Genomic DNA, 57,671 nt, shown 5'->3' with positions numbered 1-57,671 from the left:
TTGATAGAACTCAGTAAATCGTCGAGTCCATCTACTGACTCTAAACCCAAAATCATCAACGCCGATGGCGGATTAGCTTCGGTTAGCAGTTGTAAATGAATACTTGTGTAAAGACTTCTGGCATTATGCGGCAGAATTACCTTTTGAATGTGGTGTACTCCTGAAGAGAGTTCTTCGAGTCGTTGCAGCATAAGTTCTTGCAAAACTCGATAATTGCAGCACACCAAAACCAGGGAAAATTGACCGCTAGAAAGGGTAATTGCTCTCCCCAAACTCCGTAAAGCCCGCTCGTTAGCTGCTCTGATATCTACTTGTGCGTGTCGTTCAACCATGATTTAAACTTTTCCGTCTCTGCTAAAACTGGGTTGACGGCAAACCAAGCTCCCTGATGATCGCGGTATTCAAAGACAAATAGACTTCGCAAGAGGGTGTGGTATTCTATATCACCTCTAACTCGTTGCTGTTGCACCACCTGAAAGATTAGTTCCCACTCATGGGGGTCGATAGCGTTGGCTCGGTAATCCCGCTGTCTTTGAATTACCAGTTCGACACATTCCCGATTAAAGGGTGGATCTTGTTCTCGCAGACAGTCAAACAGTAAACCTAGTAAGTCGCGGACATGACCACCACTCATCAGGCACAATCGATCTAAGGTTTCTAAACTATCAAACACCTCTGTAATTAAGCCTAACCGATCGCTAGGTAAAATGTCTGGAAAACCTCTAGCTAGCACCATTTGCCGCATCATTGCTAGCCCTTGGGGAAAAATCTCACCAGAGCGCAAACGCACAGGTATCATCGGTAACATTTTTGGGGCAACTCCACCCCCCAAACGATGCTGAAGTTCGGCGCTATCGTTGGAGAAAGTCAGGGCTAAAGGAATAGTATAGACTACATGACAATTCAGTTTGCGTAACTGTTCGCCACGCTGAATAAATAAATATTCTGGCAGCGATCGCCCCGATGGTAAAGGTCGAATTGCGACTCGATCCAAGTTATCAACAATTACCACCAATCCTTTTTTACCCCTGGCTTTCAGTTCCTTGGTGGCAGGTTCTAGTAATTCTTGATTAATTGACTGTAAAATATTTGCGGTTCGTGGTTCTAGATAATCTCTTAACCGCCGCCGCAATTGGGGACTTTCTTTTGTTTTAGCTGTAATTTTGGCAATCCCTACAGACAACTCTGCTTCTACGCCAACGTCAATTGGCGTCTGCAAGAAATCCACAACTTCACCAAACAACTTGGTAAAATAGCGAGGTTTGAGCCTAATTTTCATCGCTTCTAGGCTTTCACTTACCTGTCCTGCGATCGCCAACAAAATATCAGTCACATCCACATCGGCCATTTCTAAGACATGGGTAGACTCAAAATAAACTACATGAAACTGCTGCGCTTCTAACTCAGCTTTCAGGCGCAACAACTCCGTTGATTTTCCACAGCCGAGATGTCCGGTAAATAGTTGACAGGTTGGGATATCCGGCGATATTTTAGCGATCGTGCGCTGCAAAGCTTCGATAATTTTGCCACCCCGCACCGCAGCAAAATCGATATAGTACCTGCGATCGCTAGGGTTTCCTATAATTAGAGGTCTGCTCGGATTGCAAGCCTGATAAAATCTTTCTAAATCTAGGAGCATAACTAATCAAGTTCACTCAGGAATGGGGATGCAAAAATTTACTAGATAAATATATTGATTTTAGGTATATTTATGCCTTATTTTAATCAAACTACTAACTAAACTAGCAGTATTCAGGATAATTAATTATATCTATAGTTCGATATAGCACATATTAATGGTGATGTTTTGGTTAAAGTAAGCAGAAATACTACTATAAGTACAAATAGCAAAACTATCTAAGATTAAATAAGGTACTCTTATGAATATTAAAAATATTCAATACAAAAAAAGGTACTGTTAAGTACAATTTTGTCGCTCTCTTGAACTCATCATCAGCTTGATTTATTAACAAGCTTTCGTTAATTTTACAAAAAAATAATCTACAATCCTTATAGCATAGGGCGTTTTAACAAAAACCTTGGTTAAGTCAACTTGAGTTCAGAGTCACTTTTTGACTAAATTTTGCTTCTCGTTTTGAATTCAGTATGATTTTGTTAGACTTCTTGCATGAATCAAAAGCCCTCACCCTAAATCTCTCTCCCAAACTTGGGAGAGGGACTTTAAATTTGGCTCTCCTTCTCCCAATTTTGGGAAAAGGGGTTGGGGGATGAGGGCGAATTTTGCATTTGTGCAAGAGGTCTATTAATGAAAACCATAATTTTATTGATGAAAACTATAATTTTGTTGATAAAAATATGATTTTATTGATGAAAACCATAATTTTGTTGATGAAAATCATGATTTTGTTATGAAAACCATGATTTTGTTAATGAAAGCCTTTGCATTCAGAGTGACGACCTCTGAAGTATCGACAATCAGAAATCTACAGCCCCATTGAGTATAAAATTATCCTGTCATGTAGCTTGTCAGGCAAAATATGCTTGATCAGCGCTCCAATTTTGGCATCTTGTCCAACAAGATAGCGCGTCTTGGGTTTTTTTGCAGTCAGCGCATGGACAACAACTTGAGCGACAATATCCGCAGAAATTCCCTTAGATGCGAGAATCTGCATTTTCTTGCGGACAATATTCATCGCTTGACCGTAGAGATTTTGTGCCGATTGTGGTAGGTCGTATTGTGCTATTTCAGATTGGCTAAGAGACTTTTCCCAGATTGGGGTAGCAATAGAACCAGGTTCAATAATTGAAACCGAGATTCCCCAAGGTCGTAACTCCATCCGCATTACATCAGTGAGTGCTTCCAAAGCAAATTTAGAAGCATTATAAGCGCCCAAAAACGGCGTTGGACTCCTACCAGAAATGGAACCCATATTGATAATTCGACCCCGACTTTGGCGTAAAAGACCAAGAAATGCTTGTGTCACAGCTAATTGTCCAGTGACATTAACCTGCATCTGGTGTTGAAAATCAGCGATCGCTAATAATTCTAACGGGCCAGGAACAGCAATTCCGGCATTATTCACTAAACCCAAAATTCCCACACCACCAACTGCATTTGTTACCGTATCAACCGCAGCTGCGATCGATTCAGCATCAGTAACATCTAAAAAAATCGGAATCAGCCTTTGCGATCCTTTCTGTTTAAGTGTCTGAGCATCAACATCTTGACGCACTCCAGCAAAAACAGAGAAGCCCAACTGGTCTAAAAGCAAAGCAGTGGCTTGACCAATTCCTGTTGAGGCTCCTGTAACCACTACTGTGCGTTGATATTCTACAACCATTAATTTTCTTTGATGATGGGGCTGCCGTAATTACGAATTACGAATTACGAATTAGTATCAATCTTTGCAAGTGCCAAAACGAAGGCAATCTTCAGTTTGGTCATCTCTAGCCGATATTTGCCACGGCAAAATGCGTAATTGAGCATTTGTATTGTCAGCAATTAGCGCAGCTATTGTGGGAAACTGGTTTTTAACAATTGTCACGTCACTACTATAAGTATTGCCTAGCTCAACATTGTATAAATAAACAGGCAATGCCATGAGGACAATGCAAATTATCCGGTTCATACCCAACCTCAGCTAATAATTTCCGATTACGATATGTATATATGCCACCTTGACGAACCGGATTTTTAAAACTGAGTATCAAATGTTAATGTTGTGCTAATTTACTCAGCGCAGTAGTCTGTCAAGTTTAAATTGATGGGTAAGCCAGTTCGTAGTAAGGACTTTAGTCCTTCATTGTCTAAACACTGAAGTGCTTACTTACAAACTCATCAAAATTAATAGGACAGACTACTGGTGGTTCATCGCATTAATTTTGCGGGGCTGCTAGATCCCCGACTTCTTCAAAAAGTCGGGGATCTGAACAGCACTGACCTCTTAAAACTTTGGCGATAGACCACTAGCCGCAGAGACATGATTTCTAATTTATCGGTTCCACCCTATTTTTATTTTAGGTTAGGCATTGCCTACAAGATGGCTTCCTACTAACTTATACAGATAGCAACCCCAAAAAACAGGACAAAAAACCCACAGTACTCAAAAACATATCTTAGTAGCTGCATTCCCCGGATAAAATAGTTAACAAATGTTGCCTACTAGTTGACTCATGACGCCTTCACAAGACGTAGATACTGTAAACGTTCCTAACCTCGACCCAGAAGGATATGGCAACTCAGACACCGATCCTCTTGATGAGTTGCCTGGTGAAGTCGAAATGTCCCTTTTCGACCATCTAGAAGAATTGCGGCAACGGATTTTCTATTCGTTGATTGCCGTAACAGTGGGCATTATTGGCTGTTTCTTTGCCGTTAAGCCAATTGTCCAATTACTTGAGGTTCCTGCACAAGGAGTAAAATTTCTCCAACTTGCACCTGGAGAATATTTCTTTGTCTCCCTGAAAGTTGCAGCCTACACTGGCATTGTACTTACTAGTCCTTTCATTCTTTACCAGATTATCCAGTTTGTGCTTCCAGGACTGACTCGCCGCGAACGCCGTTTACTGGGGCCTGTGGTTTTGGGTTCGAGTGTGCTATTTGGAGCGGGTTTAGTATTTGCCTATTTACTCCTTATCCCCGCAGCGTTGAAATTTTTCATTAGCTACGGAGCAGATGTAGTCGAACAACTTTGGTCAATTGATAAATATTTTGAATTTGTGCTGCTACTGTTATTTAGCACTGGTTTAGCATTTCAAATTCCCATCATCCAACTGTTGCTCGGTAATTTGAACATTGTCTCGTCAGAACGGATGGTTTCTGGTTGGCGTTACGTGATTATGGGAGCAGTGGTTTTAGGAGCCGTCCTGACACCTTCTACTGACCCCTTGACTCAAAGTCTTTTAGCGGGAGCAGTTTTAGCGCTTTATTTCGGCGGTGTTGGACTGGTGAAGCTTACAGGTAAATAACATTTGGAATAGGTTACAGGTGACAGTGAATAAGTTATAAGGAGGGCTACGAAGACGGACATCTGATGAAAAGGATATTTATAGGTTATTTATTAGGGTTGACATTATTAACCGCTTGTAGCAAAGAACCCACAGATAGGCTTACACAAGAACTACAAACTGTAAAATCATGGACAGCTACAAGCAAAATGGTTGCTAATGCTTGGGTACGAGGTGCTGTGCCAAAAGTCTATGCGAAACAAACACTGAAGAAAGCACAGCAAGAGTTCCAAACAGAAACCGACAACATAGCCCAGATAGAATCATCTACAGCTATTCCCCAGCCTTACAAGTTAGCACTTTTAGGTCATATCAAACGGTTAGCAAAAATCACAGAGCAAATGTCAACCGCAGTTGAACAAGAAAATTATTCTGTAGTGGCACAAAGAATTGGGGATTTATCGCTAGAAGGACGAACACTAGACTCGCAACTACCACAGCAGAACAAACCATGAAGAAAGTTTTTGAAATCGCGCTGGGGATTGTGACTAGTATAGGTGGCTTTTTGGATGTGGGTGCGATCGCTACAGCAGCAGAGGCTGGATCTATTTTCGGCTTTCAACTAATCTGGGCGATTATTCTGGGTACGATTTGTGTGATTTTTTTGGTAGAAATGTCTGGGCGGTTAGCAGCAGTTAGCAAGCATACTTTAGCTGCTGCGGTGCGCGAGCGTTTTGGATTTAATTTTTATATTATTCCACTGATTGCAGAAGTCGTAGTTGATTTTCTAGTGCTAGCAGCAGAAATTGGTGGTGTTTGCATCGCCTTACAACTGCTAACGGGTATTAGCTTTCAGTGGTATGCTTTACCCGTTGCCTTTGCAATTTGGTTGCTAATTTGGTACGGCAACTTTGGCATTATTGAAAATGGTATTTCCGTATTAGGGTTGGTGACACTAGTTTTTGTTGTCGCTACTTTCAAGTTGCATCCATCTCTAACACAACTTGGCAGTGGTTTGTTGCCAACTCTGCCACAACAAGATACCGCTCATTATTTATATCTTGGAGTTGGGATTTTGGGGGCTTTGATTAGCCCCTATTTATTTTACTTTTACTCATCTGGGGCAGTAGAAGATAAGTGGGATGAAGAGTATATCGGTGTAAATCGCGCAGTTGCCGGTTTAGGGATGAGCTTTGGTAGTGTTGTATCGCTAGGGGTGCTGATTGTGTCAGCACTAGTACTCAAACCCAAAGGCGTTGAGGTAGATAGCTACGAACAAGCGGCGTTGATGTTGACAGAAACTTTTGGTTACTGGGGCTTTGTACTATTTGCAGCATCCTTGGGTATTGCTTGCTTTGGCGCAGCACTGGAGGTGACTCTCGATACAGCCTATATTGTTGCTCAGTCCTTTGGTTGGAATTGGGGCGAAAATCTCAAACCAAAAGATGCCGCACGCTTTAGTTTGGTCTACACTGTGTTTGTCTTTCTCGCTTCTTTATTAATGGTATTTGGAATCGACCCATTGCAATTGACTTTGTTTTCAATGGCGATTACAGCAGTAATTTTGCCGCCTGTGATTGTGCCATTTTTGGTATTGATGAACGATGAATTATATGTTGGCAAGTATCGCAACGGTTGGATAAGTAATAGTGTTGTAATCTTTACAATTGTGCTGACATTCGTGTTGGCGATCGTTGCTATTCCCCTAGAAATTCTTGGAGGGTGATCGCTGCTGCGCGTTTACGTTAATAATCAACTGAAAGTGATAGAAAATGAACATTATTAGAGATGTACTTGATAACCAATTAGTTGACAGCGATCGCCGCCATCTGGGCAAAGTCGATGGTATTGTCATAGAGTTACGCGACGGAGAACCGCCACGACTCACTTATATCGAAACTGGTATGACAATTCTTGCACGACGTATTCACCCACGTTTAGAAAGGTGGGTAGCAGCAATTGAAAGTAGCTGGGGTGCTAAACAAAGTGAACCCTTTAGAATTCCGTGGTCAAAAGTGCGAAATGTTGGTATTGATGTCGAAGTCGAGATTGAAGCTGACAAAACTCCAGCATTAGCTTATGAAAAATGGCTTCAGGAACAGATTATTAGCCGAATTCCAGGGGCAGAACATGGCAACTCGTGAAATTCATCTGGAATTGCTACTGGGTAAACAAGTATTGGATTCAACTGGTAAACCCGTCGGACGCATTGAAGAAGTTCATGCCCAACAGCAAGGTGAAGAATGGGTTATTCAGGAATATCTGATTGGAACCACTGCTGTGTTAGAAAGACTATCAGCTTGGGCAATTGGGTTGAGGATCTTACATTTACTTGGGGCACATAAGATCCACAATGGCTATACAATATCTTGGGAGCAGCTAGATTTAACTAACCCTGAAAAGCCTTGTTTGCTCTGTACCTTAGATGATTTAAAAGCATTAAAGACTTCCAAAAAATAAAACTTAAAATCTAGCTTACTAAGCCCAAATCTAGCGCATCTGCATCAAATGCTAGTAATAATGAAATAAATAGAGTTAACCATCTTTACTTAACTCAAATAGACTTTTTCCATTAGCAAGAGGTAACACATAAGCAATCTCACCTAACTCGGCTTTCTCTGTGCCAAAAAATGTACCTCGATGCTCAGGAGTGATTAGCAATTGAGTTGTTTTTGGAGTTGATACGGAACTAATAGATATCTCGACATAACCCCGCAACTCAAAATTTGCCTCTTCTCGAAGTTTTTTATTAGTAGCATCCGGTTGCAGGATAAATAAGCCTGTATCATTAGCATTGATAGGAAATGTAAAGCGTGATTTCTGTATACCTCCTGCGCCTTCAAAAACACTGCTTACAGGCCCATCTACACCAGTGGTATCCAAAACGGTGAGGATTTTTTTAGGATCTAGTCCGGGTGTTCTGGTTGTAACTACAAGAGAGAGAAATACGAGTTCATTAGTGACATTGGCAATCGTCAGAAAATAGCCTTGGAGAACTTTTCTTGCTAGTGGGCTAAGTTCAGGTTCTTTATCTGTAAGCTTTTTTGGAAGTTGAGGCTTAAGAAGAATTTCAAATGTGGAGATAAAAGCCATTTATTTTTCCTTGAAAACGTGTATTTTTTCTTACCTTACCAACAGGTAAAAGGATTATACAGGACGTTATGGTATTTTTGAATAAAAAATACTGTAATTACTTAGAAAGTTATTAACGTTAATGCAATAATCGGTCACAATATCCATTCCGAAGAACGTTCACCCAAATCGAGAGGAATGCTAACAGCTTTGCCAAGCCGGGGGCGATCGCGGGTTTGGGCAATAAAAGTTTGTACCTGTGTTGACCCACCCAAGGCATGAAGATAATTGGCAATGCTATCGAGATGTTCTTGGTACTCCGCCTCACTCAAGGGAAAAGAAGCTTGCTCTAGATATTTCCACATTACTTGCAAAAATATCTTTCCCTGTGCCCGTCGAAACTGGACATCATAAGAATATCCCCACTTATCAAGCAATATCTGACGTAATTCCTGTCCTGTCATAGCTTTTCTCAATCAGATTTTACATTTAGTTATGATGTTAAGTTCCGTGACTCCAGTATGATAAGGATATAAAGAAATGTAATGCTAACAGAAAAGATGCTAAATATATCTTGGAACAAAGAATTATGGCATCGTTGTGAGCGCTAGCATTTCGACTTAGACAAGAGTTGCTCAAGTATTAGTACTTTTGTCAAAATGCTTAACAAAATACACAAAGAGCGCGTAGATTATGGCTCAATTTTCTGAATCAGCAGACGTGCCCGATATGGGGCGTCGTCAGTTCATGAATCTGCTCACTTTTGGGACTGTCACTGGAGTAGCTCTGGGTGCATTGTATCCCGTTGTCAAGTACTTTATTCCACCAGCAGCAGGTGGTGCCGGTGGCGGTGTAACGGCAAAAGATGAGCTAGGTAACGATGTTAGCGTCACTAAATTTCTCGAAAACCGGAATGCAGGCGATCGCAACCTAGTCCAAGGACTAAAGGGAGATCCTACCTATATTGTGGTAGACAGCAAAGAGGCGATCAAAGATTATGGCATTAACGCCATCTGCACCCACTTAGGTTGTGTCGTCCCTTGGAACGTTGCTGAGAACAAATTCAAGTGTCCTTGTCATGGTTCCCAGTATGACGAAACTGGTAAAGTTGTTCGGGGCCCAGCACCTCTGTCTCTGGCTTTAGCCCATACCAGCGTCAACGACGACAAAATCGTTTTAACCCCTTGGACTGAAACCGACTTCCGCACAGGTGATGCACCTTGGTGGGGTTAATAATTTTGTCCTTAGTCATTTGTCCTTTGTTCAGGGCTTAATGACTAATGACTAATGACCAATGACTAATGACTAATTCAATTGTCGCCCTTATAGAGATGAGAAATGTTTTCCTAACAGCGAGGTTAACTCGCAGTGCTAGAGCGATTGTAAAAACATTGCTCATAGCGATCGCTACTGTGACATTTTACTTCACCAGCGATCTAGCCCTTCCCCAATCAGCTGCCGCCTATCCTTTTTGGGCACAGCAAACCTATCCCGAAACCCCCCGCGAACCAACTGGGCGAATTGTTTGTGCCAACTGTCACCTAGCCGCCAAGGTTACAGAAGTGGAAGTTCCCCAATCGGTGCTACCTGACACTGTATTCAAAGCTGTGGTGAAAATCCCCTACGATCTGTCCGCCCAGCAAGTTGGTGCCGATGGTTCTAAGGTTGGCTTGAATGTCGGTGCTGTACTGATGCTACCCGAAGGCTTTAAGATCGCTCCTGAAGACCGTCTTTCCGAAGAACTTAAAGAAGAAGTTGGCGACACTTTCTACCAACCCTACAGCGAAGGCAAAGATAACGTCGTCATCGTCGGCCCTTTACCTGGCGAACAGTATCAGGAAATCGTCTTCCCAGTTCTTTCTCCCAACCCCGCAACCGACAAAAACATCCACTTCGGTAAATATTCAGTTCACGTAGGTGGTAATCGGGGACGCGGACAAGTTTATCCTACTGGCGAAAAGAGCAATAACGCTGTTTACAACGCTTCTGCTACTGGCACAATTACCAAGATTGCCAAAGAGGAAGATGGAGACGGTAACGTTAAATATCTAGTAAACATCCAACCTGAATCGGGTGATGTTGTCGTTGATACGGTTCCTTTAGGGCCAGAACTGCTTGTTTCTGAAGGTCAAGCAGTTAAGACTGGTGATGCTTTGACCAGTAACCCGAACGTCGGTGGATTCGGTCAAATAGATGCAGAAATCGTACTGCAAGACGCATCAAGAGTTAAATGGATGATTGCGTTCATCGCTCTTGTAATGTTGGCTCAAGTTATGCTTGTGCTGAAGAAGAAGCAGGTTGAAAAAGTTCAAGCTGCTGAGATGAATTTCTAAATTCTTTGCTAAATCATTACTTGTAGGACAGGCTTCTTGCCTGTCTTTTTTTATGTTAGTTACACGAAGCCTGGAAATTTGGGACTTATACCAATTGCTGTACCTCTACCAACGTATTTGTATCATTATTAAAATGAAACAGTATTAACTGCTTGTAAACTTTATGAACTCAATTATGGTTATTCACCCCTATAAGTTCGGCGAGATGTGGGTGTTTGACGATGACAATGTAAGTCTAGTTCGAGAGCCTTTCGTAGCAGGGGCGGATGAAATTATTGAAAGAATGGTGGCACACATTCCAGATGCTGAGTCAGGGTTCAGTTTAGTATTTTCTGCATCTCCCTTTCCTGGCTATCAACTCAAGTTCGACTGGCGGCGTGAAGAATATGGAGGTAAATGGTATTACAGTGCAGATTTAGATCGAGAAGGATGGCTTTGTCCTGCTCTATTTAAGTATTTCGATCTGGCTCCTAAAGAATTTTACGCTCAGTTCAAAGCGAAAATAAACCGATAATCTTGATGAAGATGAGGGCATTACGATCAGACTTTTTCTTGAATTTTTGATAATCATGCTATGCATAAGGGAACTCCAAAAAATAAATTATTCCAATTTCTGGACTAAACACGACTAGTTTCTCCCCCCTACTCCTTGCCCCCTGCCCTAAATACGTACCCCTTTGGGGAAGCAAGCTACGCGTAGCGTCCCGCAGGGATGGGATATTTTTTTAGTTAGAAGTCCTTAACCCTTCTAAGAGGATGTTTTAAAAGTAATTTGCTGTGATTTTAGGCACTTATTGATCCCCCCTAGCCCCCCTTAAAAAGGGAACCGGAATCAAAGTCCCCCTTTTTAAGGGGGATTTAGGGGGATCTAAAACCTTTTGTTACCGAGAAGAGGACTTTTCAAACATCCTCTAAGCTAATTCCTTATACTCAAGAAATGAGCGATAAAATGGATGATATGCTAACTGATGTAATTATAGATTAATAACTTTTTTTTACATTAATTAGATTAGTTAATTTACCAAATGCTAAAGGTTTTCCTGAAGATATGAATGATTTCTACAAGAAGTTTTTTTCAGAAAACCAAATTGGTTATTGCTTTGGACATTCTTGGTTATTGCTTCAAGAGATTATAGATTATGATTGGGACAATCAGTATGTAACCCGATGGGCATACGTAAAACATCAGTATGCACACTTATTTCAGGATAATGCTTCGTTTCCGGCTGAGTTTCCAGAAGGAGAACCGCTATATTTTGTACTGCCGAACTGGAAACAAGAACCTGAAACAACTGAAGTATCTTGGGTGACAAGTTATAAAGAATATGTAGGTTGTTCTGAACAGTTTATTGAAGAACTTCTCGAATTAGGTTCTCCTGATGAGATTAGAATAATTTTCTGGTTTGATGCATAAGTTAAACTTTGATAATTAAAACGAAGATTAACCACCAATTAGATACAGCTAAAATTAGCGAAACTTGAAGCGCACAGCAAATGATTAACAAAGAAATTGCCGAGTATTATCTGTGGGGTAATAATTTTCATGGCGATCGCATTTTGAGCGATATTATTAAACCTAGCCCTAGTTGAGTTGAGGTATTAGCCCGTGACAGTCTCAATAGAGTATATCCCCGTTACCCCAATTGAGTACCCAGATGAGGACGGTAAGCCGATGGCTGAAGGTGATATCCAGTGCAGTTATTTGACTTATGCAAGAAATGCGTTGAGGATTTATTTTCAAAATCACCCAAATGTATACGTCGCTGGTAATCTATTTATTTACTACGAAAAAGGTTATCCAGAATCGGTTGTCGCTCCAGATGTATTTGTGGTCTTTGGAGTGGAAAACCGTGACAGACGCTCTTACAAAACCTGGGAAGAAAATAATCAAACGCCAGATTTTGTTCTAGAAATTACCTCAAAAACCACCCGCAGCAAAGACCAAGGTGCAAAGAAAGGAATTTACGCCTTTCTGGGAGTGCGTGAATATTTTCAATATGACCCCACAGGCGATTATCTCAATCCCCAACTCCAGGGTTTAAACTTGGTTGATGGAAACTATTTCCCTGTGGCAGCCAATACCCTACCAGATGGTACAGTGTCCCTACCTAGTGAAGTTTTGGGGCTAGAGTTACGCTTGGAGGCGGGAAAACTGCGTTTTTATAATCCAGCTACAGGTCAAATACTCTTAACTCATGAAGAGGAAGCAACTGCACGCCAAGCCGCAGAAGAGAAAGCGCAAAGATTAGCTGCTAAACTTCGAGAATTAAATATTGATCCAGATAGCCTTTAAGCTAATAATATAGGGTGAGCAATGCCCACCCTACTGCTGTTAATTATTTTTTGTGAGACTGACTATAGCGGACGGTAGACGCGATAGTTGATTTCGGGGAAGATATTATCCATTAACTCGACTTTTTCCAGCCAACCACTATCAATTTTGCCAACTTTAACATCTTCATAGAGCTTATTGAAGCGCATCAGGTGCGATCGCGTCCGTCTAACTGCATAAGGTACCATCGTTCCCGTCCGCATAATAAATGCCCAGTCGGAAGATTGTGCTAATAACAATTCCCGCGCGGCTTGGTTCAATGCTTTTTCCCCCAACTCATCCTCTGGTTCTAGGTGGGAAATTTCAATCATCCGTTCAGCAGCTTTATGCAAATGTGGATAAATCCACGCATTTGTTTCATTCAACCAATATTCGTGGAAACCCTTGAAACCCCAACTAGACTGCGAAGGACGACACACTTGCTGAGTTGGCTGATCTCGCAAATAGTCTGCTAAATGGGTCATTTGATATGTTTTTTGGTCATACCACGATTTGCGGAATAGGTAATCGATGAACCAAGGGCCTTCATACCACCAATGTCCAAATAACTCTGCGTCATAAGGCGAAACGATAATTGGCGGGCGTTGCATTATACCATAGAGATGCTCAGATTGCCTCTCTCGGTTATACATAAAGTTATCAGCGTGTTCTGCTGCCTTTTCTCTAGCCCAATAAGGATCGTAGAGCGCCTTATCTGATAGACCTAAGCCACGCCCTGTAATTTTGTGATACTTAATGCCCGTATTTTTCCGCTGACCATTGGGCATAATATAGGGCTTAATATACTCATATTCTGCTTCCCAGCCCAAATCTTTGTAAAATTCTCGATATTCCGCCGCCCCAGGATAGCCCACTTCAGAAGACCATACCTGTTGGGAAGATTCATGATCTCGACCAAAGACAGCAACACCAGTTTCTGTATAAATTGGCGCATAAGTACCAAAACGCGGCCGCGGACGAGCGTAAAGAATGCCATGCCCATCAGTGAGAAAGTAGCGTAACCCAGCATCAGCTAGCATCCGCTCTAAACCTTCATAGTAGGCACATTCCGGCAACCAAATGCCTCTGGGTGCTTGTCCAAAGGTTTGTTCGTAATGTTCGCAAGCTACCTGAATTTGCGCCCACACTGCTTGCGGATACATTTTCATCAACGGTAAATAGCCGTGAGTAGCGCCGCAAGTGATGATTTCCAAGTTGTTACTGTCTTGGAACTGCTTAAAAGCTGTCACCAAGTCACCTTGATTGCGTTCCCATAGCTGACGCGCTTCTTTAAACTCAGTAATGTAATGCTCGGCTAAATAACGAAGATGCCCGTTGTTGACATTATGTTCTGCTTCTAGTGCTATAAGTTCTTCTAGTTGGGTCAAGTGTGCGTCATAGCGTTCTTGAAGCAGAGGATCGCGAAGCATTGACACTAAAGGGGGTGTCATACTCATCGTGATTTTAAAGTCGATACCGTCTCGCTTTAAGCCTTCAAATACTTTCAATAAGGGGATGTAGGTTTCTGTGATGGCTTCATAGAGCCATTCTTCCTCCAGCACGTAGTCACTTTCCGGGTGACGAACGAAGGGTAGATGTGCGTGGAGTACAAGCGCGACGTAGCCGATAGCCATAGTGATTTTGGGGTGATACTTGTAAGTTGAAGGTCGAGAGGTTTGCCTGAAATTAACAATATTTTAAGACTTTATGGGGATCGTAAGAATAGTTTTCAATTTAGTTAATTACAGTGCTTGTGAGGGCACAACAATTGTTGTACCTCCATCGCCTTTTGTTGTTAACTAGTTGTAAAATTTGCCTATTTGTTTATTGTATAATCCTACACTGAAAATATTTACTCCGGTTCAAGACCTTTAGCTCGTAAGCGTTCTGTGAATTTTTCAGCTAACTCACCTCAACAATTCAAGGTGCGTTAGCCTACGGCGTAACACACCCTACTTCAAGTTTATATTTCTTCATATACATTGAATTTTGATCGCCGACTTACTCAATTGCGGGTTTGCTTCTTCTTCTGGCAATATTCTGGGTTAAAGTGCGTTTCTGTAGGAGACTCACGTTGGTTAAAAAATGTCATTTATAACTGAGTCTTCCGAGAAATCTGGCAGTATTTTTTACTTTCTAACTTGGATTCGTTCGTACTGGCTCTGCCCTTTGCCTAGCTTGTTGGTGCAGGTGCAGCTGAGTTTGATGAGCGATGCCTAGTAGGTCTGAGCCAAGTCGTACTCCTCCGGGGAAGCAAGCTCAAGCTACGCACAGCGTCTCGTAGAGAGTGCGGGCTACGCCTACGCCAGAATTATATAAAAAAACGCTGAACTCGAACGCCGAAACCTGGTAAAAGTGGTGATGTGATTTCGTCATCAGCCAACAAGGTTGCGATCAGTTTTAATTGGGCAGCTTCTCTGCGATAAAGTTCTAGCTGCTGTAATTGCCAATTTGCAATCCAATATTCTTGGACTCCTGTGGATGAGTATAGTTTTAGCTTGGCTTCTCGATCTCTACGTTCGTTAGTTGTCCCAGGAGAAAGCACTTCCACAATGAGTTCTGGCGCTCCTCTCAAATGCCCTTCATCATCTAGCAATTGTGCTAAACGCTCATAACTAATCCAAACTACATCGGGTATCACATTATCGGCATCTGTAAAAATTATACCGGGAGTTTGACGGGTTTCCCCTAGCCCACTAGAGCGAGACCAAATTTGTAATTCTAAGCATATATTGCCCGCAGTGCCTTGATGTTTCCAGTGAGGCGCTCTAGTCACAAATAGTTCTCCGTCAATAATCTCATAACGCTTCCATTCGTCAGTTGCAAGTAATTCTAAGTCTGAGGTTGTCCAACGGACTCGATCGGATATTGTTTGGTTCATAGCATTATTTTCCTATACCTCGTTTAGAGATAAGATTCTATTTTTAGAATATTTGCTCAGGATCAATACCTGCGGCTCGTAAGCGTTCTGCCAAGATTGCAGCCCGTTGACGTTCTTGTTCTAGTTGTTGATTTACTTGCTCTAACTGTTGGTTTACCTCCTGTAACTGTTGGTTTGATTCTTCCTCTGGCAACATCACCAACTGCTTATCTGGTGTAAAAAAGCGTAATTTGCCCAAATATACTGCCAAATACAGCCCTAACTGCTGACTCCACAACCAACCAGAATCAGTGGGTACAAGTTCTTGATATTGCCCATCAACTAAGTGAAATCCCTGTAATTCTAGGTTATTTGGGTCAAACCAAAAGTAATCTGGAGTGCGAAATGTATTCTGATAAATTTGCTTTTTTAAACCTTTATCAACCGAGGCAGTGGAATTAGATAATAGCTCAATAATCACATTGGGGTATTTGCCATCTTCTTGCCATACAACCCAGCTTTTGCGGTCTTTTTTTTCTGCATCTAAAACCACAAAAAAATCCGGCCCTCGAAATTCTTGTGACTTTTTCTGGTTGGGACTGAAATAGATCGTCAGGTTGCCGGCAGCATAAAAATCCTCGCGATCGCGCCACCACCATTTAATCAAGCGAATGAGTAAATCAATTTGTTCGCGGTGTAAGTCAGATTCCAAGGGGGGTTCGTCACTATAGATATCACCCGGTGGGAAAATTATACTCTCAGTGACAGCTTGTAAACTAGGGGTGTTGGCAAGGGGCTGAGACATACAAGATAGTTTTTATGTTTGTATCTATGCTATCGCGACCAACCTTTGCATTATGAATGCGTAGGCACAGCCGGTCATAGACATCGCACTCCTTATTCCTCATCCCGATATAACTCTTGCAAGTCTTGTAACTGAGTCTTCCGGGAAATCCGGCGATATTTTTTACTTTCTAACTTGGGTTCGTATTGACTCTGCCCTTTGCCTTTGCTTTTGCTTTTTAACTTCATGGTAGATTCTGGATCGGCTTGTTGGTGTAAGTGTGTTTGATGAGCGATCGCAGCGTCCAAAAATTCTAAATAATGTTCGTATCGTTCCCAGTCTCCCCGCACCACACACTCAGGCTCATCTCGGTGCAGACAATCACTAAACCGACAGCTAGCAACTGCTAACCGCTTTCTGGCTTCTGGGAAGTAATGGATTAATTCTTCTGGGACACAATCCATATCAGGCTGATTAAAACCGGGAGTATCTGCCAGTAAACCACCACTAGGTAACTCAAATAATTCTATATGGCGAGTGGTATGACGACCACGAGCCAGTTTGCCAGAAACTTCTCCGACTCGCAGCTTGGCAGAGTCAATCAGCGTATTAATCAGGCTGGATTTACCAACCCCGGAAGGCCCAGCTATTACAGTAATTTTATTGCTCAGGTATTTGGCTGCTTGCTCAGTATTAATACCATCTTTAACACTGATAAAGATTGGTTCATAGCCCCAACCGAGCAGGCGATCGCTAACTTGTTGTTGTTCCTGGGGTGAAATTAAATCACTTTTATTCAAGCATAAAAGCACATCCAAACCAGTAGACTCAGCCTTAATCAGAAATCGGCTCAACTGATAAGGTTCCAAAGGTGGATCGGCAACGGCAAATACCAAGAGAATTTGGTTTACATTGGCGATCGCCGGACGATCTAACTCACTTTGGCGGGGTAAAACATCAGCGATCGCTCCCCGTCCCCCAGCCCAATCTGGCTCTTCTACCACAACGCGATCGCCTACCATCACCTGTTGTCCGATTTTTTTCAGCCGTGTTCTTCGGGTACAAAGCAACAGAGGAGGCGAGGGCAAAGAGGCATTTAAATCCAGTTTCTCCTCTGCTCCTCGGTCACTGAGCGTAGTCGTTGGCGAAGCCTCTCGTAGAGAAGTGCTGCTCCTCTGCTCCCCTGCCTCTTGATCCATCTGTACTCGGTAAAAATTAGCCTGTACAGCCACCACCGTACCCAATAACTGTCCAGTTACGGCAAAATTTTCCCCTGTCATTGGTTAGCAACTGGACGGCGCACTAATAGAGAAAAATAATTAGTGCAGTCTGTAATTTGTTCCACCTGATAACCTGCCATTGTCAAACTATCAGGAACTTGCTCAATCGGTTCACCAGGGTCTAGCCAGACTTCTAGCAAACCTCCTAATGGCATTTTCTCTAGACGTAGTTTTGTCCGCACGAAATTAATGGGGCAAGGGGTGCCGCGTAAATCAAGTTGAGCGTCGGGAGTTAAAACAGAAGAGGGCATCATCACTTAAATAAATTTCCCAAAAATCCTTCTAGACCGCCTTTACCAGTGCGATCGCCCTTAATTTTAGCTAGCTTCTCCAGCAGTTCCCTCTCCTCTGGGGTGACTTTGTTGGGAATATCAATTAATACATTCAGCATGTGATCCCCACGACTTACGGGATTACCCAAGCGGGGTACACCGCGATTTTCCAACTTCATCACTGTATTCGGCTGAGTTCCAGCCGGAATGATTAGTTCTACCGGCCCATCGACTGTATCTACCTCTAACCGACAACCTAAAATCGCTTGCAGGTAGCTAATTTTGATTTCCGAGAGAATATTAATTCCATCCCGTTGGAATTCCTCGTCCTCATTTACGAACAAGTAAACGTATAAATCCCCAGGAGGGCCACTACGTTGACCGGCATCTCCTTCACTAGAAATTCGTAAACGTGTGCCATTATCCACCCCTGCTGGAATGGTAATTTTGAGTTTCTTTGTGACTTGATTTGCGCCCTTACCATCACACGCGTCACACTTATCTTCAATTACCATCCCTGTTCCATTACAGGTGGGACAAGTTGATACTTGGGTGAAACTGCCAAAGGGTGTTCTAGTCACACGCCGTACTTGAGCCGATCCGCCACAAGTCGAACAAGTCCGAGGGCGGGTTCCAGGTTTAGCACCAGAACCGCTACAAACTTCACAATTTTCTAGATGGGAAATGCGAATTTCTTTTTCGCCGCCAAATATCGCTTCCCGAAAGTCTAACTTCAGGTCTAGCCGCAGGTCATCACCCCTCGCAGGCCCACTGCGGCGTCTTTGTTGGGTGGGATTACCCATACCGCCAGCAAAGCCACTAAAAATGCTTTCAAAGATATCGGCAAAACCACCCATATCGCCGACATCTTGAAAGCCCGCGCCAGCAGCACCCGATACACCCTCTGGGCCAAAGCGATCGTAACGAGCGCGGGTTTCGGGTTCTGATAGTACCTCATAAGCGCGGTTAATTTCTTTAAAGCGATCCTCCGCCCCCGGTTCTTTGTTCACATCTGGGTGATACTTCCGGGCTAGACGGCGATAGGCTTGTTTGATTTCTTCTTTGTCAGTGTCACGAGAGACACCCAGGATTTCATAGTAGTCGCGGGCCATATAGCAAAGGTAAAAGTTAGAAGGAAGAAAGCAGAAGTCAGTAGAACGTCATTCACGGTCACTTGCTACCCGATGGATAAGTGTTTTGCTTACAGATAGATATGCAAGAGCAACACATTATCCTGTTAGAGGGTGGCTTGCCGGAAGGCAGGCAAAAGATAAAATTAATTTTTGTTAATAACTGATTTTACCCTTTACCTTTTACAAAAATCACCGACAAATCTTGAGCAACAGATGCTTTCCTCGTGGGAGACGACAAAAGCTATAGAAGTTAGGAACAGGGGAAGCCTCTGCTCAGACTTCTCACTGCCGAGTCGGCTGTCTCTTTTACAATTGTGCTACGTAGGAGAGGAAAACCTCGCCCATCAACCAGAGGGGCTAGCCGCACCATTAGGTGTGGAAAACCACCCTTAGCTTTGGATTGGCTCTGAACTTGCACATTGCCTAGCCCAAAGTAATTTGCTTCTACAATCTAGCAAAGGACTGGGGTCTTGTGAAACTTCGCTAAATATTTAGATATATTAAAATGTCTTAATAAAATTTAACAACTTAGGGAGTGAAAGCAGGGGAGCAGAGGAGAAGTTGCAGTAAGTTTTTCCCGTCTGCCCCTCCGCCCCCTTGCCCCTCTGCCTCTTGTGCCCATACACAATGCCCAACCCCTAATCTATCGCCTCATAATCAGCCTGAGCTGTACTTTCTTCGTCAAAATCAAAGTTGAATTGTGGTATTAGCGTGCCATTCATTGGTGAGTCTACTTCTGGGGTAAAGTGACCAGATGAACCCCCCTCAATCTCATCAGTTTGGCTGTTAGCTCGATTGTAAACATCAGCACCAATTGCAAACAAGGTTTGTTGGAAGTCGTCTAAGCGCTGTTTAAATTCCACTGTGGAAATGCTGGAGTCAATCATTGCCGCTTGGAGTTGTTCAACTTTTTCACTAGCCAAAGTTTTCATTTGGTCGCCGATAAAGTTGCTGTTATCCTTGATGGTGGATTCATAACTGAACAACAAATTATCTGCTTGGTTTTTGAGTTCAACCAGTTCTTTACGTCTTTTATCTTCTTCGGAAAACAGTTCGGCCTCTTGGCGCATCCGTTCGACTTCGTTGCTACTCAAACCACCTGTATTGGTAATCCTGATACTCTGTTCTCTACCTGTACCTTTATCTTGGGCAGAAACCTTGAGGATGCCGTTGACATCGATTTCAAAGGATACTTCAATTTGCGGTACACCACGGGGAGATGGGGGAATCCCTGCGAGCAGAAACTTGCCGAGACTCTTGTTATCTCGTGACATCGCCCGTTCACCTTGGAGAATGTGAATTTCCACTGAGGTTTGTCCATCAACGGCGGTGGAAAAAACTTGTGATCGACTCGTAGGAATTGTGGTGTTGCGTTCAATAATTTTGGTGAACACTTCACCCAAAGTTTCAATTCCCAAGGACAGAGGGGTGACATCCAGTAGTAAGAGATTATCGACTTCACCACCTAACACACCTGCTTGAATAGCCGCTCCCAATGCTACAGCTTCGTCAGGGTTGATGGAGCGATCGGGAGCTTTGCCGTTGAAAAACTTAATTAGCGCGTTTTGGACTGCCGGAATACGGGTAGAACCACCTACCAAAATAATCCGATCTATGGCTTCTGGTTTGAGATCCGCATCTTTGAGCGATTGGATCAGTGGTTCGATGGTCGCTTCAATTAATTTCGCGGCGAGTTCTTCAAATTTCGAGCGACTGAGTTCCATCTCCAGATGCTTTGGCCCGGTGTCATCCGCTGTGATAAATGGCAAGTTGATGGAGGTATTCACCATACTGGAGAGTTCAATTTTTGCCTTTTCCGCAGCTTCCCGCAGGCGTTGCAGTGCCATTTTGTCTTTGGAAAGGTCGATTTTCTCTTGTTCTTGGAAACGTTCCATCATCCAAAGGACGATCGCATTATCAAAGTCGTCTCCACCCAAGTGGTTATTACCACAAGTCGCCTTTACTTCAAAAACGCCATCCCCAAGTTGCAGGATCGATACGTCAAAAGTACCGCCTCCCAAGTCAAATACTAAAATTAGCTGCTCTTGGTCTTGCTTTTCTAATCCAAAAGCTAAAGCCGCAGCTGTTGGTTCATTGATGATTCGCAGGACTTCTAGTCCAGCAATCGTGCCAGCATCTTTAGTTGCTTGTCTTTGGGCATCTGTAAAATATGCTGGTACGGTGATCACTGCTTGAGTGACCTCCTCACCCAAAAAGTTTTCCGCATCCTGCTTCAGCTTTTGCAGGATCATCGCAGATAATTCTTGGGGCGTATAGTTTTTTGAGCGAATTTGGACATCAACAGTCTCGTCTCGACCTTTGACACAGTTGTAGGGGACGCGATCGCGTTCTATTTCAGTATCTTCCCAACGCCGCCCGATGAATCGTTTAATACTGTAAATCGTGTTTTCGGCATTGGTTACGGCTTGGCGCTTTGCCAATTGACCAACCAAGCGATCGCCACTCTTCCCAAATCCCACAATACTTGGAGTAGTTCGTCCACCTTCAGAATTGGAGATCACAAGTGGTTGACCACCCTCCAAAACTGCGACGCAACTGTTAGTAGTGCCTAAGTCGATCCCAATAACTTTTCCCATATTTGCCAGTATTTTTACTGAAATTTATGCTGTAATATGTCGCGGACTAACTTTTTTGTTAAGAACAAAGGCTAGCGGATAACGTCTGTGGAACCCCTGTTGCTGGTAGCAAGAAAGAAGTTGAAACACAGAGAGTTATCCAAAGCCTTGTCCAAGTTTTAGGTACGCGATGCTCGTCTTTGCTATAACCCAGGCACTTGAGGTCAGCGAGGCGAGCGACTACAGCTTAACTGCTGGCTGAACTCGACTGATCTTCTGGTGCAAAAGGTGTATCTTCCTTGGGAGCAGCTACTTTGACCATTGCATGGCGTAGCACGCGATCGCCCAAGTAATATCCGCGCACTAACTCTTCTAACACTGTTCCTTCAGGATGTTCATCCGTAGGTTCCCGCATTACTGCTTCGTGCAGGTTAGGATCGAATTCTTGACCTTCGGGACGCATTGGCGATACACCCAAACGTTTCAAGCTATCTACTAATTGTTTGTAAACGCCTTGGTAACTTTTGTGCATGGTCATTTCGCCATCAGACTGTGGTTTGAGGTGCGATCGCGCCCGCTCAAAATTATCGACTACTGGCAGCAATTCCAAAATCGTATTCCGCTTCACCTGCAACTCTAGGTCTTCTTTTTCTTTGCTAGTGCGTTTCCGGTAATTCTCAAAATCAGCGGCAATCCGCATATATTGAGTACTACGCTCTTCTAGTTGCGTTTTGACGGACTCGATTTGTTGAGTCAGTTCTGCCAAAGCTGCCCTTTCTACTTCAGTTTTTTCAGTTGCAGCGACGCTATTTTCTGAATTGACAGCAGTATCGCCTGATATATTTGTTTGGGCTGCCACTTGCTCTGTCACCTCGCTGCCAGATTCATTGAAATTAGTTTGGGCTGGGAAGTCACTCTTCATTGCTTGCTTTACCTCTGTTGGTTCACCCAATTGCTGGCTTGTATTGTTTATCTGTTTATTTTCATCGATCATTGTCTATTCATTCCAGATCCTATTTATGGCAGTGTATCTCTACAGCTTGCAACCGTCGTCATCCACGACTTGCAACTGAGGCTGATTTTATTGCCGACAAGTTCTTGGAAGTGATATAACCGTCCTCTTATTGTGACAAATGGTGAACACGTTAGCCCAGACACCACTAAGGCGGGAACCCGAACGAGTAATTTGCAATAGTAGCGCCAAATGCGACTCGCCCCTCATCTTATTTGAAAATATCTTTAATTTTGAATTTTGAATTTCGAGCAAAGCGACGTTACTCAGGACTTTTTTGGGAAATGAGAATTCTGTCTCACAGCCTGGGAATACTTTAAGCAGAGGTTTCCCCTACTCAATTGCTCATTTATGACTTACTCGTCACCACAACGGCGCAGTACCGCTCTAACTACTAGAACAGAGTTTTCGCCCTTCGGCAACAAGCTAGTGCAATCTGGCTATGTCAATACCGAACAGATGAGGCAGGCATTAATTGAAAGCCGCAAATCTGGCAGACCCTTAACAGAAGTATTAGAGTCAATCACTGGGCAACAACTATCGCCTGAGTTACTCAGGCAATACAAAAAACAGCAACTATTTGAACTGAAAATACTATACGGAGTTGAATTTCTCGATCCAGAAGTCAATTCCGTTGGCAACACGATGATGGGGAACCTGATTGAAACCCTCATCCCAGTGGATATCTGCCGTCGCCATCGTTTAGTACCACTGTCGAAACACGAAGACCAAACCCCGCCCTCAGTTTTAGTGGCGATGGTTGCTCCAGATAATCTAGAGGCTTCCGATGACCTGAACCGCATCTTGCGCCCCCAAGGTTTGGCCTTGCAGCGTATGGTGATTACCCAGGAAGATTACCAACAGCTAATCAACCAATATTTGGATGAAATGGCTGTGAAGCAGAAGCACCTGGAGCAAGAAAAGTTTACAGATATTAATCAGGATTTAGAAAACCTCGGAAATCTCGATCTTTCGGATGCTCCTGAAGAAATGGAGGCCGATCTGGGGGCAGCGATGAAGGGTGCAGAGGATGCCCCAGTCATCAACTTAGTCAACAGAATCCTGGCTAAAGCCTTGCATGAGGGCGTTTCTGATATTCATATCGAACCGCAAGAAGAAAACTTACGCATTCGCTTTCGGAAGGATGGGGTACTAAAGGAAGCTTTCGATCCCCTACCGAAAAAAATCATTCCGGCGGTGACAGCCCGATTTAAAATCATCTCCAATCTAGACATTGCTGAACGCCGTCTACCCCAAGATGGACGTATCCGCCGGATGTTTGAGGGACGTAAGGTGGACTTCCGGGTGAATACCTTACCCAGTCGCTACGGGGAAAAGGTGGTACTGCGGATTTTGGATAACTCCTCCACCCAACTGGGATTAGATAAGTTGATTACCGATCCAGAGACTTTACATATTGTCCAGGATATGGTTAGCCGTCCCTTTGGGCTAATTTTGGTAACTGGGCCAACTGGTTCTGGGAAAACAACCTCGCTCTATTCTGCACTCTCTGAAAAGAACGATCCCGGAATTAATATCAGTACCGTAGAAGACCCAATTGAGTACAGTCTTCCAGGGATTACTCAAGTACAGGTAATTCGGGAAAAAGGGCTAGATTTTGCTACTGCGTTGCGGGCTTTCTTGCGGCAAGATCCAGATGTGCTACTGGTGGGTGAAACGCGAGATAAGGAAACAGCAAAAACAGCAATTGAAGCTGCCTTGACCGGTCACTTAGTATTAACTACCTTACATACCAATGATGCCCCAGGAGCGATCGCTCGTTTAGGAGAAATGGGGATTGAGCCTTTCATGGTTTCTAGTTCCCTAATTGGCGTTCTAGCTCAACGTTTGGTGCGGCGTGTATGTTCTGAATGTCGTGTTCCCTACACTCCTACAACTGAAGAACTAGCTCGTTATGGTCTATCAGCTTCCTCTGATGTGGGAGTCACTTTCTATAAAGCTAACACCTTGACATTAGATGCGATCGCAGATGCCAAAGCCAAAAATCATCTTTGCCCAAAATGTAATGGCAACGGTTACAAAGGGCGTTGTGGTGTTTATGAAGTTATGCGAGTCACCGAAAACCTGCAAACTCTCATTAACGAAGATGCACCCACAGAACGCATCAAGGAAGTGGCAATAGAAGAGGGGATGAAAACCTTGCTGGCTTACAGTTTAGACTTAGTGCGCGAAGGTTCCACCACTTTAGAAGAAGTAGAACGAGTGACGTTTACTGATACTGGTTTGGAAGCAGAGTTAAAAGCCAAACGCAAGACTGGTCTTACCTGTCGGAGTTGCGATGCCACATTGAAACAAGAATGGTTGGATTGTCCTTACTGTATGACAGCTCGGTTTTAAGACTAATAGTCATTGGTCATTAGTCATTAGTCATTGGTGAATGCTTAATAACTTTAAACAAATGACAACGGACAAATGACAAATGACAAATAAAAAACATTAAAAGGAAGCAGAACTATGGAAATGATGATTGAAGATTTGATGGAGCAGTTGATTGAATTGGGTGGCTCGGATATGCACTTATCCGCAGGTTTGCCTCCCTACTTCCGCATCAGTGGCAAACTTACGCCCATAGGTGAGCATGTATTGACAGCCGATCAATGTCAAAGGCTGATTTTTAGTATGCTTAACAACACCCAGCGTAAAACCTTAGAGCAGAACTGGGAGTTGGATTGTTCTTATGGTGTTAAGGGTTTGGCTCGCTTTCGGGTCAATGTTTATAAAGAACGTGGTTCTTATGCTGCTTGTTTACGGGCATTAAGTTCTAAGATTCCTAACTTTGAAAAGTTAGGTTTGCCAGATATCGTGCGAGAAATGACAGATAAGCCCAGAGGGCTAATTCTGGTGACAGGCCCTACAGGTTCCGGCAAGACAACGACCCTAGCGGCAATGATTGACTTGATTAACCGCACCAAGGCAGAGCATATTTTGACGGTGGAAGACCCAATTGAATTTGTCTACGAACCAATTAAAAGTTTGGTTCACCAACGACAACTAGGTGAAGATACTAAGAGCTTTGCTAATGCTTTGAAAGCAGCTTTGCGGGAAGATCCAGATATTGTTCTGGTAGGGGAAATGCGCGATTTAGAAACGATTTCCTTGGCGATTTCCGCAGCAGAAACAGGACACTTGGTATTTGGTACGCTACACACCAGTTCCGCTGCACAAACGGTTGACCGGATTATTGACGTTTTCCCCCATGAAAGACAAACCCAGGTGCGGGTACAACTGTCTAACTCGTTAGTGGCGGTATTTAGCCAAACTTTAGTGTCCAAGAAAAGCCCTAAACCTGGTGAGTATGGTCGGGTAATGGCTCAAGAAATTCTGATTGTCACTCCCGCTATTTCTAACTTGATTCGAGAAGGCAAAACATCTCAAATTTACTCAGCTATTCAAACTGGTGGCAAATTGGGGATGCAAACTCTAGAGAAGGTTTTAGCCGATTTTTACAAAAATGGAACCATTTCCTTTGAAGCGGCCATGTCTAAGACTTCTAAGCCAGATGAAATCCAACGTCTTATCGGTACTTCTGTGCCACCACAGGCAGCAGGTGCGAAACCTGGTGCGGCTGCCAAAGCGCATTAAAGGAAGTGGGGAGTAATAATTTTAGATTTTAGATTTTGGATTTTAGATTGAAATTTAATCCAAAATCCTCAATCCAAAATCCAAAATAAAATTGTCCCATACCCAATTAATAACAACTATTTTGAATTTATTTTATGCCAAACTTCGTTGCCCGTGTTCGGGATTCGCAAGGAAAATCTCGAACCGAAAAAATTGTTGCCGAATCCTTGGTACAAGCTCGGACTAATCTCAGAGATCAAGGTTTTGTAATCCAAGAACTCAAGCAATCTCAGGGATTTCAGCCAGATGTTGCCTTCAAAAATTTCCAGAATTCCTTGGTTAAGGTTTCTGTGAAAGACAAAGCCGTTTTTTCGCGTCAATTTGCCGTTTTGATGAATGCGGGAGTTGCGATCGTTAGAAGTCTGGGGGTGCTTTCCGAACAGTGTAGTAATACTAAATTGAAACAAGCCCTGGTGGAGATTAGCACCGATGTTCAAAGCGGAATGAATCTTTCAGAGGCAATGCGAAAGCATCCTGACTGTTTTGATGGATTATATGTGAGTATGATTCAAGCTGGCGAAGTTGGTGGTGTTCTAGACGAAGTATTGAATCGTTTAGCTAAGTTGTTAGAAGATGTTGCCCGATTACAAAACCAAATCAAATCAGCAATGTCTTATCCAACGGTAGTGGGTTTTATCGCAGTTGCGATATTTCTTGGCATGACTATTTTTCTGATTCCGATTTTCGCCACGATTTTTACACAAATTGGAATCTCATTACCACCTCTAACGCAATTTTTGATGGATGCTAGTAAATTTTTGAGAAGTCCGAGTGCTTTCATCCTTCTCGCTGCTCTTATAGGACTAAAAATTGCTTTTACACAATACTCTAAAACTCCTGTTGGTCGCATCACAATCGATCGTCTTTCCCTGAAGATGCCATTGTTTGGTGACTTAATTCAAAAATCTTCAGTTGCCCGCTTTAGCCGGACTTTTGGTTCTTTGACTCGTTCAGGTGTACCAATTTTAACTTGCTTAGAAATTGTCCGAGATACATCAGGAAACCAAGTAATTGCCAATGCCATAGATGCAGCCCGCATGGAGATTCAACAAGGAGGAATGATTAGCATTGCTTTACAAAAAGATGCCGTTTTTCCGGCTATGGCAATTCAGATGATTAGTATCGGAGAAGAAACTGGAGAATTAGATGGAATGTTGATGAAAGTTGCCGATTTCTATGAAGATGAAGTCGAGCAAGCAGTAAAAGCAATGACCAGTATTTTAGAACCGGTGATGATTGTAGTTCTAGGGGGAATGGTGGGAACCATTTTGCTAGCGATGTATCTGCCGATGTTTGCGGTATTTGAAAAGCTGGGATAAAAGATTAATAGTTAAGAGTTAGGAGTTAGGAATTAACTTTTTTTATTCCTAATTTTTAACTTCTAACTGATTAATTTTATTTTTAACTCCTAACTCCTAACTCTTAACTCCTAACTCTTAACTCCTAACTCCTAACTCCTAACTTCTCACTCCTCACTATTTAATAAACTATGACTGTGCAAAAATCTCAGTACGAAGCGAGTTTGGCAGAGTACAGCAATCATCTAGCTGCGATCGCCTTACTAAAACAATATCGGCCATACTTGGAGATGATTCCCAGTCTGCGCCGTCCAGATGAAAGTGTCATTACTATACCTTTGCCAATTGTCCGGCTTCGCAATACTGCTACAACAGCCCCACAAACGATTTGTTTACCTTGTGATGTGGCAATTTTGATGTGCGATCCAGAATGGAAAATCAAAACTGGAGCAGAAATTTTAGTCTTTATTCATCGCGCTCACGAAGATTTTTCTGATTTGTTAGGACGTTGGCGACAAACCCAAGTTTGCCTAGACAATGATTATGAGTGGTTGATGCCTCTCCGTCACAGTCATATTTTGAGTGAGGGAGCTAATGCTATATATCCTCTGTTTATCGTTTTTAGTGAGACTTTAGAACGCATCCAAAGAGGTCTTGTGGGAGCCGAACTCCCATTTATTATACAAACACCAGATTTGCTGGTTGAGGAGAATCTCACAGATATTTTCTCTTCACAAACTCCACCAGCTTAGGTACTTACAGCAGAATTCAGAATTCAAGAGTAAAATACGCTTTATACCTGGGTAAGCTAAACCACATCTAGTTTGCATATCAAAAATTTATATAACTCTTGTGGGGTGGGCATCTTGCCCGCCGTAATTATGCAATTTAAATGTGGAACAGCTTAACAGACGAATCGTTGTGTACTTAACTAGTTTAAAATCTGCTGTATAGTCAAAAAAACATCCTATCCCTGCGGGACGCTCCGCGAACGAAAGAATGCAAGGACTTGCATCTTTATAAATGTACTAAATGTGAAACTACATATTTTACCCCCGGCTACGCCGTCCCCCTTTTGCTAAACTAGAGGGGTTTTATTATGTGCATCTTCATACAAAATTGTTATAAATACCCACCAACAGACTTTCACCTTTACCAAACTACAAATTAGCTTGTGACACATCCGTGAAAGGGCCAGTTTTATAAAAATTTATTGTTACTTTTTGAAGAGTAATGAGGATTTGGCAAAGATTCAGTAATCTTACTGTTGCCAATAAAGAATTGCCATAGAATTAGAGACATTTAAAAGCAGATACTTTATACTAATGAATCGTTTTTCTCAAAAAACAACGAATTATCAAGAGAGCATTTCACAACAAACTCAGTTGAGTCAGATGTGTGGTTCCAAACGGCTATTTCGCGATCGCTATGAAATACTGCAAGTTTTAGGTAGAGGTGGTTTTGGTGTAACATTTTTAGCCAAAAATGCCGTATTACCTGGGAATCCACTGTGTGTCATTAAACAGCTTTGTCCAAAAGTCACTAGTCCCCAAAGTTGGCAAAGGGCGTGTATGCGCTTTGAAAAAGAGGCAAGAACTTTGGGGCAACTCGGTAGTCATTCGCAAATTCCCATGCTATTAGACTACTTTCAGGCGAATGGGGAGTTCTTTTTAATTCAAGAATATGTGCCGGGTTTGACTTTGGCGCGAGAAGTGCGGCAAACTGGGCCCAAAAGTGAATCCTCAGTTAAGCAGTTCTTAAAGGAGTTATTACCTGTATTACAGTATCTTCATAAACATCATGTGATTCATCGGGATATTAAGCCTCAGAATTTATTGCGGTGTGAATATGATGGGCGCATAGTGCTGATTGATTTTGGTGCGGTGAAAGAGAAATTAGTTGACGCTTGTGAAAACTCAATCAATCAAGCTGCAAATACAAACTTTATCGGGACTAGGGGATTTGCACCACCAGAACAGTTTTCTCTACGTCCAGTTTATGCCAGTGATATTTATGCACTGGGTGTAACTTGTATTTATATGTTGACTGCTAAAAGTCCTTTAGAATTGGACTACGACCCAAATACTGGTGAAATATCTTGGCAAAAACAGGTAAATATCAGCAACAGTTTCGCCCAGATTTTAGGAAAAATGGTGAAAATCACCTTAGAGGATCGGTTTAAGACTGCCGATGATGTGATGAAAGCTTTAAGTAGTGAAAGTTATTTGCCTACTTTGGCTAACTGTCTAACTAACCAAAAATTAAATAATAAAAGTATTACACAACACGAAATTACACAAAACAAAATTACCCAACATGAAATTATACAACACGAAAATTATGATGTATACATGCCACCTGTAGCCAGAACTGCTAGTGCCATTCGGAAATGGAGAGCAAGATTCAAGGAAACAAGATAGCATACAGCAGAATTCAGAATTCAGAATGGGCTACGCCCCGCGGCGCTAACAGGAGTAAAACATGCTTTATACCTGGGTAACAGACTTAGCTTGTGTACCTCACTTTCCTTGAAATCTGCTGTAAGTTGCAGCCTTTTTTGGCTAAAGTATCAAATGAATAATTAATTATGGGCAATTTAAAATAGCCAAAACAAATTTAGTAAGCATTTTAACTATATTTGATAGTCAGTAATGATTCATTAATCGGGGTTTTTCTTCAATACTTAGTCAGTTGTTGCTTGCCAAGATACAAGCAAATTTACTAGGTTTAAAAGTTCCAAAAAATATTTTTATTCAGATTATTATATAATCGATAGAATAATTAATCTTATGGCTCTCGTAGTTTTCCACAGATGAGGAAGACTGACTACTATTTACAAAAGCTAACTATATAAGTAATTCCCCAATCCCCAGAGCAGGGTTTATCTACCACAAGTAAGCGAGAGTCAATTATCTTAAGGGAAAGTTCGGGGCAAACTTAGCCTAAGTTGTCATGCAGTCGCGCCTGTCAGATCATGATCTGCTGCTTAAATCCCGATTGCTCAAATCCCCTGAATCCCAATGGAAAGAAGTTTTGCCAAAGTTGTAACACCCCGCTGGTGTCACTTTTAAGAAATCGCTTTCGTGTGATCCGAGTCCTTTCAGATGAGGGGGGATTTGGCAGAACCTATCTATCAGAAGACGTAGATAAACTCAATGAACGCTGTGTTATCAAGCAATTAGCTCCAAAATTTCAAGGAACTTGGTCGCAAAAAAAGGCGATGGAGTTGTTTGCGGAAGAAGCGCAGCGACTACAAGACCTGGGGGAACATCCCCAAATTCCGACTTTGATAGCTTACTTTGAGCAAGACGGCTGCCTGTATTTGGTGCAGCAGTTTATTAATGGAGATAATTTGTTAAAGGAGTTGCAACAGCGCAAGGCTTATAACGCGAGAGACATTCAATCTATTTTGCTAGATTTACTACCCATCCTAAAATTTATCCACGATCGCAAAGTTATTCACCGAGACATCAAACCAGAAAATATTATCCGCAATAAAAATGATGGACGATTATGCCTGATTGATTTTGGCTCCTCAAAGCAATTTACCGCCAAAGTTCAGCAGAAATCTGGCACATCCATTGGTTCGCATGGTTATTCTCCCCTAGAACAAATTAGAGATGGGAAAGCTTTCCCCGCCAGCGACTTGTTTGGTGTGGGGGCTACCTGCTTTCATCTGCTAACGGGAAATTCCCCGTTTCAGTTGTGGATGGAATCTGGGTACGCCTGGGTAAGTAATTGGCGAGAATATTTGCGGAGTCCAATCAATCCTGAATTGGATTTTGTCATCGACAAGCTTTTAAAAAAAGATATCCAGGAACGTTACCAGTCAGCCGAAGAAGTCCTGAGAGACTTGACTCCCAAACAACTCCTCGCACTGCCACCTGCGGGTAAGTCATCTGGGAAATTACCACCAACTAAAGCACCAGTTTTACCAAAAAGTTATCCCTTACTGAGAATTTTAATCTTAGTAAGTGCTTTCATTCTGTTATTTGGATTCAGCGAATCTTGGTATAAAAATTTTCGCCGGATTCAAACCAGTTTGGTCTCTAGGTTGATTCAACAAAATAGTCCTAGTAAAAATGATGCGATTTTGAGTCAGATTAGCTTGGGTAAGGTTTCCTTAGCTAACACCCTCCAAGGACACGAAAACTCAGTTTTATCTGTCGCCATCAGCCCCGATGGTAAAACCATAGCCAGCAGTGGCGACGATCGCACAATCAAACTTTGGAATCTCGCAACCGGAAAACTAATCGCTTCACTCAACGGGCATTTTCAGCAGGTGAATGTCGTAGTAATTAGTCCAGATGGCAAACTTCTGGTTAGTGCTAGTGATGACAACACCATTAAAATCTGGAATTTGGCAACGCGAAAACAAATTCGCACTCTTATAGGGCATTCTGACTCAGTTCATGCCCTAGCCATCAGTGCTGATAGCGAGACTCTAGTTACTGGCAGTGATGACAACACGATTAAAATCTGGGATTTGGCAACAGGAGAGCAAATTCGGACACTAGCAGGGCATACATTCTGGGTGCGATCGGTGGCTATTAGTCCTAATGGTGTGATTCTAGCCAGTGGCAGTTTTGACAAGACGATCAAAATCTGGAATCTAGCAAAAGGATACCCAATCCGCACACTAGAAGGAAATTCTCAAACAGTGACAACTGTGGCTATTAGCCCAAATGGTAAAACTTTAGCCAGTGCTAGCCGCGATCGCACCATCAAACTTTGGAATTTAGCTACCGGAAGAGAACTTCGCACCCTAGCGGGACATGGCAACACTGTCACATCCGTAGCCTTCAGTGCCGATGGTAAAATTATTGCTAGTGGTAGCCGCGATCGCACTATCAAACTGTGGAATACAGCTACAGGAGAAGAAATTCTCACATTGGCGGGGCACACCAACACCGTCACATCTGTTACCTTCACTCCTGATGGCAAAACCCTTGTTAGCGGTAGTGAAGATAACACGATTAAGATTTGGCGGTTGTCTCAGTGAATGGGGATTGGGGATGAGGGAGAGTTAGAATCTCGTTCATCCACCTTTGAACCCAATACTTTTCGGTTAAGGGGAAAGGGAAAGAGTTTGAATTTACCTTTCCCCCTTGCCCTTTAACCTTTCCCCAGCCCACGATCCCCAATTGCGATAAACTGTCTCAAATGGGGAGAGGTAATAATGAGCAGCATCACCAACCATCGCCGCGATCGCAGGTTTGGAATTAAAATAACAAAGCTGTTTTCGGGTTGGCAGCAAGTATTTGGAGAAGCACGCACCGGGATTTTGCTCTGGTACTTGCTGATTTTGGGGATAACATTTCTCATCGCCATTCCCGCCTTTCGCTATAAGCTCTACCACCGCATTGATGAGCGAGTTCGTCAAGATATGGTAGAAGATATGGCGGCTTTTAATGCCTTAATTAAAGGTGAAACCTTTGCTACAGAAGATGTGCTGACTGAGGACGATCCAGAAGACATAGTAATTGGCCCGGAGCAATTGAAATGGTTGCTGTCCGGAAAAAAACAAATCACTCCTCCCACTTCCAAAGAAGATTTGATTAAGCTTTTCAGAGCTTATCTGTTATACCGACTACCAGAGGATGATTCTTATTTCATCACCTTTGTTGATGGTGAATTTTATAAATCTAGCCCTAGAGCGCGTCCCAAACCACTTGCCAAGGACTCACAACTTATGGAACGCTGGGCAAAACAAACTAAACCAGAACAGGGAGAAAAAGAATTTTCTGACCCCGATATTAGTAAAATCCTTTACATGGTGCAACCGATTACAATTAATGGACAAACGCGAGGTGTCTTTGTTGTTGCCCATAATACAGATGGTGAGCGAGCAGAGACACTGGAAGCAGTTTCCGTAATTATTGAAGTTTCTAGTTTAGTGTTTGTGGTGTCGTTCATTCTGGCATGGTTGGCGGCGGGACGGGTGCTAGCTCCCCTACGGACAATTACCACCACTGCCCATGCAATTAGTGAGTCAGATTTAACCCAGCGCTTACCTGCACGAGGTAAGGGAGAACTGGCAGAACTAGCAACGACATTCAACGAAATGATGGACAGACTAGAAGCAGCTTTTGCCACCCAGCGAGAATTTGTCAACGATGCTGGGCATGAACTCAGGACTCCCATTACCATAATTCGCGGACATTTGGAACTGATGGGAGATGATCCTCAAGAGCAACAGGAAACCTTGGCACTGGTGATCGGAGAATTAGACCGAATGAGTCGTCTGGTGGATGATATGATTTTGCTGGCAAAGGCAGAACGCTTAGATTTTTTGCAGTTGGCGACGGTGAATGTAGCCGAGTTAACCCAAGAGTTATTTGCCAAAGCCCAGGCACTGGCAGAGCGGGACTGGCAAATAGATGCGGTGGCAAAGGGTCAGATTATAGTCGATCGCCAGAGAATTACTGAGGCTGTAATGAATTTAGCCCAGAATGCGACTCAGCATACTGCAAAGAATGATACTATTTCCATAGGTTCTGCGATCGCTAAAGGAAAAGTGCGTTTCTGGGTACGCGATACAGGCGAAGGCATTCCCCTTATCGAGCAAAGACGGATTTTTGAACGTTTTGCTCGAACTCATAACAGTCGTCGTCGTTCCGAGGGTGCAGGATTAGGGCTGTCAATTGTCCGAGCGATCGCACAGGCGCATGATGGACAGGTATTGCTTCGGAGTCAACTAGGAAAAGGTTCGATGTTTAGTATCGTTTTACCCCTCGATCCCCCGCAGGAAATGAGTGCTTATGCCCCAATACGGTTTGGTTAAAGGTGAAAGGGGAAAGGGAAAAGGTTTTAAATATATCCTTTACCCCTTACCCCTTAACCTTTTCCCAGAATACGAGGAAAGTAAAGAGTGCTTATCTAAACTATATTGGCTTATGCCCAACATTCTCATCGCTGAAGATGAACCCCGCATTGCCTCATTTATTCAGAAAGGATTGCGATCGCAAGGTTTTACAACGACAACAGTTGCCGACGGACTGTATGTGGTGGATGTTGTACACAGTGGGGCTTTTGACTTACTAATTTTGGATTTGGGATTACCTGGAAAAGATGGATTTCAGGTATTGGAAGAACTGCGGGGACAGGGAGAAGACTTGCCTGTAATTATTCTCTCGGCTCGGAGTGACATTCACGATAAAGTTGCTGGACTAGAAGGAGGCGCGGATGATTATGTCACCAAACCTTTCCGATTTGAAGAACTTCTGGCGCGGTTAAAGTTGCGTTTGCGATCTGCTAGGCCGGTGAGAGATACCCAAGAGTTTATCCTCACAGCGGGTAATGTGGTACTAGATTTGCGGACTCGACGGGTAAAAGTAGGCGATCGCTTTGTAGAATTAACTGCTCGTGAATTTACAATGGCAGAAATGTTTTGTCGTCATCCCGGACAAGTGATTAGTCGAGAACAACTCCTAGATTTCGTTTGGGGTTACGACTATAATCCAGGTTCTAATATTGTTGATGTCTATGTTGGTTATCTTCGCAAGAAACTAGGCAACAACATCATTGAAACCGTTAGAGGGATGGGTTATCGTTTGCGAACCTAATATCAATAGCGTCAATTAGTCCTTGCTAATCAAGGGAAATTCGTAGACAGGGACAGACGCTACCCAGTTGATTTCTGCAACGAGTTAGCTCTGATTGCGCGGAACATCCCGAATCGGCATAGACCTGCGCTAAATGCTAGCCGCATCAGTAGGAGGGTAGGTACTTCTCGCAGAGATTTAATGAAACCAGATAGACCAAAACGCACCAATCCCTCTGGTCGAGTCACCCCTTGCCAGATGGAATCTAGCCAAGAAGGAAGTGTTTGCTTCGTCCAGTCTGTCGTTATCACTTCCCCCTTGACTAATCCTGTTGCTGCCAAAAGCTCGGAAAAGCCTTCAATACTGGAGAAAGCCGGATGCGACCACTGATCTAATAGTTGCCGCATTACCCGTTTCTCCCAAAAATTGAGCGGTTTTTGGCGATCGTCTCTCTGATTCCAGTCGGCTAAAACCATCACTCCACCGGGTTTTAGCACCCGTATCAACTCTTTGGCAAAAATAGCTTTATCTGGCATGTGTGGCCCAGCTTCAATCGACCAAACTACATCAAAACTAGCATCTGGGAAAGAAAGTGCCATAGCATCATCCACAAGAAACTGCACATCAAGTTCCTCTTGGGTTAACTGCTGGGCGCGTTGGACTTGTTGGGGACTAATGGTAATACCTGTGACTGCAAAACCGTAATCTCGTGCCAAGATGCGACTGCTACCACCAATTCCACAGCCAACATCTAAGACAGTGGTGCCACGGGGTAATTTATCTAAACCACCCCAACGTACCATTTCATGCACAAAGTCAGATTTAGCAGTGAGAAAATCCTTTCGTTGTGGTGGCGAACCATAATGACCTAAGTGGATATGTTCGCCCCAGTAAAATTCCAAAATCCCGTCTTCAGTCCATTCGTCATAGGAATTGGCTACAGAGTTAGATGATTGATAAGTCCTTGCAGTGATTAGATACAACGCTAGCAAAATCGTCATTAGTGCCAAGAAAACTCCCAGCGTCGAAAAAAACCAACTCATGGAAATAAAACCTTAATCTTTTCTAACAACAAGTTTATCCAATTGTTAGACTGCAAGCTGTCCAATTTTCTCACCCAAGCAGTGTTGAGTTAGCGATGTTAAAACCATTCATACAAATGGAGGGTTTTGAAACCTAAACTTTCAGTTACCCTGAAGTTAGTTGCCTAATTAATATTGATTGTTCCATAACATAGAATAGATGACTGAACAAACTTCTAGAATTTGTATCCTTGGTGGAGGCTTTGGTGGTCTCTACACAGCCCTGCGGTTAAGCCAATTACCTTGGGAACCTACGCAAAAACCCGAAATTGTTCTGGTAGATCGAAGCGATCGCTTCCTATTCTCTCCTTTACTTTACGAATTACTCACTGGCGAACTGCAAACCTGGGAAATTGCCCCACCCTTTGAAGAACTTTTACAAGGCACAGGGGTGCGTTTTTATCAAGGTGTTGTGTCTGGAATTGACATCGACCAGCAACGGGTAAATATTCAAGAAGGCCCGGAAATTCCTTACGACCGATTAGTGCTGGCGCTAGGAGGTGAGACACCACTAGATTTAGTCCCTGGTGCAGCAGCCTATGCCTACACATTCCGCACCATCTCTGATGCCTATCGTTTAGAAGAACGCCTGCGATTTTTAGAAGAATCCGATGCTGATAAAATTCGGGTAGCGATCGTTGGGGCTGGCTACAGTGGTGTAGAGTTAGCCTGTAAGTTAGCCGACAGACTAGGCGAAAGAGGACGCTTTCGGATCGTTGAAATCGCCGACCAAATTTTGCGAACTTCCCCAGAGTTTAATCGGGAAGCAGCAAAAAAAGCTTTAGATGCCCGTGGCGTATTTCTTGATTTAGAAACCAAAATCGAATCAATCGAACAAAATAGTATTTCCCTAGAGTACAAAAACCAGCTAGATACGATTCCCGTGGATTTGGTAATTTGGACTGTAGGAACTAGGGTTGCGCCCGTAGTAAAATCTCTTCCTCTCAAGCAAAATCAGCGCGGTCAAATCATCACTACATCCAATCTGCAAGTCCTCGATCGTCCAGAAATCTTTGCCTTGGGAGATTTAGCAGATTGTCATGATGCTGAAGGACAGCAAGTCCCTGCTACGGCACAAGCGGCTTTTCAACAAGCTGATTATACTGCTTGGAATATCTGGGCAACTGTGACTAATCGCCCCCTCCTTCCCTTCCACTACCAACAGTTAGGAGAAATGATGGCACTAGGAATAGACAACGCCACTCTCACTGGTTTGGGAATTAAACTAGATGGCCCCTTGGCATACGTTGCCCGTCGTGCTGCTTATTTATATAGATTGCCAACTTTAGACCATCAGCTGAAAGTTGGTTTTAATTGGCTATTCCGTCCGATTATAGAAACACTTTCTCGATAACTTCAGGTTAGTCATTGGTCATTTGTGGCTCTTCCCAGTTTCCAGTTCCGAGTAAAAAAGTGAGATTCCCAACTCAGCACGGGCTAAACCTTAGCTATCCGCTAACAGCACTCCTGACGGACGTTGGTAAAGAACCAACAAATTTACGGTTATTTGCTTTATTTCTGCCATCCTACTTAGCAGATGCTAGACTCTACCCACAGAAGCTCTTTAACAAGCCGAAATGTAACATTCAACATTCAAAATTTTCAAACTTTAATGGAACAACCGAAAGTTATTTTTTTAGATGCTGTGGGTACACTCTTCGATGTCAAAGGTAGTGTGGGCAAAGTTTATAGTCAGATAGCCCAGGAATTTGACGTTACAGTTTCAGCCGAAACATTAAATACAGCTTTCATCCAAAGCTTTAAAACAGCGCCGCCGCCGATATTTCCTGATGCAGAACTGCAAGATATTCCCCAGCGCGAGTTTGATTGGTGGCGGATAATTGCTCTGAACACTTTTGAAAGGGCAGGTGTTCTCAAGGAATTTTCTGACTTTTCGGCTTTTTTTAGCGAACTTTACATTCACTTTGGCACTGGCGAACCGTGGTTTGTCTATCCCGATGTCTTACCTGCTTTAATCAACTGGCGGCGCTTGGGAGTTAGCTTAGGGGTGCTATCCAATTTTGATTCTCGGATTTATTCAGTATTGCAAAGTTTGGGATTGAGAGAGTTTTTTACCTCCGTCACCATTTCTACACAGGTACGTGCAGCTAAACCCGACCCGCAAATTTTTGCCATTGCCTTAGATAAACATAAATGTTCCCCAGAGGCGGCATGGCATATCGGCGATAGCATTGTAGAAGACTATCATGCAGCTAAAGCAGCTGGACTCAGAGGCGTTTGGATTAACCGGGGAAAATGAGGGTTGATCGACAGTGAAAACTGTATCATCTCAACTGTAATACGCTAAAACATAAACTACTTCGTTAGCGATCGCAGCAGAGTTAATTCACCATAAACTAGATTATTTACCGTTGTACACGGGGGGCAGTAATGTATTATTAGCTCAAAAAAGGTATGCCAGCCCTCTAATTATCGTTAAATGCTGAAGCAAACTTTTCCTTCCCCTGAAGCACTCCGAGGTTCCCTTTTGGTCTGGCTGATAAGCTAAACCACATCTAGTTTGCATATCTAAAATTTATATAACTCTTGTGGGGTGGGCATCTTGCCCGCCGTAATTATGCAATTTAAATGTGGAACAGCTTATTGCCCTCATTCTTGGCACATTAGTACTGCTGGCGTTGATTGCGCGTGTTGGTGCTGGAACATTGGTGAGCTTTGTACCACCAGATGTAGTACCAGGTATCAGTCTTGACCCGCGTAATTTACCATATTACGCTGGGCGCTCAACCCTGCGAATGTTTATTGCCCTGTTTTACTCAACGCTGTTCACTTTAATTTATGGTTACATTGCTGCCAAAAGCCGCCGCGCTGAGAGAGTTCTGATTCCGCTACTCGATATCTTGCAGGAGGAGTTTGAAGCAGAATTGCAAAAGCGAATTAATTCTTCACCTCAAGAAACTTAAGTTGCACACTTTTGCAAACGCCTCAGAACTCCATTCATCCCCCACTCCCCACTCCCAATCCCAATTTCCAATGCCAAATGCTGCCCCAACACTCGTATGATCGAGATATCAGGAAAACATAACAGCCAGATTTTTACCGCAAAACATGGGCAGTATTTGGGAAATCGATTTTTACTCTCGTCCGATTTTGGACGATAATCAAAAAAAAGTTTGGGAAGTCTTAGTCTGCGAAAGCCCGTTGGATATCGGCGCAAAAGTAGACTCTTTGTTTCGCTATGCTCAATATTGTCCCAGTACCCAGGTAAATTCGGGCTGGTTGCGGACAGCATTGCAGGAGGCTATTGACCAAGCTGGAAAAGCACCAATTAAAATCCGCTTTTTCCGCCGCCAAATGAACAATATGATTACTAAAGCCTGCCAAGATATAGGCATTCCCGCCCAGGCTAGCCGCCGCACTTTGGTTCTCAACCAATGGTTAGAACAGCGGATGGAAGAAGTGTATCCTCAAGAGGCGGGGTATCAAGGGGGGACTAATCCCTCAGTCCGCTTGGAGAAACCTTTGCCGCAACGTTTACCAGATGCCTTGGAAGGACAGCAGTGGGTATTTGTTACTTTAGATGCTGCGGATTTTGCTGATATGCCAGAGTGGGAAATTGGTTTTGGTGAAGCTTTCCCTTTAGAGTTGGCGAAAGTTTCACCTGAAGCTCGTATTCCTGGTATTTTGATTTTCTCATCGAGAGCGTTGCCCTTGGCTGGGTGGATGTCTGGTTTGGAGTTGGCTTTTTTAAGATTTGACACCAGCGAGGAGGCGAGATTGGTTTTAGAAACTGGTGTAACTGAAAGTTGGATTGTGGCAAATATCAAAAAACCTCAAATTTTAGCAGAAGCTAAAGGTTTTGAAGCAGCCAAGCAAAAAGCGAATGGAGTACATTTTATCGGCGTACAGTCCGATCCCAAAGCAGAATCTTTTGCTGGTTTTTGGCTGTTGCAAGAGGTTAATCTGTGAAAATGGGCAGGGGAGCAAGGGAGTAGGGGAGAAGTTGCAGTAAGTTTTTCCCCTCTGTCCCTCTGTATCTTGTGCCCAATGACAAATAACGAATGACAAATGACTAGATCCGTTGAGACATGACAATGATTTGGGATAATTAACTGCGTCCATCAGTGTCGATCTGCGGTTTCCAATCGTAACTGTAAAGAAACACTGATGATTTTTGGATAGTTATCCGCGTTCATCACTGGAAAGTGCGTAGGCGTAGCCCGTCGTAGACATCGCACTTCTCTTGAGACAGCGTTGATATGCGGTTCAAAATCCACAATTCACTAAGGGTCATGGGTTCTGAAAATTTGTCACAAGATACACTCGCCGAACAGTTGCTGGAACTAGCTATAAAATCTGGAGCAGAAGCTGCTGAAGTGTATCAGTCGCGATCGCTTTCTCGCCCAGTGTTTTTTGAGGCAAACCGACTCAAACAGCTAGAAACTAACCAATCTGAAGGCACAGCATTACGGCTTTGGCGAAATGGGCGTCCGGGACTGACGGTGGCTTACGGTTCTGTCTTAGCCGAAGTAATGGTGGAAAAAGCTCTGGCTCTAAGTCAACTAAATCAACCGGAAACTGTAGAATTAGGTTCTAACTTTCAGCCTGACTATCCCGATTTAGGAGAAAGTTTACCGATAGAAGTTCTGGTGGACTGGGGCAAAGAAGCGATCGCACTCATCCGTGATGCCTATCCCGATGTTGTATGCAATGGTGACTGGGAATGTGATATTGAAACCACCAGACTAGTCAACACCAAAGGTTTAGATTGTCACTATACAGACACTACCCTCAGCTGCTATATATCAGCAGAATGGGTGCGTGGTGATGATTTTTTAAGTGTTGCTGATGGTCAAACCAAGCGCGGGGAACTCGACCCAGAGAGATTAGCTAACCAAATTTTACAACGGTTAATTTGGTCGAGTGAAAATATCTCACCTCCTACTGGTCGTGTGCCGATTTTGTTCACTTCTAAAGCCGCTGATATGCTTTGGGGTACTGTACAAGCCGCTTTGAATGGCAAGCGAGTTTTAGAAGCAGCTTCACCTTGGGCAGAACGTTTGGGTAAGGAAGTAGTTGCACCCAGTCTCACCCTCTATCAAGATCCCGAAGCTGGCCCTTACAGTTGCCCTTTTGATGATGAAGGCACTCCTACTAAATCTCTGGTATTTATCCAAAATGGAACTTTACAGCATTTCTATAGCGATCGCACTACCGGCTCCCAACTGGGTACTAACACCACTGGAAATGGTTTTCGCCCTGGTTTAGGTAGCTATCCCACCCCTGGTTTATTTAATTTTCTCATCCAGCCAGGTTCGGCATCGCTACCAGATTTGATTCAACAACTAGATGATGGCTTGGTTATCGATCAAATGTTGGGTGGTGGCGGCAGTATTTCGGGAGATTTTTCGATCAATGTCGATTTAGGCTACCGCGTCCAAAATGGTCAAGTAATTGGGCGTGTTAAGGATACGATGGTTGCAGGTAATGTTTACACAGCCCTGAAGCAATTGGTTACACTAGGCAACGATGTTGATTGGAATGGTTCTTGTTATACTCCGTCTCTGATAGTAGAAGGGCTATCTACTACGGGGAGAAGCAATTAAGTAATTCGTAATTCGTAATTCGTAATTCGTAATTGGGGAGAGTGCTTTTGTATAGCGATCCTAAATTATTTGTGAATAACAATATCCCCGACTTCTTAAAGAAGTCGGGGATATGAGCCTTGATATAGACTTTTAAACCATCCTCTAAGATTCCACTAAACAGCTTTTTAGGAAAGATTTGTAATCCAAAATTTAAAATCCAAAACTGGTATGAATCAGCGTTTTCGCACCTGGTGGCAGCCTAGAAGAGGTTTAGCGATCGCCGAAGCCTGTATTATCGGTCTGGTTGCTGCTCTATCTGCGGTATTCCTGAAAGTCGGATCGGGATGGTTGGGGACATGGCGAGTGCATACTACCCACCTTTTGCCAGCATGGCTGGTACTACCTGCAATTGGTCTTGTCCTGGGATTTCTGGCTGGATGGTTGGTGGATAGATTAGCACCGGAGGCTGCTGGTAGCGGTATTCCGCAAGTCAAAGCTTCTCTGGCCAATGTGCCTGTGACATTATCTTGGCGGGTAGCAGTTGTGAAGTTATTCAGTGCCATCATCGCCATCGGTTCCGGCATGACTCTGGGACGGCAAGGCCCTACTGTCCAAGTAGGGGCTGGTTTGGCAGCAGGGATGAGTCGTTGGGTTCCCACTTCCCCAGATCATCGACGGCAGATGATTGCAGCTGGTGCGGGTGCAGGTTTGGCTGCTGCTTTCAATGCCCCGATCGCAGGTGTCTTATTTATTGTTGAAGAATTACTCCAAGATTTATCAGGATTGACTCTCGGAACTGCCATTATCGCCTCTTTTATTGGTGGCGTGATATCCCGACTTTTAGGTGGTGGCTCTCTTGACCTTAACTTGCAATTAGTAAAATCTTCCAGCCAATTCTCCATCCCAGAAATTCCCTTTTTCATCCTGTTAGGTATTTTGGCAGGCTTGTTTGGTGCATTGTTTAATCGCGGTATTATATTTAGTATTAAATTTTATCGAAGATTACACATCAGCTTACCCTTGCGGGTGGCTTTAGCTGGATTTATCTCTGGTGTTGTCGTGGCTATGCTGCCCCCATCCTTCCGTGATAATACGGGATTGCGGGAGTCATTAATTACTGGAAGCTCCCCTCCTAGCGTCGCAGCGATCGCCTTTGCCGCCCAGTTCATCCTCACACTGATTGCATTTGGTTCGGGAGCGCCGGGGGGATTATTCGCTCCCAGTCTGATTTTAGGTTCTTGTTTAGGACACATCATCGGTGTATCTGAGTTATATATCACCGGAGTTGGTTCTCCTACGACTTATGCCCTAGCGGGTATGGGTGGATTTTTTAGCGCCGTTTCCAAAGTGCCAATCACAGCAATTGTGATTGTCTTTGAGATGACTACAGATTTCAACCTAGTGCTACCTTTGATGATTGTTTCTGTCGCAGCTTACCTGGTTGCGGATAAGGTAGTACCTGGTTCGCTTTATGAGAAACTTTTGGAGTTAAAAGGTATTACTCTTACCAAAGAAGTTGCGATGGAAGGAGCATTAACCAAGTTAACTGCAAAAGATGTGATGCAAGAACGAGTAGAAACTCTAGATGCAGAGATGAGCTTGGAAGAAGCAATGCAAGCTTTTGCTCGTTCCCATCATCGTGGTTTCCCTGTGGTAGAAGATAGCAAGTTAGTGGGAATTGTAACGCAATCAGATTTGTTAAAAATTCGCGAGGGTACAAACCACACACTGCGCGATCGCAATTTAGCCGATATTTTCTTAAAAGAAATTATGACATCTGTCCCGATGACAGTATCACCAATTCACACCCTCAGTAATGTACTATATTTACTCGATCGCTATCAAATCAGTCGTTTACCGGTGGTAGATAGACGAAAACTGATTGGGATTATTACCCGTGCAGATATTATTCGGGCGGAAGCAGATCATCTCAATTGTGAGAATGCGACACCGAAACTGCGACCAGAACCTTCATACATAGTTTACCAGACGCGATCGCCCAGCATTGGTAGAGGTAGATTATTAGTACCCGTAGCAAATCCCGAAACAGCAGGTGTTTTATTACAAATGGCAGCAGCTATTGCCCGCGATCGCCATTATGAAATAGATTGCGTGCAAGTGATGCTGATACCCCGCCACAGTTCCCCATCAGAAACACAGGTAAGAACGGCAAAAAGTCGCCGCTTGCTACGACAGGCAGAAGTCTTAGCAAAAAAGTGGAAAATTCCTTTACACACCCAGATTCGAGTTACCCACGATGTGGCGCAGGCAATTTTGGAGACAATCAACGAACAACACATCGACCTAATCTTAATGGGATGGAAAGGTAATACATCTACCCCTGGTCGGATTTTTGGCAACGTTGTTGACACCATCATTCGCCAAGCCACCTGCGAAGTCGTATTAGTAAAATTAGGCACTATTCAGCAATCCTTCAATCGCTGGCTAGTCCCGATGGCTGGTGGCCCCAATTCCCCACTGGCGATTAATTTGCTACCGGCTTTAATTACATTGGGAAATGATCCGAAAATTCATCTGACACAGGTGTTTAAGCCATTTGAATTCAAGCCAGATATGTCAGTTTCAGAACAAGCTATCCGCCATCTGATGCGGCGGCGAAAGTTGTCCAGTAGTGTAGTTGCTCTCCCAATCCAAGCTAATTCAGTCGCAGAAGGTGTGATTAACTTAGTTAAAACCGAAGGTTACGATGTTGTAGTTTTGGGAGCATCGCAAGAAGGATTGCTACAGCAAGCGATTCAAGGTAATATTCCCGAAGCGATCGCTTCTGGTGTTGAAAGTACAGTGATTTTGGTTAGAGGTGCGATTCAAAAATAAAAAACATAGATTTTAGTGATTTTTTTAATGATAAAATACACCAATAATTAGAGTAAAAATTATTGGTATTAAGATTGGAATAGCAACTATAAGTCCCCACTTACCAAACTTAATTTCCTCACCCTCAGATTTGAGAAACGCAATCCAACCGACAACTCCCATCAAAACCCAAAGAAATCCAAAGGCAAGAAATATAACAAATACTGAGTCGTCCATTATTTTTACCAAATTTTCTTAAATTGTAACTAATTATCACTAATTAACTTTGCTAAACTTGCACGAAACTGACTAAAATCAAAAGCTTCAATAGTTTTTTGTTGCAAGTATTCTGGTTGGTAAATTACTGGATTAGAGCAATCACCTTGCAGGATTTGAATTAGATTATCGGCAATTTCTTCAAGGTTATCAGGATCGACCAAACATCCCAACTTCCCGTCAGCCAAGGGATCTATAGAACCATCTTGATTACCCGCCAACACAGGTTTACCACAAGCTAAAGCTTCTAGAAAAACAATTCCAAATCCTTCTCCTTTACTAGGCAGAGCAAAAACATCGCAGAGATTGTAATGATCGCACAATTCTTTATCTGGAACAAATCCGGCAATTGTCACACAATCTTGTAGATTTAAGTTGGTAACTAAAGCTTTAATTCGAGGTATATCATCTCCTTTACCTGCAAGAATAAAGTGAACATTAGGTAGATGCGATCGCACTTTCACCAAAGCATGAAGTATTTGGTCATAACCCTTGTATTTTGCCATGCTTCCCAGCCGCGTCACTGTTAAAATTACAGGTTGTTCATCTGTTAAGTTATATCGCTTGAGTAAGTAGGTAGGTTTAGAATTTATTGGAAACTTACTAGCATCAAATGTATTAGGTAAAACAACTATTTTTTCTGAATCAATATTTATATCTTGAAGCAAGCGCTGGCGAGTATAATTACTAACACTAATGATTTTATCTGCTTTTTCTAAAGCAAATTTTGTTGCCTTATTTTCGATATCCCAAACTTCTAAGCCATGAGCAACAACCCAGTAAGGAACTCCAGTGAAAAATTTGAGAATATAACAAACAATCGCATAGTTAACATGAGTAGAAATAACTATAACGGGATGTTGAAGAATAGCTAAAATAATTATTTTTGTGGCAAATAAAATTGGTTGCAGTAATTTTGGTAAATCTCCAAAATAATGAAATCTTGTTGAGCTTAAAAACTGCAATTTATCTGGCTGCTTTAAACTATACTTATCATATTTAAGAAACACATCATAATCAGCTTCAGGATATATATCTTGTAAAGCTTTCAGCAAAAATTTTGAGTAAACTTGAATACCTCCCTTGAAATCAAATATATTCGGAAATATTAAGTAAAAACGAGGTTTAGCACTCATATTTTTTTGGCATTTTCAATAATTTCAGGTTTTAATTGGGTGACAACATCTTTTCGAGAATTGATAGCCGCTGCTATAAAATAAAACTCAATAGTTGTAAAAGTATAGTCTTCAGTAAAAACATCTGGAATTTGAGACACTAAAAACATAATAATTGGAACAGTAATTAAAGGATTAGCATATTTAACTTTCAATGCTATTCTCGCTAAAAAATTAGTAAATAGCAATAATCCAGGAATTCCTTGTTCTGCTGACACATTTAAAAATATATTATGTGCGTGATAACTTTTTTTCCCCCAAACTTTCACTCCTATTTGGTCTGGAAAAACTCCTATGCCTATACCAGTCAATGGTCTTTTAATAGTTTCATTAATAGCTGCCTGCCACATTTGAAACCTTGAAAAACCTGTTCCTATAAGAGTAGGAATCTTTTTTTGATTTGGATTGACTGAACTTGAATTTTCTAAAAATATATTAGTTAATGGAAATATTTTACTATCTGCTAAACCAATTCTCCGTGTAGAGACTGGTACAGTTACAATGAATAAAAACAACAAGCTGATTAGATAAATCATTTTTCTAAAACTAATAATTTTATATATCAGCAAAAGAAACATCCCAATTATAAAAATTACCCAACCATTGCCGCTGGCAGATAAGGCTAAGGGAATTATAAAAATTAATTCGCTTATATGTAATTCAATTTTAGAAATTTTATTCTGTTTTTCTAAAATCAGGCTTAAACATAATCCAATGGCGACTATGACCCCAAACTGATTAGGGTTTTGCATAATTGAACCAATTTCAGGATAAAAGCTGGGGAACTTTAATAATTTAAAAATCCAGTTATTAGGAAGTAAAAGCTCTAAAAAGCCCAAACCTGCAATTATCTGTAGTAAGTGCAATATACAACGATAATAAAATGTTAAAGATGGTGCTGTTATATTCTTAAAGGTTAATACTAGGAAAGCAAAAAATAATATATAATAGGTTGAGTATTTTAAACTATAAGTAATAGCAATATTTGGGAAATCGCTCATTAATGAGGAAAGCCACATCCACAAATACATGAGACTTATAGATATCACAATTATTTTATGTTTCTTAACAACTTCTGGTATAGATTTTAAAGATAAACTAATGATTGCAAAACTAAATGCAGGAAGTAATAAATAATGAATACCAATATTTATTCCTGGAAATTTAATTCGCCCTAAAAGTGAAGAAAATAGTATGAGGAGAAAAAATATATTAATCATAATCTTTTATGTAAAAATATTTTTTGATAGGATAAAACTTACATAACCCACTTTTGCCGATTTAAGGATGGATTTTGAGATTTTTTCAAACTATAATCCTGAACATGTAGAGAATATTACCATAATACAGTCTTCGGCAATATCATCTTTTCAAGGTATGATTAATTTGATATTTTTGCACAGCTAAATATTCTTTCTGAGGTAGAACCCAAAAAAGTTGCAATCTATTGCGAATGTACGCTATCAAATATTTTTAATTAATCATCTGCCAAATTTTGAGAATGTTCTCACCACTTCCACCACCGGCAATGGTTTGTCCATCTGGGCTAATGGCAACGGCATAAATATATCCAGAACCTGTCTCTAAAGTGCGAATTTCCTTTCCTGTGACTGGGTTCCAAAGTTTGATTGTCTTGTCACTACTGCCACTTACAAGGGTGATACCATTTGAACCTACGCTTGGCAAAAAGGCGACAGAATTAACCTTATCATTATGTCCTTTTAAGGTGTGGATTAACTTTCCTGTCCCCAGATTCCACAATTTAATTGTCTTGTCTTTACTACCACTGGCAAGGATGACGCCATCGGGAGCAAAAGCGACTGAAAGAATCGACTCTGCATTTCCCTCTAAGGTGCGGATTAACTTTCCTGTCCCCAGATTCCACAATTTAATTGTTTTATCCCAGCTACCGCTGGCAAGGGTTTTACCATCAGGACTGAAAACTACAGATGCAACACCACTGGTATGTCCCTCTAAGGTGCGGATTAACTTTCCTGTCTCCAGATTCCATAGTTTGATTTTCGTATCCTTACTAGCATTGCCACTCGCAAGGATTTTGCCATCAGGACTGAAAGCTACGGAAGTAACTCCATCGTTATTTCCCTCCAAAGTGCGGATTAACTTTCCTGTTTCCAGATTCCACAGTTTGATTGTCTTGTCCGCACTACCGCTAGCGAGTATTTTGCTATCAGGACTGAAAGCTATAGTCCAAATCCAATTGGAATGTCCTTCTAAAGTGCGGATTTCCTGTCCACCTGTCAGATTCCATAGCTTGATTGTCTTATCATCACTGGCACTGCCAAGGGTTGTACCATCAGGACTGAAAGCTACCGAATTCACGTCACTAGAATGCCCCTTGAAGGGTTTGGGTGAATAAGAATTTTCTGAGACGTTTTTTTGGGGCTGAATAGGCTGAGAAATAGGCTGAGAAATAGGCTGAGAAATAGGTTGAGGAACTTCGCTGATTATCTGGGGACGAGACTGAAAATACCAAACTCCTCCTAATCCCAAGATGAAAATGCTAGAACCTAACAGCAGTTGACTTTTCAGATTGTTATTTGATTTTGGTGAAACTAGTACCTTGTTTGCTGGAGGAGCTGCAAATGTTGGTGTCAGTATAGTTGGGGGCACTGATGAAAATGGTGGTATTTGAGGTGTTAAGTCATTGATGACTTCATCAGCCGATTGATAACGCTTTTGGATGTCTAGCTGCAACAGCTTATCCAAAACTTCACCCAACTCCATAGATATAGAAATTCCGTCTCTACCTGAACTGGTTAAATGTTGCCGCCAAGATGCAACCCAACCATAACCCTGATGTATCCACAGTTGAGATGGGCGAACTCCAGTCAGGAGATGAAAACAAGTAGCCCCCAAACTGAATAAATCACTGGCTGGGTAAGCTTTTCCCTCTTGCATCTGTTCAAGTGCAGTGTAACCGTGTGAACCAATCACAGTGCCCATTTTAGTTTGCACTGTTGCTGTCAACAGTTTGGAAGCTCCAAAATCGATTAGGATTAGTCGCCCGTCACTTTGACGGCGAATAATATTCTGTGGCTTGATATCCCGGTGAATCACTCCCCGCAGATGGATAAACTTCAGTACTGGCAGTAAATCTAGCAAAAGTTGGCGAATCTCCGTTTCGTTATAGTTTGCCCGCGTTTCCGATTCTTTGAGCAAGTTTTGCCCATCGATAAACTGCTGCACCAAAAAGAGATAGCTATTTTGCTCAAAATAAGCCAATAGAGTTGGAATTTGCGGATGTTCTGCCAGTTCTTGCAGTCGGCTCGCTTCTTGTTTAAATAGTTCAACGGCCTTAGTTAGTGGCCCAGTTCCCTGAAGTTTTGGCGCGAATTGCTTAACAACACAGCATTCATTCAGTTTGTGTACATCTTTGGCTAGATAGGTTCTACCAAATCCGCCTTCGTCTGATAAAACCTGAGTGGGACGATAGCGACCTCCTAGCAGGGGTATCAATTCCGCTCTACAACTGTGGCAATAGTTGTTTTTATCAGGATTTAAGGGTTTTTGGCAATCGGGATTCACACAACAGAGCATACTGGGAATCCATTTCAGTTGGGGTATATATTCATCTTAAGTCATGCAGTATAATCTCTGTTGTTAGTAAATATCACTGAGCCAGCATACAAATCCCCAATTTCCTTACCTCATCAGGTATTGAACAATTTAGATAAATTGCAAAAAATTGTGTTTGAGCGATGCCTTTTAACGAATTGATGGGTGTTAGGTCTGCTTGTGTATTACATCTGTCTGAGCCATTTAGTCAGGTTTACAAAAATATCTGGGCAAAATTCCGAAAAGCAGCAATTTAAGTTTGTAGCTCAGTATATACCTACGAAATTGAGATTTTCTCTAGTAGTCTAAATTGAAAATACAATTTTTCCGATTTGATTGTGACAAACATTTGGATATGTAGTATATACGAATTCATTTGATTACAGGCGATGCCTTTAGCAAGCCGCTAAGGTATATACGCTAAATTTCCCTTTTCGTTTACATAACTGCTGTGGTTAAAACAGCAACTACTATTAATTTTGTCTTTCAATAATAGACAAAATGATCGGTAAAATTAGGAGCGTAATTATGCTATTAGACAACAAAAACTATCGTCGCAAATTAAGTCATGTTTTAATTGGTTGCGTGAGTAGTAGTTTGTTAATTACAAGTAATGTGCTGCCTATAAGTGCTTTGGTGAAATCTCACAGTTCTCAAGACTTCATAATTGCTAAATCACCTGATGAGAGACAACCAGAAGCAGTCAAAAAAGGAATTGAGCAAATTCCTGCTTCTCAGGCATCAATATCTCCAAGACGGAAGATATCTATTGAGTCACCAGTACAGCAGACTCCTCGTGCATCATCTAATAGAGAAAATTCTCAGCGACGAACTTCTAGCGTTTCAGATAATAGCTCTACTCCTAGATCGTCTAGACGTAGGAATTATAACTCGAATTCTAATCGTTCCAATAGTGGTGGTGTATCTAGATCCTCTGGCACTAGAACTGCAAATTCCAACGCTAATCGTTCTAATGGTGGCTCCAGGAGAGTTCGCAAGCCAAGTTCTAATGTAGCAACTGGGAACCAAAATCTCGATAATTCAGCGATTTCTTCACCTGCAACACCAACTTACAAAGAGATTAACTTTGTAGATGTTGCATTAGGTATTTTAAGTAAGAGTGACTTTCAATCTGAAGGTAGATATTTTCATTTCTATGAGTTTGAGGGTAGAGAAAATCAATTAGTTCAAATTAGACTGATTGGCAGTAATGATACACGTAGATCGAATAACTTGAGTTTAAAACCATTGTTGTTTCTGCACGATCCCGATAACAATATCATCGTTAAAAAAGGCGCTTTGGATAAAAGCAGTGGTGGCGATGATGCATTCATTTTTGCGCGACTGCCTAAGAATGGCATTTATAAGATTGCTGTTACTAGTCAAGATCCGGGAGATACAGGTCGTTATAGTTTGGCTCTGAGGAATGATAGAGCTAGCTATACTTTAGATGAATCAGACCAACTAACTGCCAAAAGCTCAACCTTGAAACAAAATGGAGGCGCTTACAATGTTTCTAATTTTCAAGGTAAAAAAAATCAGCTGATAAGTATTCGGGTAGATAGTGTTGATGAAGAGTTTTCTCCTTATGTAGCTTTGCTAAATTCTAAAGGACAGACGATCGCAATCGATAAAGACAAAGACAAAAGTGGTGTCTACAGTGCTTTAATTGACCGAGCTAGGTTGCCTGAAGATGATACATACTATATAGTTATTACTTCCAAAAATCCACAGGAACGCGGTAAATATAGATTGACTATTTTCTGAAGGAATTACCAATTCTGGTATTGAGACTATTGCTATGAGTAGGATATATTTTTGATTTACCGTAATAGTCTTGATGCCATTAGACCTCTTGCATAAATAAAAAATAAAGAACCCCACCCCGCATTTGCTAACGCAAACGCTCCCCTCCCCGCAAGCGGCTATCCATTAGTCACATCTTTCTTTACAATCTTGAAACCTATGCTCTATAGCCGTCTTAGACACTGAATAGTTAGGCATACTTGACAAATTCGCTTTTAATATTCTCGCTAAAACTGCGTTTTTATTGAGAATAAACAACGAACCAATAAGGGTTATAAAAGCCTGAGTGAATACTCTCACGAATGTTAAGAAAGATCCGGGTAATGGATAGCCGCAAGCGGGGAGGGGTTGGGGGTGGGGTGTTAGGGACTTTTGCAAGAGGTCTATTGTACAAAGTTCATTTAAGGGTTATTGGTGTAGATAATTGGTCTTTAAAGACGCTATAAATCCTGTCTCTACATGAGGACTCTCATGGGAATTTCCCGCAGATTTCAAGGCATACATTGCACTGTAACGTTCACCTAAGTGCAGTAATTCTTGATGTGTACCTTGCTCTAAAATCTGTCCGTCTTCGATGTAGAGAATTAAATCGGCTTGTTCAATGGCTCTAAGATTATGAGAAACTATAAAGGTTGTGCATTTTTGAGTCAAGCGATCGAGTGCTTCATTGACGGCGTGTTCGTTTTCGTTGTCTAAGCCAGTGGTTGGCTCATCTAAAATTGCAATCGCAGCTTGACGAATAGCAGCACGAGCAATAGAAATTCTCTGCCTTTGTCCTCCCGAAAGTGTTGCCCCTCTCTCACCTAAAATAGTCTCGTAGCCTTCGGGTAGCGCCATGATAAAATCGTGGGCATTTGCTAAACGCGCAGCTTGTTCAATTGTTTGGTCTGAAGCCCCCAAACACCCGTAGGCAATATTGTCTCTGACGCTGGCAGCAAATAAAATGCTGTCTTGTAACACCACGCTAATTTGTTGGCGGATAGATTGCACCTTGTATTGGCGCAGGTCGTGACCATCAACTAAAATCCGCCCTTCTAAGGGGTCATAAAGTCGCAACAACAAACTTACTAAGGTGGATTTACCGCCACCAGACGGCCCCACTAAGGCGACGTGTTGACCGGGTTGCACCTCAAAGTTGATGTTGTGTAAAGTTCTCTTGGTCGGTTCGTAGGCAAAGGTGACATTTTCAAACCGCACACCTCCCAACAAAGGCGGTGCATCTATTGCTCCCCGCGAATCGCGGATTTCGGGTACTGTATCCAGCACATCCAAGATGCGCTCCCCGGAAGCGGTAGCTTTAGCGATTTGTCCGGTGTATTTGGCAAGTTGTCGCATCGGCTTAAAAGCAATCCTGAGATAGTTGACAAATACGAGCAAATCCCCAGGTGTAATTGCCTTTGCCAATACCAACTGCACACCCCGCCATAACACTAAAGCAGTGGCAATTCCTACCAGCAGTTCCACCATCCGTTCTAAACCGGCTGCGAGTTTTTGCGCCTTGGCACTTTCTTTTAAACTTTGGCGATTATGACCGGAAAAGGTAGTTTCCAGCATATTTTGCAGAGAGAGAGCTTGCACAACTTTGATTGCCCCGATGGATTCCGCCGCAGTTGCCGCCATTGCACCTTCGCGTTGACGTTGCGATCGCACTACTTGGCGGATGCGTTTTGTCAAGCGGGTGGTGAAGAAAATAAATAAGGGAAACACGGCAACGGCAATCAGCGCTAGTTCCCAATTCAGCCAGAACATGACAAAAATCATCCCGACTAAGGTGAGGGAATGGGCAATTAGGGGTAATACTGCCATCACCGTCACCTCCCGCAGTCGTTCAATATCGGAGGTAACGCGGGTAATTAAATCGCCGGTCTTGGCTTTGTGGTGAAATGATAAAGAGAGATTTTGGAGATGACTGTAAAGTTGAGAGCGAATCTCAGTTAACACATTACTAGCTGCCAGTGCCATGCCTACCACACTGAAGTAAGCAGCAGTAGCGCGAAGTAAAGCGATCGCTACTAACCCCAACGTCAAGCCTGTTAATAGGGCAAACGGGCTAAGTTCTGAAAGTAGGGGAATACCCAAAGACTCAGGCCGAAAACCAGCTACAAGGATGTAATCAAAAATAAACTTGAGCGGCCAAGGTTCCAGCAGGTGCAAGAAAATTTCAGCTATCAATGCTACAAAGGACACGATTAGCAGCGCCTTTTGTTTGCTCAACTGGGGCGAAAACCGCTGCAAAATCCTTACTATCCCAGGTAAAGCAGCCCTCAGACTTTTGGGATCTCGATGCGCCATATCATACCAACCAATTCTCCAAAACCTTACGAATTACGAATTACGAATTACGAATTATGAGTATAGCGATCGCTAATGTAGTAATTTAATTTTCTTTCGAGAGCGATCGCTATTTTCTCCAGCCACAGGGGATTTTGCCCAAAGGTGAGACGACTTAGCAACGGTTTCAAAAATCCCTGATGGCGACGATGCCCCATCCGCTTATAGCGCTTCTTAAAATACTTGTCATTCATTGTCAAATTCCACTTTTTAGAAAAGTGTTCTAAACTGGCAATTTCCCAAGCATTACTCCAACGCAACATAAAGAATGCTAGTTCTGACAATTCAAACTTTAGCCCTGGTACATAAGTAACTACCGAAGTCGGTTCACAGTAAAATGTACCTCCGGCTTCAGCCACTTTTAGAGAAAAATCGATGTGTTCTCGTGTGCTTAGAAATCCCTCATCTAACAGCCCAATTCGCTCAAAAATTTCGGTGCGAACTAACATACAGTGAAACTCGGCAAATTCGCATTGTTGACGATGAAGCTGATGCCGCACTTCAGCAACTTTCCGATTTACAAAGTAATGTTTTTCATGCACCCGTCGCTTGATTCCAGTCTCTTGTGGCTCGACAACAATATGAGCTTCACCACCTGCTAAATGTACTGTTTCCCCCAAAGGTTTGCCAATACAAGTAAGCGGACAGACTACAGTCGCGTTTGTTTCTTTAGCGCATTCGAGTAAGGAGTTGAGCCAACCTGGACTGACAATGACATCGTTGTCAATAAATACTAAATATTCGCTATTAACTTGTTGTAAACCAAAGTTACGGGCTTGGTTGGGTGAAAGATAATGTTCTGTGCGGATTAATTGGAATCCTTTTTTTGCGGCTTGTTCTTGTAGATAGCGCTGGATATGCTGAGGTGAACCGCCATCAATATAAATTAGGGAGAAAGGTAATTGAGTGTGTTTGTAAATGCTTTCTAAAGATTCGCGAGTGTAACTGAATCGCTCACGCTGCGAAACAATTATGGTTATTTCTGCTTTATTCATGGTTCAAATTCTGTTTTTACAAAATGAATTCCTCTCTTCTCTCTGTGTTCTCTGCGCCTCTGCGGTTAAATAAATAATTAACCGCAGAGACACAGAGGGCGCAGAGAGAGAAAAAAAGAGTTTTGACGTTCTCTATACGAGATATATTTCGCCTAAGAAACCTGCATCAGATATCCCTAAGACTCGTTGGTAAACATACATCCAGTTTTGATATTCTACTGATGGGGCAAGCTGTTGAGTTACTTTTGTCTTAGCTGATGCACCCAACTTTTGCCGTAGTTCTGGTTGTGTTGCCAAATATCGGATTGCAGCAATTAATTCTTCGGTACTGCCGGGGTTGATAAGTAAACCGTCTACACCATCTTCTATGATTTCTGCGATCGCATCTACACGAGTGCCAATTATTGCTCGACTCGCCAACATTGCTTCCAACAGGGTATTCGGACAACCATCATGCAGTGAAGGAATTGCAAAAATATCTAGATGTGGTAAATAAGCTAAAGCTTCCTGGCGACTAGTAATTCCAGTAATATGGAGGCGATGACCAATTTCACTTTGCTGTATTTGTTGCTGCCAATACTTTCTTTCTTTCTCAACAAAATCACCTATCAGTAAAAGTGTTAAATCTAACTCTTTACCCAAATCGGCGCAGGCATCGAGGAGAAATTCAATCCCCTTTTTATCTCTAAATCTACCCGATGAACCAATAACAATACCTGGCAGTTCTTTAACTAAAGACGGGGTGGGGAATTGCTCAAAGTCGATAGGTGCAATAGAATTCCAGAAAGCTGATGATTTTAACTTGACACTTGGAGTAATAACACTAGCTCTTTTGAGCAAGTCACGGCTGACAAATGTTACCCAATCAGAATTCTCTAAAATCCATACTATCTGAGCATAATTTTTAGGATTAAAAATATGTTTGTGCAAGTCGCTACCGCGAACACTATTAATGACTGGAACATCATTTTCTTTTGCTAAAAGCGTCGTTACATAGCCTGTTTCATTCAGAAAAAAGGCGTGAAATAAGTCAAAATTATGTTTTTGATGCAGACATTTTAGTTGAAAGTAAACATCGCAAAAAAAGTCTTGAATTTCTGTTGTCTGAGTACGAACGGCTGACTTAATGCGATGCACAAACACACCATCTTGAAGCGTTGAGATGCAACTTGCTCGTCTGCGACTTCCATCAGATACTAGCCGTTGTTTCGAGCGAAACACTGCAATATGAACTTCATAGCCTCTGTCAATTAGCATCTTTGCAATCCTATGCACCGACTCACCAACCCCGCCAACATCGGGTGGATATTCAAGCGTAGTAATACAAATTTTTGTTTTATCCATGATTGGATTTTCTGCGATTTTATCTACTATTATTTTTGGGATTTTGGATAAAAAATCAATATACCCTACTCCCTTTCTCAAACTAGGCAACTTTTTGCTTGACTGCTAAAGCTTTTAATATGTTTGCAGTTTTTTCAACTCCTCCAGAATCAAAACTAATTTTATTAGGCTGCTCTTTGAGGTAATTAATAATATTAATCGCGAGATAATCAGGTTGCAAATAATTATGATTGATAAATTTGACAACTCCTAAATTGCTTAATTTTTCGGCTCTAATTGTTTGTTCTCGATCCTGATTGCCTGTAAAGGGAAGAATCATCGCTCGTACACCTGTGGTTAAAATATTCATGGTGGTGTTATAGCCAGACATATTGATCGAAAGGTCTGCTTTTTTCATGTAATTTAGTAAGTAAGGAGTATAGCGTCGAATATAGATGTTTTTACTAAATTTTGCCATTTCTTGTAGTTTCTTAAATTTTGAATTTGGGATGAATGGCCCGGTAAAAACCTGAATATTATGTGGTAATACTTTCTCTAAAAAAGGGGCTGTATTAACTACACATTCAAGCAACTCATGACCAAATCTACCACCTCCTACACTGGCTAGAATCAGGGGTTTGTCTGATTTAATAATTTCTCGATCTTCATCAGTTAAAATAGGATTTATTGGTGGCTCTTGCACTACATATCCGGTGTAACATACTTGACATTTAAGGTCATTTACTCTTGAAAAAGTTGCTTCTAGTGGGACTAATTCTGGGTCGCTATGAACCAACAGTATATCAAAATATTTATTGATGAAATTACAAACTTTTTCTTCGTGTTTTACTTGTTTTTCCGGTTTAACAACTACAATATCTCGCAAGCTAGAAACTATTTTAGTTGACCCTTTATTTGATTTTGCCAATTCTAGTAATGGAATTAATTCAAAAGAAAAACGTCTTCTCCCAAAAGGAAATAACTCAACAATCAAAATATGAGGTTGGAATTGCTTAAAGATTTCCAAAAGTCGATTTTTTCTAATTTCTTTGGCTTCATTAAGGCTAAAAGCATCATCTACTACTTGTAGTTCAGAAAATTCTGGGTCAGTTTTAATTGCAGGCAGATTGATAACTTCCACACCAGCAGGAATTTCAAATCCTTGAATTATTTCACCACCATTAATAAAACAAACTTGGAAGTCTTTGGTTAAGCCTCGCACAATTTCGCGGCTGCGAACCAGATGCCCCATACCTAAAATATGTTGGCAGTAAAACATAATACGCTTCATAAAAATTTTACCTCTGTCATTTTGGATGGTTGGAATAAGGCAAACGAAAGATAAAATAAATACTTTTATTACTTTTTACTTAAACAATTTTGGCAATCATCGCTAATTCCGGTAATTGTACAGTTGGGTTATAGCAAAATGGAATCACGCTCTTTTTTTTTGCTAGTAAAGTAGAGATGTATTGGCTAATTTTGGGCAAACCATTGAGATTAATTTTCGGTTGAGAAATCTGCGGAGTTTGGAGTTGTTGTAACAGCGATCGCAGTAATATATCTGGAGTCAGATCGTTTGGATGAATCGCTGCTAAAACCCCCAAATTTGCCAAATGTTCTGCACGAATGCACTGTTCTCGTGATGGCTTAATTCTCGGTACTAAGCTGCTGTACCTTTAATTTGCATAAAATGGAAATTGGATAAGTATTGCATTT

Annotated in this window: 50 protein-coding genes (1 of these 50 running past the window's edge); 26 read left to right on the top strand and 24 right to left on the bottom strand. The window is 42.2% G+C overall.

Features of this window, described 5'->3' with window-relative positions; genetic code table 11:
- From ACM0OX_RS11500 to ACM0OX_RS11485, 4 genes are all read right to left on the bottom strand, one after another.
- Positions 1-332: the 5' portion of an eIF2A-related protein gene (locus ACM0OX_RS11500; RefSeq protein ID WP_414514981.1), read on the bottom strand. Its footprint begins 4,852 nt before the window's first position; only the first 332 of its 5,184 coding nucleotides appear in the window; the start codon lies at positions 330-332; its stop codon lies beyond the left edge, outside the window.
- Positions 308-1,639 (bottom strand): P-loop NTPase fold protein, encoded by a 1,332-nt coding sequence (locus tag ACM0OX_RS11495; RefSeq protein ID WP_414514980.1) that lies wholly within the window; start codon positions 1,637-1,639, stop codon positions 308-310. Before ACM0OX_RS11495 ends, ACM0OX_RS11500 begins: the two co-directional genes overlap by 25 nt.
- An 805-nt stretch (positions 1,640-2,444) precedes the next feature.
- Entirely contained in the window at positions 2,445-3,302 is an 858-nt protein-coding gene (locus tag ACM0OX_RS11490) for an SDR family oxidoreductase (RefSeq protein ID WP_414514979.1), read from the bottom strand.
- Positions 3,303-3,359: 57 nt separating this feature from the next.
- Positions 3,360-3,590, bottom strand: coding sequence for a hypothetical protein (locus ACM0OX_RS11485; protein ID WP_414514978.1), 231 nt, complete (start codon positions 3,588-3,590; stop codon positions 3,360-3,362).
- A 544-nt stretch (positions 3,591-4,134) separates the two neighbouring features.
- Between ACM0OX_RS11485 and tatC the strand changes: the two genes are divergently transcribed.
- The 5 genes from tatC (at position 4,135) to ACM0OX_RS11460 (ending at position 7,368) form a co-directional block, all read left to right on the top strand.
- Positions 4,135-4,929, top strand: a complete 795-nt coding sequence (gene tatC / locus ACM0OX_RS11480) for a twin-arginine translocase subunit TatC (RefSeq protein ID WP_414514977.1) — start codon at positions 4,135-4,137, stop codon at positions 4,927-4,929.
- A 65-nt stretch (positions 4,930-4,994) separates the two neighbouring features.
- Positions 4,995-5,423: a hypothetical protein gene (locus ACM0OX_RS11475; RefSeq protein WP_414514976.1), complete on the top strand. Its 429-nt coding sequence runs from the start codon at positions 4,995-4,997 to the stop codon at positions 5,421-5,423.
- A complete protein-coding gene (locus tag ACM0OX_RS11470) occupies positions 5,420-6,634 on the top strand; it encodes an Nramp family divalent metal transporter (RefSeq protein WP_414514975.1) in 1,215 nt (404 codons plus the stop codon). Before ACM0OX_RS11475 ends, ACM0OX_RS11470 begins: the two co-directional genes overlap by 4 nt.
- Before the next feature lie 46 nt (positions 6,635-6,680).
- Positions 6,681-7,052, top strand: a complete 372-nt coding sequence (locus tag ACM0OX_RS11465) for a hypothetical protein (protein ID WP_414514974.1) — start codon at positions 6,681-6,683, stop codon at positions 7,050-7,052.
- Positions 7,039-7,368 carry a hypothetical protein gene (locus tag ACM0OX_RS11460; RefSeq protein WP_414514973.1) on the top strand — a complete coding sequence of 110 codons (330 nt, stop codon included), beginning with the start codon at positions 7,039-7,041 and terminating at the stop codon, positions 7,366-7,368. The genes ACM0OX_RS11465 and ACM0OX_RS11460 overlap by 14 nt, the downstream gene beginning before the upstream one ends.
- A gap of 75 nt (positions 7,369-7,443) precedes the next feature.
- On the opposite strand, the gene ACM0OX_RS11455 is transcribed toward ACM0OX_RS11460, so the two are convergent.
- Together ACM0OX_RS11455 and ACM0OX_RS11450 are read right to left on the bottom strand one after the other, a co-directional pair.
- Positions 7,444-8,001, bottom strand: coding sequence for a hypothetical protein (locus ACM0OX_RS11455; RefSeq protein WP_334841426.1), 558 nt, complete (start codon positions 7,999-8,001; stop codon positions 7,444-7,446).
- Positions 8,002-8,135: 134 nt separating this feature from the next.
- Positions 8,136-8,444, bottom strand: coding sequence for a DUF3067 family protein (locus ACM0OX_RS11450; RefSeq protein ID WP_179063611.1), 309 nt, complete (start codon positions 8,442-8,444; stop codon positions 8,136-8,138).
- Between the two features lie 229 nt (positions 8,445-8,673).
- Between ACM0OX_RS11450 and petC the strand changes: the two genes are divergently transcribed.
- The 5 genes from petC to ACM0OX_RS11425 all read left to right on the top strand — a co-directional run bounded on the left by petC (position 8,674) and on the right by ACM0OX_RS11425 (position 12,606).
- The gene (petC, locus tag ACM0OX_RS11445; protein WP_292816980.1) at positions 8,674-9,213 is read left to right on the top strand and encodes a cytochrome b6-f complex iron-sulfur subunit; all 540 of its coding nucleotides are present in this window, start codon (positions 8,674-8,676) and stop codon (positions 9,211-9,213) included.
- A gap of 98 nt (positions 9,214-9,311) precedes the next feature.
- Positions 9,312-10,313 (top strand): cytochrome f, encoded by a 1,002-nt coding sequence (gene petA / locus ACM0OX_RS11440; RefSeq protein WP_414514997.1) that lies wholly within the window; start codon positions 9,312-9,314, stop codon positions 10,311-10,313.
- 163 nt (positions 10,314-10,476) lie between these two features.
- Positions 10,477-10,827, top strand: coding sequence for a DUF6717 family protein (locus ACM0OX_RS11435; RefSeq protein ID WP_414514972.1), 351 nt, complete (start codon positions 10,477-10,479; stop codon positions 10,825-10,827).
- A 534-nt stretch (positions 10,828-11,361) separates the two neighbouring features.
- Positions 11,362-11,727: a hypothetical protein gene (locus ACM0OX_RS11430; protein WP_414514971.1), complete on the top strand. Its 366-nt coding sequence runs from the start codon at positions 11,362-11,364 to the stop codon at positions 11,725-11,727.
- A gap of 192 nt (positions 11,728-11,919) precedes the next feature.
- Positions 11,920-12,606, top strand: coding sequence for a Uma2 family endonuclease (locus ACM0OX_RS11425; protein WP_414514970.1), 687 nt, complete (start codon positions 11,920-11,922; stop codon positions 12,604-12,606).
- Positions 12,607-12,668: 62 nt separating this feature from the next.
- On the opposite strand, the gene ACM0OX_RS11420 is transcribed toward ACM0OX_RS11425, so the two are convergent.
- From ACM0OX_RS11420 to dnaJ, 6 genes are all read right to left on the bottom strand, one after another.
- A complete protein-coding gene (locus ACM0OX_RS11420; RefSeq protein ID WP_414514969.1) occupies positions 12,669-14,258 on the bottom strand; it encodes a glycoside hydrolase family 57 protein in 1,590 nt (529 codons plus the stop codon).
- Between the two features lie 677 nt (positions 14,259-14,935).
- Positions 14,936-15,505 (bottom strand): Uma2 family endonuclease, encoded by a 570-nt coding sequence (locus tag ACM0OX_RS11415; RefSeq protein WP_414514968.1) that lies wholly within the window; start codon positions 15,503-15,505, stop codon positions 14,936-14,938.
- Between the two features lie 43 nt (positions 15,506-15,548).
- Complete coding sequence (locus ACM0OX_RS11410; protein WP_414514967.1) at positions 15,549-16,289, bottom strand: Uma2 family endonuclease; 741 nt, start codon at positions 16,287-16,289, stop codon at positions 15,549-15,551.
- 92 nt (positions 16,290-16,381) lie between these two features.
- The gene (gene rsgA / locus ACM0OX_RS11405; RefSeq protein WP_414514966.1) at positions 16,382-17,548 is read right to left on the bottom strand and encodes a small ribosomal subunit biogenesis GTPase RsgA; all 1,167 of its coding nucleotides are present in this window, start codon (positions 17,546-17,548) and stop codon (positions 16,382-16,384) included.
- Complete coding sequence (locus tag ACM0OX_RS11400; protein ID WP_414514965.1) at positions 17,545-17,802, bottom strand: sulfurtransferase TusA family protein; 258 nt, start codon at positions 17,800-17,802, stop codon at positions 17,545-17,547. The genes rsgA and ACM0OX_RS11400 overlap by 4 nt, the downstream gene beginning before the upstream one ends.
- Positions 17,802-18,932 carry a molecular chaperone DnaJ gene (gene dnaJ, locus ACM0OX_RS11395; protein WP_414514964.1) on the bottom strand — a complete coding sequence of 377 codons (1,131 nt, stop codon included), beginning with the start codon at positions 18,930-18,932 and terminating at the stop codon, positions 17,802-17,804. Before dnaJ ends, ACM0OX_RS11400 begins: the two co-directional genes overlap by 1 nt.
- Before the next feature lie 171 nt (positions 18,933-19,103).
- Between dnaJ and ACM0OX_RS11390 the strand changes: the two genes are divergently transcribed.
- Entirely contained in the window at positions 19,104-19,346 is a 243-nt protein-coding gene (locus ACM0OX_RS11390; RefSeq protein WP_414514963.1) for a hypothetical protein, read from the top strand.
- Positions 19,347-19,591: 245 nt separating this feature from the next.
- Here ACM0OX_RS11390 and dnaK read toward each other — a convergent pair whose 3' ends face one another.
- Together dnaK and grpE are read right to left on the bottom strand one after the other, a co-directional pair.
- Complete coding sequence (gene dnaK / locus ACM0OX_RS11385) at positions 19,592-21,550, bottom strand: molecular chaperone DnaK (protein ID WP_414514962.1); 1,959 nt, start codon at positions 21,548-21,550, stop codon at positions 19,592-19,594.
- 226 nt (positions 21,551-21,776) lie between these two features.
- Positions 21,777-22,523 (bottom strand): nucleotide exchange factor GrpE, encoded by a 747-nt coding sequence (grpE, locus tag ACM0OX_RS11380; protein WP_335201268.1) that lies wholly within the window; start codon positions 22,521-22,523, stop codon positions 21,777-21,779.
- Between the two features lie 369 nt (positions 22,524-22,892).
- On the opposite strand from grpE, the gene ACM0OX_RS11375 reads away from it, so the two are divergent.
- The 8 genes from ACM0OX_RS11375 to ACM0OX_RS11340 all read left to right on the top strand — a co-directional run bounded on the left by ACM0OX_RS11375 (position 22,893) and on the right by ACM0OX_RS11340 (position 35,046).
- Positions 22,893-24,899: a GspE/PulE family protein gene (locus ACM0OX_RS11375; RefSeq protein WP_414514961.1), complete on the top strand. Its 2,007-nt coding sequence runs from the start codon at positions 22,893-22,895 to the stop codon at positions 24,897-24,899.
- A 117-nt stretch (positions 24,900-25,016) separates the two neighbouring features.
- On the top strand, positions 25,017-26,144 hold the full coding sequence (locus tag ACM0OX_RS11370) for a type IV pilus twitching motility protein PilT (protein WP_094347367.1): 1,128 nt from the start codon (positions 25,017-25,019) through the stop codon (positions 26,142-26,144).
- 134 nt (positions 26,145-26,278) lie between these two features.
- A complete protein-coding gene (locus ACM0OX_RS11365; protein WP_414514960.1) occupies positions 26,279-27,502 on the top strand; it encodes a type II secretion system F family protein in 1,224 nt (407 codons plus the stop codon).
- Between the two features lie 170 nt (positions 27,503-27,672).
- On the top strand, positions 27,673-28,233 hold the full coding sequence (locus ACM0OX_RS11360) for a hypothetical protein (RefSeq protein ID WP_334898771.1): 561 nt from the start codon (positions 27,673-27,675) through the stop codon (positions 28,231-28,233).
- 573 nt (positions 28,234-28,806) lie between these two features.
- Complete coding sequence (locus ACM0OX_RS11355) at positions 28,807-29,901, top strand: protein kinase domain-containing protein (protein WP_414514959.1); 1,095 nt, start codon at positions 28,807-28,809, stop codon at positions 29,899-29,901.
- Positions 29,902-30,455: 554 nt separating this feature from the next.
- Entirely contained in the window at positions 30,456-32,483 is a 2,028-nt protein-coding gene (locus tag ACM0OX_RS11350) for a protein kinase domain-containing protein (RefSeq protein ID WP_414514958.1), read from the top strand.
- Between the two features lie 177 nt (positions 32,484-32,660).
- Complete coding sequence (locus ACM0OX_RS11345) at positions 32,661-34,265, top strand: sensor histidine kinase (protein ID WP_414514957.1); 1,605 nt, start codon at positions 32,661-32,663, stop codon at positions 34,263-34,265.
- 112 nt (positions 34,266-34,377) lie between these two features.
- The gene (locus ACM0OX_RS11340; protein ID WP_414514956.1) at positions 34,378-35,046 is read left to right on the top strand and encodes a response regulator transcription factor; all 669 of its coding nucleotides are present in this window, start codon (positions 34,378-34,380) and stop codon (positions 35,044-35,046) included.
- A 59-nt stretch (positions 35,047-35,105) separates the two neighbouring features.
- Here the strand turns inward: ACM0OX_RS11340 and ACM0OX_RS11335 are convergent, their stop codons facing one another.
- A complete protein-coding gene (locus ACM0OX_RS11335) occupies positions 35,106-36,068 on the bottom strand; it encodes a methyltransferase domain-containing protein (protein WP_414514955.1) in 963 nt (320 codons plus the stop codon).
- Positions 36,069-36,267: 199 nt separating this feature from the next.
- On the opposite strand from ACM0OX_RS11335, the gene ACM0OX_RS11330 reads away from it, so the two are divergent.
- The 6 genes from ACM0OX_RS11330 to ACM0OX_RS11305 all read left to right on the top strand — a co-directional run bounded on the left by ACM0OX_RS11330 (position 36,268) and on the right by ACM0OX_RS11305 (position 44,491).
- A complete protein-coding gene (locus ACM0OX_RS11330) occupies positions 36,268-37,461 on the top strand; it encodes an NAD(P)/FAD-dependent oxidoreductase (protein WP_414514954.1) in 1,194 nt (397 codons plus the stop codon).
- A gap of 258 nt (positions 37,462-37,719) precedes the next feature.
- The gene (locus ACM0OX_RS11325; RefSeq protein WP_414514953.1) at positions 37,720-38,367 is read left to right on the top strand and encodes an HAD-IA family hydrolase; all 648 of its coding nucleotides are present in this window, start codon (positions 37,720-37,722) and stop codon (positions 38,365-38,367) included.
- A gap of 331 nt (positions 38,368-38,698) precedes the next feature.
- Positions 38,699-39,031: a hypothetical protein gene (locus ACM0OX_RS11320; RefSeq protein WP_414514952.1), complete on the top strand. Its 333-nt coding sequence runs from the start codon at positions 38,699-38,701 to the stop codon at positions 39,029-39,031.
- Positions 39,032-39,176: 145 nt separating this feature from the next.
- On the top strand, positions 39,177-40,037 hold the full coding sequence (locus ACM0OX_RS11315; protein ID WP_414514951.1) for a Tab2/Atab2 family RNA-binding protein: 861 nt from the start codon (positions 39,177-39,179) through the stop codon (positions 40,035-40,037).
- 323 nt (positions 40,038-40,360) lie between these two features.
- Complete coding sequence (locus ACM0OX_RS11310; protein ID WP_414514950.1) at positions 40,361-41,674, top strand: TldD/PmbA family protein; 1,314 nt, start codon at positions 40,361-40,363, stop codon at positions 41,672-41,674.
- Between the two features lie 210 nt (positions 41,675-41,884).
- Entirely contained in the window at positions 41,885-44,491 is a 2,607-nt protein-coding gene (locus ACM0OX_RS11305) for a chloride channel protein (protein ID WP_414514949.1), read from the top strand.
- 24 nt (positions 44,492-44,515) lie between these two features.
- Here ACM0OX_RS11305 and ACM0OX_RS11300 read toward each other — a convergent pair whose 3' ends face one another.
- The 4 genes from ACM0OX_RS11300 to ACM0OX_RS11285 all read right to left on the bottom strand — a co-directional run bounded on the left by ACM0OX_RS11300 (position 44,516) and on the right by ACM0OX_RS11285 (position 49,479).
- Positions 44,516-44,707, bottom strand: coding sequence for a hypothetical protein (locus ACM0OX_RS11300; RefSeq protein WP_292730127.1), 192 nt, complete (start codon positions 44,705-44,707; stop codon positions 44,516-44,518).
- Between the two features lie 29 nt (positions 44,708-44,736).
- Positions 44,737-45,882 (bottom strand): glycosyltransferase, encoded by a 1,146-nt coding sequence (locus tag ACM0OX_RS11295; protein ID WP_414514948.1) that lies wholly within the window; start codon positions 45,880-45,882, stop codon positions 44,737-44,739.
- Positions 45,879-47,141 carry an O-antigen ligase family protein gene (locus ACM0OX_RS11290; protein WP_414514947.1) on the bottom strand — a complete coding sequence of 421 codons (1,263 nt, stop codon included), beginning with the start codon at positions 47,139-47,141 and terminating at the stop codon, positions 45,879-45,881. Before ACM0OX_RS11290 ends, ACM0OX_RS11295 begins: the two co-directional genes overlap by 4 nt.
- A gap of 253 nt (positions 47,142-47,394) precedes the next feature.
- Positions 47,395-49,479: a protein kinase domain-containing protein gene (locus tag ACM0OX_RS11285; RefSeq protein WP_414514946.1), complete on the bottom strand. Its 2,085-nt coding sequence runs from the start codon at positions 49,477-49,479 to the stop codon at positions 47,395-47,397.
- A gap of 546 nt (positions 49,480-50,025) precedes the next feature.
- Between ACM0OX_RS11285 and ACM0OX_RS11280 the strand changes: the two genes are divergently transcribed.
- Positions 50,026-51,264 (top strand): peptidase, encoded by a 1,239-nt coding sequence (locus ACM0OX_RS11280; RefSeq protein ID WP_414514945.1) that lies wholly within the window; start codon positions 50,026-50,028, stop codon positions 51,262-51,264.
- Between the two features lie 447 nt (positions 51,265-51,711).
- Here the strand turns inward: ACM0OX_RS11280 and ACM0OX_RS11275 are convergent, their stop codons facing one another.
- The 5 genes from ACM0OX_RS11275 to ACM0OX_RS11255 all read right to left on the bottom strand — a co-directional run bounded on the left by ACM0OX_RS11275 (position 51,712) and on the right by ACM0OX_RS11255 (position 57,559).
- Positions 51,712-53,595, bottom strand: a complete 1,884-nt coding sequence (locus tag ACM0OX_RS11275) for an ABC transporter ATP-binding protein (protein WP_414514944.1) — start codon at positions 53,593-53,595, stop codon at positions 51,712-51,714.
- Between the two features lie 47 nt (positions 53,596-53,642).
- Entirely contained in the window at positions 53,643-54,629 is a 987-nt protein-coding gene (locus ACM0OX_RS11270) for a glycosyltransferase family 2 protein (protein WP_414514943.1), read from the bottom strand.
- A gap of 132 nt (positions 54,630-54,761) precedes the next feature.
- Entirely contained in the window at positions 54,762-55,973 is a 1,212-nt protein-coding gene (locus ACM0OX_RS11265; protein ID WP_414514942.1) for a glycosyltransferase, read from the bottom strand.
- 82 nt (positions 55,974-56,055) lie between these two features.
- Complete coding sequence (locus ACM0OX_RS11260; RefSeq protein WP_414514941.1) at positions 56,056-57,243, bottom strand: glycosyltransferase family protein; 1,188 nt, start codon at positions 57,241-57,243, stop codon at positions 56,056-56,058.
- Positions 57,244-57,322: 79 nt separating this feature from the next.
- Positions 57,323-57,559: a hypothetical protein gene (locus ACM0OX_RS11255; RefSeq protein WP_414514940.1), complete on the bottom strand. Its 237-nt coding sequence runs from the start codon at positions 57,557-57,559 to the stop codon at positions 57,323-57,325.
- Between the last annotated feature and the right edge of the window lie 112 nt (positions 57,560-57,671).

This window comes from Nostoc sp. PCC 9305, assembly GCF_963920915.1.
Classification (GTDB): domain Bacteria; phylum Cyanobacteriota; class Cyanobacteriia; order Cyanobacteriales; family Nostocaceae; genus Nostoc.
The sequence above is the reverse complement of the archived record's forward strand: the minus strand, read 5'-3'. Positions and strand labels throughout refer to the sequence as shown.

What these genes read in the sequence shown, in the direction of transcription:
- ACM0OX_RS11495 (WP_414514980.1), bottom strand. Translation starts at nt 1,639, where the DNA reads ATGCTCCTAGATTTAGAAAGATTTTATCAGGCTTGCAATCCGAGCAGA.
- ACM0OX_RS11490 (WP_414514979.1), bottom strand. Translation starts at nt 3,302, where the DNA reads ATGGTTGTAGAATATCAACGCACAGTAGTGGTTACAGGAGCCTCAACA.
- ACM0OX_RS11485 (WP_414514978.1), bottom strand. Translation starts at nt 3,590, where the DNA reads ATGAACCGGATAATTTGCATTGTCCTCATGGCATTGCCTGTTTATTTA.
- tatC (WP_414514977.1), top strand. Translation starts at nt 4,135, where the DNA reads ATGACGCCTTCACAAGACGTAGATACTGTAAACGTTCCTAACCTCGAC.
- ACM0OX_RS11475 (WP_414514976.1), top strand. Translation starts at nt 4,995, where the DNA reads ATGAAAAGGATATTTATAGGTTATTTATTAGGGTTGACATTATTAACC.
- ACM0OX_RS11470 (WP_414514975.1), top strand. Translation starts at nt 5,420, where the DNA reads ATGAAGAAAGTTTTTGAAATCGCGCTGGGGATTGTGACTAGTATAGGT.
- ACM0OX_RS11465 (WP_414514974.1), top strand. Translation starts at nt 6,681, where the DNA reads ATGAACATTATTAGAGATGTACTTGATAACCAATTAGTTGACAGCGAT.
- ACM0OX_RS11460 (WP_414514973.1), top strand. Translation starts at nt 7,039, where the DNA reads ATGGCAACTCGTGAAATTCATCTGGAATTGCTACTGGGTAAACAAGTA.
- ACM0OX_RS11455 (WP_334841426.1), bottom strand. Translation starts at nt 8,001, where the DNA reads ATGGCTTTTATCTCCACATTTGAAATTCTTCTTAAGCCTCAACTTCCA.
- ACM0OX_RS11450 (WP_179063611.1), bottom strand. Translation starts at nt 8,444, where the DNA reads ATGACAGGACAGGAATTACGTCAGATATTGCTTGATAAGTGGGGATAT.
- petC (WP_292816980.1), top strand. Translation starts at nt 8,674, where the DNA reads ATGGCTCAATTTTCTGAATCAGCAGACGTGCCCGATATGGGGCGTCGT.
- petA (WP_414514997.1), top strand. Translation starts at nt 9,312, where the DNA reads ATGAGAAATGTTTTCCTAACAGCGAGGTTAACTCGCAGTGCTAGAGCG.
- ACM0OX_RS11435 (WP_414514972.1), top strand. Translation starts at nt 10,477, where the DNA reads ATGAACTCAATTATGGTTATTCACCCCTATAAGTTCGGCGAGATGTGG.
- ACM0OX_RS11430 (WP_414514971.1), top strand. Translation starts at nt 11,362, where the DNA reads ATGAATGATTTCTACAAGAAGTTTTTTTCAGAAAACCAAATTGGTTAT.
- ACM0OX_RS11420 (WP_414514969.1), bottom strand. Translation starts at nt 14,258, where the DNA reads ATGGCTATCGGCTACGTCGCGCTTGTACTCCACGCACATCTACCCTTC.
- ACM0OX_RS11415 (WP_414514968.1), bottom strand. Translation starts at nt 15,505, where the DNA reads ATGAACCAAACAATATCCGATCGAGTCCGTTGGACAACCTCAGACTTA.
- ACM0OX_RS11410 (WP_414514967.1), bottom strand. Translation starts at nt 16,289, where the DNA reads ATGTCTCAGCCCCTTGCCAACACCCCTAGTTTACAAGCTGTCACTGAG.
- rsgA (WP_414514966.1), bottom strand. Translation starts at nt 17,548, where the DNA reads ATGACAGGGGAAAATTTTGCCGTAACTGGACAGTTATTGGGTACGGTG.
- ACM0OX_RS11400 (WP_414514965.1), bottom strand. Translation starts at nt 17,802, where the DNA reads ATGATGCCCTCTTCTGTTTTAACTCCCGACGCTCAACTTGATTTACGC.
- dnaJ (WP_414514964.1), bottom strand. Translation starts at nt 18,932, where the DNA reads ATGGCCCGCGACTACTATGAAATCCTGGGTGTCTCTCGTGACACTGAC.
- dnaK (WP_414514962.1), bottom strand. Translation starts at nt 21,550, where the DNA reads ATGGGAAAAGTTATTGGGATCGACTTAGGCACTACTAACAGTTGCGTC.
- grpE (WP_335201268.1), bottom strand. Translation starts at nt 22,523, where the DNA reads ATGATCGATGAAAATAAACAGATAAACAATACAAGCCAGCAATTGGGT.
- ACM0OX_RS11375 (WP_414514961.1), top strand. Translation starts at nt 22,893, where the DNA reads ATGACTTACTCGTCACCACAACGGCGCAGTACCGCTCTAACTACTAGA.
- ACM0OX_RS11370 (WP_094347367.1), top strand. Translation starts at nt 25,017, where the DNA reads ATGGAAATGATGATTGAAGATTTGATGGAGCAGTTGATTGAATTGGGT.
- ACM0OX_RS11365 (WP_414514960.1), top strand. Translation starts at nt 26,279, where the DNA reads ATGCCAAACTTCGTTGCCCGTGTTCGGGATTCGCAAGGAAAATCTCGA.
- ACM0OX_RS11360 (WP_334898771.1), top strand. Translation starts at nt 27,673, where the DNA reads ATGACTGTGCAAAAATCTCAGTACGAAGCGAGTTTGGCAGAGTACAGC.
- ACM0OX_RS11355 (WP_414514959.1), top strand. Translation starts at nt 28,807, where the DNA reads ATGAATCGTTTTTCTCAAAAAACAACGAATTATCAAGAGAGCATTTCA.
- ACM0OX_RS11350 (WP_414514958.1), top strand. Translation starts at nt 30,456, where the DNA reads ATGATCTGCTGCTTAAATCCCGATTGCTCAAATCCCCTGAATCCCAAT.
- ACM0OX_RS11345 (WP_414514957.1), top strand. Translation starts at nt 32,661, where the DNA reads ATGAGCAGCATCACCAACCATCGCCGCGATCGCAGGTTTGGAATTAAA.
- ACM0OX_RS11340 (WP_414514956.1), top strand. Translation starts at nt 34,378, where the DNA reads ATGCCCAACATTCTCATCGCTGAAGATGAACCCCGCATTGCCTCATTT.
- ACM0OX_RS11335 (WP_414514955.1), bottom strand. Translation starts at nt 36,068, where the DNA reads ATGAGTTGGTTTTTTTCGACGCTGGGAGTTTTCTTGGCACTAATGACG.
- ACM0OX_RS11330 (WP_414514954.1), top strand. Translation starts at nt 36,268, where the DNA reads ATGACTGAACAAACTTCTAGAATTTGTATCCTTGGTGGAGGCTTTGGT.
- ACM0OX_RS11325 (WP_414514953.1), top strand. Translation starts at nt 37,720, where the DNA reads ATGGAACAACCGAAAGTTATTTTTTTAGATGCTGTGGGTACACTCTTC.
- ACM0OX_RS11315 (WP_414514951.1), top strand. Translation starts at nt 39,177, where the DNA reads ATGGGCAGTATTTGGGAAATCGATTTTTACTCTCGTCCGATTTTGGAC.
- ACM0OX_RS11310 (WP_414514950.1), top strand. Translation starts at nt 40,361, where the DNA reads ATGGGTTCTGAAAATTTGTCACAAGATACACTCGCCGAACAGTTGCTG.
- ACM0OX_RS11305 (WP_414514949.1), top strand. Translation starts at nt 41,885, where the DNA reads ATGAATCAGCGTTTTCGCACCTGGTGGCAGCCTAGAAGAGGTTTAGCG.
- ACM0OX_RS11300 (WP_292730127.1), bottom strand. Translation starts at nt 44,707, where the DNA reads ATGGACGACTCAGTATTTGTTATATTTCTTGCCTTTGGATTTCTTTGG.
- ACM0OX_RS11295 (WP_414514948.1), bottom strand. Translation starts at nt 45,882, where the DNA reads ATGAGTGCTAAACCTCGTTTTTACTTAATATTTCCGAATATATTTGAT.
- ACM0OX_RS11290 (WP_414514947.1), bottom strand. Translation starts at nt 47,141, where the DNA reads ATGATTAATATATTTTTTCTCCTCATACTATTTTCTTCACTTTTAGGG.
- ACM0OX_RS11285 (WP_414514946.1), bottom strand. Translation starts at nt 49,479, where the DNA reads ATGCTCTGTTGTGTGAATCCCGATTGCCAAAAACCCTTAAATCCTGAT.
- ACM0OX_RS11280 (WP_414514945.1), top strand. Translation starts at nt 50,026, where the DNA reads ATGCTATTAGACAACAAAAACTATCGTCGCAAATTAAGTCATGTTTTA.
- ACM0OX_RS11275 (WP_414514944.1), bottom strand. Translation starts at nt 53,595, where the DNA reads ATGGCGCATCGAGATCCCAAAAGTCTGAGGGCTGCTTTACCTGGGATA.
- ACM0OX_RS11270 (WP_414514943.1), bottom strand. Translation starts at nt 54,629, where the DNA reads ATGAATAAAGCAGAAATAACCATAATTGTTTCGCAGCGTGAGCGATTC.
- ACM0OX_RS11265 (WP_414514942.1), bottom strand. Translation starts at nt 55,973, where the DNA reads ATGGATAAAACAAAAATTTGTATTACTACGCTTGAATATCCACCCGAT.
- ACM0OX_RS11260 (WP_414514941.1), bottom strand. Translation starts at nt 57,243, where the DNA reads ATGAAGCGTATTATGTTTTACTGCCAACATATTTTAGGTATGGGGCAT.